This window comes from Rudanella paleaurantiibacter, from assembly GCF_009184635.1.
Classification (GTDB): Bacteria; Bacteroidota; Bacteroidia; order Cytophagales; family Spirosomataceae; genus Rudanella; species Rudanella paleaurantiibacter.
In genome coordinates, this window is sequence record NZ_WELI01000019.1 from 1 (window position 1) to 46,752 (window position 46,752).

Here is a 46,752-nt window from a genome sequence, read left to right on the forward strand (position 1 = left end):
AAAGTGGGAAACAAAAACCTACAACTGGAAGGAGGTCATCAACGACCTGACAAGTATCTTTGAAGAACGCATCAAACCGCATCGCTTCGACTAAAGCCCGCCTGACACAGTTTAAAAATCACTCCCGCTTAAACGACTTTAAATCCCATTTTTAGACAGCCTCTAACATTTGAATTAATTCTGAAATTTCAGTTTCCGTTTGGGAAAATATAAAACACATGTCTTCGACAGGCAAAAACTCAATGTGATGAAGAGTTATAGATAGATTTTTGATGTTACGCTGCAATATGTCAAGTAGCTGTTCTCTATCTTCTCGGGTAGGATTGGCGCTTAATAAATGAAGTGTGCAACAAACGACACTACAAATGCTTTTAAGATCGTGTACTATTTCCCTTGACGAATAAGTATTCATATTCTATTATACATTTTGATCCTGCTTATTCGAACAGGATATAAGGGACAGTTTGAGCACGAGTATTATACAAAACTTGCAAGTTCAGTGTGTCGCTAAACCGGACCACCTCAGAGCGCGGCATTTTATCAATATGCACTCTACTATACATCTTCCGTAAAATAGCCTGGATACAAAGTCATTATGTAGTGAAAAACAAGTTCTGACGCTTCTAGTGGATTAAAATCTATCAGCCGCTTATTCAAGTCCTCATAACGAGTCATATTCTTTTTTTGAGACACTTTTAAGTGTGTGAGGTCGTTTCTCAAATCATTGATTCTAACAATCTTATTATACTTTTCGTTAAACTGGGTGTAATAGTCAAACCCACTAATAACAGGCATGACGTATCGAATCTTCGAGTTGAAATCAATCCATTCAAGTTGATTCTTTGTTAGTGGACTGCCTGCTTCATCCAAAAAATACCCCTCAGGTACCATTTGAATACCCTGATTAAAAAAGCCTTCCAGCGTCATAACCAAGAAAATTATACCCTGAGATACTTCTTTAAAGTAGTTGGTCAACAATCCAAAATAGTTATCTACTCTGTTCCGGCTGCGAATCATATTTCTTAATGGTTGCGCAGCCTCTAAATGTTCATTGGCAATTTGCAAATAAAGGTGAACGGGATTAGGTTCTTGAAGTAAAATAATCTGCCCCTTGTTCTGTGATGAGTTAAGTACGCTCGTTATAACAGCTTCATTCTTCTCATCTCCTGTCTTAACGGCCACGATAGCCTCACCGAACTTTTTTATAAATTTAAACGCTTCAGTAACACGCCGTTCTGCTTCGTCAGGAGGTAGATCATTTAGATCGATATGTTTAACTTCCGAAATTTTCAAGTTCAACGAATTGAGACTCGTCAAAGGATCGACTTTAATCTTCCTAAATACTTTACTCATAGGATTACCGTTTTGAGCTTCATTTAAAAGCCTATATACCAGAAGCTATAACAAATTCTCGCAATTTAAATTTCCCAAGATCTCAGCCTATAATTAACCTCCTCCCACGAGCGTAGTAGTCGGCTATGTTTTTGCCGGCCTCCGTCCATGAATATATAGTCGGCTAGTACCTCCACAACGTACCTGTTGTGGAGTTTTTGCTTTTGTATATCAATGAGTAGGAACAAATTGGCTTGCCCTCTGGCCCGGCAATAGCCATCAAGATAGTACGCTCCCTACCGGTCATATTCGCACCGATAGCAGTTGGTTATAAATTCGGCTTGTGTCCGGGCTGAGCCGGGCGGCCGGTGACGTCGTTTTACATCGACAATGATACGCTTATCGGGTACGGGCAGGTCGATTCGGGCTTGGCAGGGTAAGCCCATTCGTTCATCCGCCCAGAATTGCACCTGCTACGACTGGCGTAAGCGCAACAACCGGCTAAACAAGGGGTCGTTACATAGAACGTCGAGCATACGCCGGATAGCAGTGGCTCTCTTGCCGTTGGGTATGGTTTCTGTATCAAGTAGCAGGAAATCGTGAAAGCGGGTGCCGAACTCCTGGGCTGGATAGACGATGGGGTAAGCCCAAGATGTGTTTTTCAATTCGGTAAGATCGCTATTGGCGATGCGCGGAAATCGGCGGTACTTGTCTATTATAAAGAGGTATTGATTTAAATAGAAGGGAAAGAAAAAGCAATAGCCGGGCGAAGGTACAACGCCCGGCTACTTTCAAATCAATCCCACGACAGTACGTTTATAATTGGTTCGGTATGAATGTCGCCTAAAAACTTGACCAGATTTTGGACGTTTTTCAGGGTCAGTTTTGGCTCGACGGTACGCCCTCGGTTATTGTTTCCCACTACGAGCGCGATGCCATGAATCGGGTAGCTGAAGTAAGCAAACTTGAACGCGGGCGGTTGCGGCTCCGACAACAAAGCCTCGTCGTCAACGATCAGCGCGTCACCATTCGGCATCCGGCACACAAAGTCGATGGTGCGGCAATCAATGTGCCTGTAATACGCTGACAAACTGGCTTCTATTTCGATTTCATCAATCGTTCGTTTCTTTGGGTCAATGCTAATGGCTTTAATCGTCTTTTTCATAGTGGTCCGCCACTGCGGTTGTTTACTGTTCTTGTTGTTTACTGCTGGTAGTCAAATGATTTGAAATCAACCGCACCGGCGGCCCGGGTCGTCTGTTATGATGACAATGCGATTGCCTTTATCGTCCCACGCGTCAAAGCAGTACATTCGGGCTATCTCACGTGGACTGAAAGCAGTGCAATACGGTAGCCTATCGTCAGTTTTGGTAAAAGCGTACATCGTTGAAGGAAAAAGCAGACCGGAGCGGGTTGCCCCGGTCTGCAAGTGAGTCAATGAAGTTGGGACATTGGCTGCGGCTCAGAAGCGGCAAAGCCGTAGCGGTGTGAGGTCTTGAACCGGGCAGTGTCTGTGAGGGTCTCTTGTCGGAAGATGCGATTATCAGCAGCAAACTCCTGTCGTTGTTTGGTCAGATCAGCATCGGCCAACTCATAGCGAAACTGCGCGATGTAATACACCCCTTTGGGCTGAATCTTCGTGTTCTCTTTCCGTTCGGCGGTAGCAGTCAGTACAACATCGGCCAACGTGCGGTCGTCGTAGTATAGTGGCTCGATTTGACGAAAAATGTTATCGACACTGTACCCGTGAAACAGTATACTGGAAACACATCTCTGGTCGTCAATAAAAAACAGTTCGGCCCATTGCTTCGCGGGTTGACCCAGAATACTATCAATAAAGATGCGCCAGGCAATCGGTTGAAACGTCAAGCTACGACCTAACTTCTTCTCACCATTAATCGAGAATACGCCTTCCTTAGCGTCAAAACGGTAGTTGCGGGGATGGCCCTCCAGATACTTGTATCGACTGATAACGTCGCCGTGGGTCTGGTCGATTGTTTGCCAGCTTTTCAGGCCGGTTACGGGTTCCAATGTGGTCGGGTCAAGTACGCGGGCTGTTTCCATTAGTTTGAGAATGTTGGAAGTCATAGAAAATGCTTGTAATAACAGTGGGGTATGAGTGGCCCCGGCCTGACGGTCGGGGCCAGGCTCGTTAAATAATGGAGAATAACACGGCTTCACGGTTGAGAACCGGTGTCCATTCGCGGGTTGGCTCTGACTCTGTCTTCGCTAAACCCAACCGACGCAAAGCGAATTGTTTGATGTCTTTGTACTCCTGCTCTGTAATCAGCGAGTTACCCGTTTGCAAGGCCCCGCTACTGCCTTCGTAGCGTTCCACCCGTTCACGTCCGGCAACGGTGCAGCACATTTCTACCTGCTGAGTAGTTAGGTCAAGCGCGTAAAAGAAATTAGCTGTGTGATGCTTCAGATAGATAGTCATACAGAATATGGTTGCTGTTGTTTAACACTATAAATATACGACAAAATACCAATATTGTAAAATATTACAATATCACAAATGATGCTTTCTTGCGTAAGCCTACCTTTTTCTTCCCTTCAATTCACCTTTTTCATTGATTAACAGGGCATTGCTACTCTCACAATCAAACAGCACGTGGGTGCTGTTTGATTGTGCTGATATTTTACTCAACTCGCTATGCTACAATACTGAAATATTTATGTTATTTGCCGCCAGAAACAAGCATCTACATGGAAGATTTACGCATTATATCTGTCTGCTCCCAAAAAGGAGGGAGTGGAAAATCAGCGATAACGGTCTGGTTGGCTAACAGCCTCCGCCGGGAAGGGAAACGGGTGCTGGTACTGGATGCCGATGGGCAACGTACCATCGCTAAACTAAGGAGTCGGGAAGTTGAGCGTCTGGGCACACCTGAACAAGCCTGCGAGGTGATGGCTACCGACGACGTAACGACTGTACTCGATGAACGCTACGAAGACTTCGACGTAATTTTTCTTGATTTACCCCGGATGACCGGACCTGATGAAGCCGTGATGGCACTGACCTTCTGTGACAGCATTCTGGTGCCTATTCGCCTGGGCGACTCCGACGTACTGTCGGCATTTGAGTTTATTAATGCCGCCAAGAAGATGGGCGACATTCGGAAGCAAAAGGGCTTCGACTTCAACATCTACGGCGTTCAGAATTTTCGGCAACCGAACCTGCGCGAAAACAACGACATTCACCGGTACGCCGAAATGCTCGACATCACCATTTTTGACAACGGACTACCCAACCGGGCCGACTTTATGCGGGTTGGCACCATCGACTGCCCATCCGACTACGCAAGCATTGCTGAGGTTTATAATTCATTCTATCAGGAGTTTAAACAGCGATACCAGATCGCTTAACGTTATGGCAAAAAATAAACGCCCTTTCTCTACGTTGCTACAGGACGCAGATGCTAAAAAAGCTGTGCAGGAGGCCCTTCACGCGCCCGCTCAACTGCCCGATCAGGAGCTAGCGGCTCCTGCTGCTCCTGCCGTTCAGGTTGAAGCAATTGTTACACCACCTGTAAATCCGGTGAGTGAGCCGGAACCGAAAGGCAAACGGACACAACACGACGATTTTGTGCAGCTCGCTGTTCGTCGGTCAATTCATCCGTACCTGAAGATGGCTTCCAACTTTTACAATATCGAAATCAGAGAGTTAGCCAGTGAAGCTATCGCTAACGATCCTCGCATAAAGGCAATGATGGAAATGATGAAAAAATAAAAGCCGAAAAACGTCTCTATAGTTGTTACTTTTTTCAGTTTCAGTTTTTAGATTTGCACTCAGAATGACACTGAACACGACTTCAGAGGTAGCATTGCTGGGTGCAATCTTTTTTTTGGCCTTTTTACTATTGTTATTTTATCGACATAGTAGGAATAAGCGACTAACCAGAAAAGAGGCAAAGGTGCCGCTCCGTGTAAATCGTTCAGGATTATTAGCTGAACAAAAACGCCAGGTTTCCCTACGGAAGCAGAAGTTGGCCAACGCATCGGATGCAACTACCGCCCGAAAGCCAAAAACAGAGACAGCAGCTTTGTCTTCCTCGGATACTAGGCAATACGAACCGGCTGAAGATGGTTTTGGCGAAGACCTGGGCGCAGCCCTGTCACTGAGTCAGCAGGTGGATACCAAACCAAAGAAGAAGTCACGGTTTTCCTCGCTACAAGACGCTGCCGATCAGTTCAAAGAGATATACAACCGTAATAGTCAACTATGAAAAAGATCGTACTTCTCACTTCGCTTAATTGATTTAACTGAACGACCTTCCGACCAAGTCTGGTTTAAAGCTTCATTTTAGAAGAGTCCATGAGACGTATATACCTATACGTCAGGGAAACTATTGCCCTTTCTCTGGGCATTTACCGCGCAACAATCAACCAATTATATAACCTAAGAAAGCCTGCTATTGCGGGTACATGACTTATGAAAAAGTCGGTAATCTTTACCACTATGGCCTTACTGTGCCTAAGCTCGTTCGAGTTGTTTGCTCAACCGGGTGCGGCCGGTCAGGTATCGCAAACCCTAACCGGGTATTACAACACGATTGTTACCATCGGTAACGTCATTTTCAGCATTCTGATGGTGTTTGGGGTCGTTAAGACTGTATCGGCGTTCCTGACCAACTCAGGGGCGGGGCCTCGCAACCTGATCTTTCTGGTGCTGGCGGCTGTCATCTGGTTTGGGTTCAACCTGATCGTCAACGATGTACAGTCAGCTTCGGGCGGTTCGACGGGCGGTTACACCATGACGCGCTAAGTATGAAGGTTCAAAAATCTCTGGAAAAGCCCACGCGGATTCTGGGGATGCGGATGCAGGAATTGGGATTGTATGTCTGTCTGCTCATCGGCCTGGTGACCGTGGTGTCGCTGGCCCGGACAATACTCCCAATTCCCCGCCCCGTGTACGTGGTCATTCTGGCCACGCTCGTCGGCTCCTGGCTACTGCTCCGCTGGGGCGAACGGTATAAGCATCCGTCATTTCTGATCTCGCTGTTGTCGTGGGTTTTCTTCCAGCCAAAACAAGTCATTTACGTTAAACCCAATCTACGTGGCAAAGTCGGTAAACTACGACGCAGTATTCCCCGTCTTTAGCATCGAGCAAACAACCGATGGACGACCCGTGGCGATTCTGAAAGATGGCCGGGTGGCGGTGGGCTACCGGTTCGAGGGCGTCGAGACGGAAAGTATTACAGGGAGTGAGTTTGACGCGCTGGGGGCCGCTTTTTACCGGTCCACGCGCACCTTGCCAGTGGGTACGGTCATTCAACGATTCGATACATATTACACCGAACGGCACCGCACACCAAAGGGAGTTAAGGAACGTACTGACGCGCCGTTCACCCAACAACAGCATCGGCACATGCAGGAGCGTCCCGTACTGCACCATGCGGCTTATCTGTTTCTGTCGTTTGGCCCAGAAAAGCAGCCCCGTACCAACGCGGCCAATACACTTTGGGCTAAGCTGGGCTTGCCCAATCTGAAAGATCCGTTCGCCGACATCGAGCGGCTGGTCGAGCGGGCCGAACGGGCAGCAGACGAGTTCACGCAAAGTATTTCGCTGGGAAGACTGACGCTCACACGGCTGACGGCCGACGAACTGGAAGGGCTTTACTTCCAGTACTTCAACCTCGATTTCGGACGTACTCCCTCAGCCCTGAACCGGCAGGTTCAGCCTGACGTATCGTTCGTGGGCATTGGTGAGAAAAAGGCAAACATCCTCACCATGATTGGGCAACCCTCGGTGATTTATAACACCGGGCCCGGCCGCACCGGAGTTGAGGGGCCGTTTGTAAGCACCCTGGCGTTAGACCTTCAGGTGCCGCACGTACTGGTAACGAGTTTCCTGATCGAAGATACCGAAAAGGTGATCGGCGAGCTGGAGTTCGAACAGAAAGTCAACCGCAACTTAGACTTCCTGATGACCCACGAGAACAAGATCAAAATGCTTGAACTCGAAGATTACATCGACGGGCTGCGAACCGATAATAAGAGCCTGATGAGCGTAAACCTATCCCTGCTGGTCTGGCATGTAGACGACAAAGCGCGAGAAGGACTGATTCAGCGCGGTATTGCGGCCTTTCGGACGATGGGCGGGGCCGACGTGTTCGTCGAGACGATGGACACGACAAACCTGTTCTTCGCGCTGGCTCCGGGCAATGGCTATCAGAACTACCGCTGGCTGTTGATGTCGGGCGACAATGCCGCCTGTTACCTCAACTGCGCGACGAACTACCGCACGGCCAATCAGGGCGAACTGCTGGCCGACCGTTACGGCAACCCAGTGTTGGTGAACCTGTTCAACACCGACCTGAACAACCAGAACAGCGTCGTGGTGGGGCCAACCGGGTCGGGTAAGTCGTTCACGATGGGCTATTTCATGCTGCAACGGTACGAGACGGGACGTCGGCAAATTATCATCGACGTGGGCGGAACGTACCTGTCGCTGATGACTGCGCTGGGTGGCCGTTACTATCAGTACGATCCGCAGCAACCCATCAAGTTCAATCCGTTTGGCATTCAGCGCGACGGTGTCGGCCACTACGTACCCGATGGCGACAAGATCAACTTTCTCTCGACCTTATTGGCGATCATCTGGAAGGGCTACAAACGCCCCGTGCGTCAGGCGGAACGGTCGGTACTGGTACGCCTGATTCCGATGTACTACCAATGGTATAACGCTCAGATTGATCGTGATGCCGACAACCCACCGACACCGGTGCCGAGTCTGGTTGGATTCTACGACTTTCTGTACCAGTACCTGAAAGACAACGAAGGCACGGAAGAACTGACCCGCTGGAACAAGGCGTTCGATTTCGCCGAGTTCTTTACCTGTCTGGAACCCTTCGTGGTGGGCCACTACCGCGACGTACTGGACGCGACGGATAACGAAGACATCAGCGCGTTTCCGCTTGTCTGCTTCGACATGGCGCGTATTAAGGACAACGAGCTACTGAAAGCGGTCGTCACGATGCTGATTACCGAACTCTCGCTCGACGTGATCCGGCGTTATCCGAAAGATGTGAAATACCTCTACATGGATGAAGCCTGGTCGATGCTGTCGGAGGGGATGGGTGATTTTGTCGAGATGATGTACCGGACGATTCGGAAGAATAACGGCTCGATGTGCATCATCACACAGGGGGTAAAAGAGATTGAAGATTCGGCAGTTGGGCCAGTGATCGTGGCCAATGCCGATACCAAAATCATCCTGAACCATCAGGACACCAAGCAGCTTGACCGTGTGGCCGCCGTGCTGGGTTTCACCAAACACGAGCTGGACAAAATGCGCTCGATTCGGGTGGCAAAAAGCTGGCGCGAAATCTTTATCCGGCAGGGCGAATACGGTAAAATCTTCCGGCTCGAAGCGGCTCCGAACATTTATCCACTGCTCACGTCGAAGCCCGCCGAGCGGGAACACCTGCGCGATCTGACAAAGTCCTATGGCGGCAACATCGCCTTTGCGGTGCGGCAATTCAATGAAGACAAAGCAGAGGGTCTGATTTAACCAACCGTATTGTATGAATGAAACCTCGTTTGGCTTTTTGATGGCCAACAATGGCGATCTGATCCGCACGAAGGTACTGGGGCTGGCTGCTGCGCTTATGGTGATAAATTTCATCTGGGCAGTGGGTCGAACATTCCTTGTCTCGTCAGATTTAACGACCGACTACACGCCCGTCGTGCGGGCCATTATTCTGACTATTGTTCTAACACTCTACAGCGATCTGCTCTGGATTGCCGGGGGTATGATCGACTACGTAGCGGGGTTATTTTCCCCGAAAGACCCGCAGGAAGTACTAGCGTCGCTAAAGGCGATGACCGCCAAAGTGGATGGTGCCTTCACGACCGCTAATGCCAACCTCTGGAAAGACTTCGACCTGAGTTGGGACACTGACCAGATGAAGAAAGACCTCGAAATCGTGCTGGGCATGATGAACAACGCGGTTGAGATGATTATCCTGAAACTGGTCAGGCTGGTAGCCGAGGGGCTGACGCTGCTGGTGCGGGCCTTCGTGGCCAAGATGCAGGTGCTTGTCGTCGTGTTTCTGGGCATTACCGGCCCGATTGCCATTCTGATCTCGATGATTCCGGGTTTTCAGGGCGCAATGGCCTATTGGTTCCGAAATCTGCTACACGCCAAATTCTGGGCCATGACCATCGGTGTTCTCGACAATATGGTGAATTTCTACGTGGACAATCTGGTCGATACCCACATCGACAACATGATGAACAACGCCACGCTGGAAGAGCGTTTCGGAGCCATTTTCAACCTCGTTGTCGTGCATTACTGCGTCATGGGCGCGTACCTGGCTACTCCCTTCCTGACCAACGCCTTTATCGGGGGCATCACCTCGGCGGGAGGTCTGGCAAGCTGGGCGGCTAACAAAGGGGCCAACTTACCGGGCGAAGCAGCCCGTACCGCGCAGTCGATGAGCCGCAGCAGTTCGGGCGGTAGCAGCCGTTCCCGGTCGGGCAGTAACACCACGACCGACACGACGAGTAAAGCCACGAAAGATAACAGCACGAGTACGTCGCGGGCCGAACGTGAAGAAAGCTACGAAGCACGCATGGGCCGTCAACCGGAGCCACAACCAAATTACGACGCGCCCTCACTGGCCGAAGGGCAACGCCGGGCCGACGACGACCGCTACGACGACTACGACATCGTATAAACCATGATTCAACAAGCCAATAACGTCAGTACGTTAATCAAATCGCTCAAAACCATCTGCCTGAGTCTGGTGATAGCTTTGGCCCTGAGCAATATCGCCTGGCTGTACGCCTACGTGAGCGAAAGCAGCCAGAACGCCGAACGGGTGTATGTGGCCACCGACAACGGTACAACCTCGGCCCTTGCGGCCGGGCGCGTACAACCTACACAGTATGAAGCCCGGAACCTGGTTCGCTCGTTTATGGATCTGATGTTTCAGCACGATGCCAGTACGTTCCGCGAACGGGTCAACCACGGCATGAAGCTGATCGACCACAACGACGGCCGAGCCATCTACGAGACCTTCAAGCGGGGTAAGGTACTGGAAAACTATCACCGCTACAACTCGCACACAAACTGGACCTGCGACTCGGTAACAGTCGATATGAGTGTCGAGCCGTATCAGGGTGTCGTGTGGGGAGCGCAGGAGGTGGTGTATGACAACCAGATTGCCGTACAGCCGGTAGCTGCCCGTTTTACGCTCTCCCGCCAAATCCGCTCGGACATTAATCCCTACGGGCTGCTGATCGACGGGTTCAGCTTCATCGAGTACCGACGTGCCTTGCCTGATGGCTCCCGGCCTGTGGCAACCCGATAAGTCATCGGCTCTATTTCCAAAAACAACAAATCAACCGCAGCAGCGGATTTCCATGAAAAAGCTCTTTATCCCACTTCTGCTGGCCCTCGGTCTATCTCGGCTCGGTCATGCACAGACGTATCTGCCCGATACAATCCGGGTCAATCGGCTCACGACCACGTACCTGATTTTCCCAGGTAAAGTGTCGCTGGTGGACATCAGCCCGGAGTATCTGATCAAGATCGAATCGGGCAACATCGTTTTTGTGCGCCCCCGACTAACAACGGCCCGCAAGACGCCTATTTTCGTCCGTACCGACAACGCGACGTACCTCGGCTACTTAGCTGTTTCGGGTAAAACTCCACCGGCCTTTGTCGAGGTGAGCAAACTCCTCAACCCGGTCGGTAAACCGGCCGACCGTCTGCCAAACACTGAAACGGCGGTTGCTGCCGGGCGCGGGGTTCTTTCAGCTCCCGTTGCCTCTACAACGACGGCGGCTTATGCTGGTCCGCTGCTGGCTTCGCTCAATCCGCTGGCCGGTGTACGGAGTATAGAGGAAGAACGACCAACGACGACGAAGGACGTAGTTCGGGCGGCTAAATCGCTGCTACAGATTCGTATGGATTCGTTGCTGAGTGGCCCGGCCACGCACCACGCTACTGAGCGAAACAGCGGGATTTCGGTGCGCCTGACCCACCTCGTACACGACACAACCAATACGTACCTGCAACTGACGGTCGGCAACAAAACGGCTATGCCGTTTCTGCTCGATCAGGTTAGTTTCTGGTATCAGCACCAGGCCAAAAAGCGCAAAGGGGCTTATCTGGACGGGGAAACGTACCCAATGGAACCACTTGCCGAAACGGCACCAGAACGGATAGAAGCGGGTCAGACTGTCAGTCTTCGGTTTGCCCTGCCTCAGTTTGCTCCACAAAGCCGCAGCAGCTTCGTCATCAACCTACGCGAGAAGACCGGCACCCGCAACGTAACCATGACGCTGCCGATGCGCGAAGTGCTCTACGCCCGGCCCCGAAAACCCCTGCTGAAAGGTCGCTTTTTTGAAACCCAATCACTGATTTCCTTCCTGCGCCATGAACCGAAACGATAAAGATGCCCACCTCGACGACAATGTCTTCGGTAAACCCGGAGCGACACCCTCCACAGACGATTCACCATCCGACGAGTTGACCGAAGAGGAGTTTCAGGACGAAGAAGACGAGGACGACGAGCTGGCCGAAGAGGATAACCGATCCCAGCCGGGCAATACTGAAGCGTCAGCCAAACGAAAACGTACTCTGATCGTGCTGAGTCTCGGCCTGCTGGCCATGCTTGGTATCGGCTGGTTTCTTTGGAAAATGAGTTTTGCGAACAATGCTTTCCGTGCTCCTGTCCCCGCCGAACCCATCGACGTAGCCGAACGGGAAAGCAACCGCAAGCAGCAGCCAACCGACTACGCCGATGAGGAACAGATGCGGACGATGGATTACGGCAACGTCAACAGCATCTACGGTCTGACCCTCAAGCGGCAGGAAGCCAACCGGCTCAATGCAGCAAAGGACTCGGCCCGGCTGGGTACGTCCCGCCTGAATCCGGGCGTTCAGAACGAAATAGCCCGGTCAAGGCAACTGAGTTCGCAACGCACGACGTACCGTTCCCCGGCGTTGGCGGGTGGCTCGGCTTCGCAACCACGGCGGTATCAATCCGAATCGTATGGTTCCGGCTCAACATACAGTGGCCGCAGCTCAACCTACGGCGACCCATATCATGCCAACCCTAACCGTGACGACATGCTGCTCCGGGCTGGCTTCAACACCGTAAAGGCCGAAGGGCAGAACAGCAACGCATATGCCGATGCTCGGACGTTACCTCCTCCATCACTGGCTTCGCTGGAGACTGAACGCAGTCCGGTCGAGGAGAATGAGCCAATACCGGGCGTGGTGAGTGGCGATCAGACCATCATGAACGGAACGCGGGTCATGTTCCGTACCCTGGCCGACGCCAAGATCAAAGACCGATTCGCGCCGAAAGGATCGATTCTGGTCGGCTTTGCACAGGTGGGCGGAAACCGGGCTGTATTCAACATCACAACCCTCCGGCTCCCAACGGGCGAAGCCGTACCGGTGCGTCTGCGAACCCTCGACATGGACATGAACGAAGGGCTGGCCCTGCAATCCGACAAACCCGCTAAACAACAGGTCGATCAGGCGTCGGGCAGCGCGATCAGTCAGGCCGCAACCCAGGCCGCATGGTCGGCGGGGTACGGCATTAATCAGGCGACCCGGTCGGCCATTGCCGGTAACGCGATAGCCTCGCTGGGGGCTGGGCTGGCCAATGCCGCCACAACAGGCCGACGTCGGGAGGTGCGGCAGAAGCTGAATTTACAGGATGGTTTCAAAGTATTTTTCGTACCTCATAAATGAAAAAGACACTCATTTTATGCCTGTTGGCCGGTTTAGTCATTGTGCCAACTCCCGGTAGTAGTCAGGTAGAAGCTCTGCTGGTCGATGCTGCGTTGTCCTTGCTGGGACTTAAAAGCGGAGACAAATACGGCAAAGCACGGCTGATCGAGTTGAAAAAAATCCTCGACAAGAATAAAAAGGAGTTGGCGAAGCTGGCCCGAATTGAAGAGAGTGGTCAGGCGACGGAACTCTACACCCAGGCGCAACTGGAAATTGCCCGGAGCATCGAAGAACTGATGCGCTCGACCGGCGAACTAAGAGCCATTCGCTCCGCCGATGGTACGATCCGGTTCAATGATCTGGTTGTATTCAATCAGATTCAACAGGAGGTAAACCAGTACCTGAGTGGCCACGTACCCGCTCAGTTCCTGCGACAGTTGGAGCGGCAGATTGCCGATGGCGCGGCCCGTAACTACCCGCTGGCGGCAGACAATGGAGGTCAAATTTACGACATGTTCTTTGGCCGGTCGGGGCTGGACGTGCGTCAACCCGCCAACCTGACCGATCTCGGCGCGGCACGGGGCGAAGAAGCGCAACACCTGTTGCAGTTTCAAACGGCGGCCCAGAAAAAGAAAATCGTGCAATCGCTGCTGTATTACAAACTATCTGACGAACTCTACGCACAGTCGGTGACGCTGAACAACGCCCTGAACGATGAGCGCAATGGCGTAGCCCTCGATCTCGCCCGACGTATGCAGCGGAATGTGCTACAACGCATGTCGGGTACGAGCATTGATCAGTTGTTAAGCGATCCGACCAATTTGGGCATGGGTCTCGATATTTTGTCGATGGGTAGCCCTGCCAACTTGATTAACCAACTTTCCGAAGAGCTAAAGGGGCAGTTTCAACAGATGGTCAACGAAATCAACAGCGAAGCACAAAGCTTTCTGTCGGGACTCGAAGGCCCTTTTGCTACCGTAAACCTGGGCGCATCGCCAACACCTGACATGGGTTATTTCGCCGATGCAAACGCCCCGCGTGGCCTGCACCTGACTACGGGCGAACGGGCTTCTTTACAAAAAGCGGCTATGGACATGGCTTCGCAATCGGTCGAGTACCGGCAGAAGGGCGATAAGCTAATGGAAGAAGCGTTGGAGAAGACGCCCCTGCAACAAGTGTTGGAGATGAAGCGGGCGCGGTCGTACATGCAGGAATCGTACCGGTACTTAGACCTCTCACTGTAACATGAAAGACAACCAGAACGGCGGATCGTTGAACGGGCAGTTTCCGCCCCAAAGCCCAAACGGAAGCGCGTCGGTCCACAAAGTGAAAAGCAACGGACAGGCCAGCAAACGCCCTTCGGAAGCGGATACCGCGAAGGCCGAACGCCCAAAAGCAGCCCGGCCAGTCAATGCCGACCAACGTCCCTCGCCCGATCAGGGCAAGACGGACCGACATAACGATACACTAACACCAGCGCAGCAGTTATCGGAAAAAGCAACAACACTTATCGGAAAATATCCATTGCAGATCATCGGCGGCTTGCTGGCGGTACTGGCCGTGATTGTGCTGTTCAAAACGTTTTATCAGGGTAAAAACTGGAAGGCCAAACGCATGGCCGAAGAAGCCTACTACGTGGCCAATCAGTACGCCCGCAACAACAGCGCGAACCTGCAACCGTATCTATCGCGGGCCTTCCGGCAGCAGGTACGTCAGTTACCGGGGCTGCTACCCCTCTCGATGCAAACAGCCACCCGGGGCGGCACCGTCACCGCAGCCGAATCGGTAAGCCTTCGCGAGATCACGCCCGACTCAGTAATTGTTGAATTGAGTGTTGGTTTTGAGAATGGAAGGGAAGAAAAACGGTATCAGCCGCTGGTGTATGAGAAAGACCAATGGCGGTTGGGGCTGACGTATTCGAGGTAAACTCATTACTCAGTAACCAAATTTGTTGTATTATTGCTTGTCTCTTCTAAAGAGACAATTCTCTATAAAAAGAACTAAACCAAACGAGTGAAACATGGCAGGGAAAAAAGTGTTCGTAAGCTATGACCACAGTGAAGATCTACGTTATAAGGATCTATTACGAGCTTGGGATGCCAACACGAGCTTCGATTTTTCATTTGATCAACGTTCTCCTAATGTTGCAATTGACAGTGATGATGCAGGGAGGATAAAGGCTTCTCTGACAACAAAAATGAAAGAAGCAGATTACCTTTTAGTAATTATTGGATCTAAATCTTATGCCAGCAAATGGATGACGTGGGAGATTGAAAGGGCAAAAATGTCTGACGTTAAACTGAAGCTAGCAGCTGTAAAAATTGACAGCCAATACACCACACCTAGTGGTTTGTACGGAACAGGTACTGCTTTTACTTATAGTTTCACGCTTAATGGTATTGTGGATGCACTATCACGTGCTTCGAACAATTATTAAAATAATGGTTATTGCATTTGCTGGTCGACGTATAGACGCACTTGACTCAGAGGAAGTACGGTTTCCTCTGAGTCAAGTGCCTTTAATCCGTCAGAGGATAGAAAATAAACTTATTAATTTGAACTGTAACACATTAATATGTTCTGGTGCTTGCGGCAGTGATTTAATCGCCTTATCAGTAGCTCGCTCACTTGACATAAAACGAGAATTACTCTTGCCTTATAGTGTTGAAATTTTTAGAAGAGAGTCGGTTACAGATCGTCCAGGCAACTGGGGCGAACTGTTCGATCAGATTGTTCAGGAACTGACTCTAAATAAAAGTATAACTATATTAAATTTTGATGAGAGAGACCCTCAGACCTACTTTAAAACGAACGAAAAGTTAGTTGAAAAAGCCATTATTATATCAAAGAAGCAATCAATAAACTATCTTCATAATACTATAGGGTTAATAGTATGGGAGGGACGTAGTTATGGCACAAATGACACAACTAATAATTTCAAAAAAGTGGCTATAAATCAAGGGCTTATCATTGAAGAGATTTTAACTATCTAACTAAGATGCAGGAAGTAGATTACACTAAAATATGCTTCGCTATAATGCCATTTGGAGTTAAAAAAGTAGGGGAAATATCCGTTAATTTTGACTTTATCTATGAAAATGTATTTGTGCCAGCTATAGCAGCGACACCTTTACCTGAAGGAGGATATCTTATACCAAAACGAACTGATAAAGACTTCTTCTCTGCCAACATAGATATAGAAATGTTTAAGTACATTGAATATTCTCGTCTTACTTTGGCAGATATTACTGGTTTAAATCCTAATGTTTTCTATGAGTTAGGAGTAAGGCATCATGCTCATCCAACCGGTACAGCTATATTTAGATTGAGTAATGCAGTAATCCCATTCGATATATCTCGCATACGTGCATTTCCTTACGAATATGATCCCTCAACACTTATAGAGGAATCAAAAAAATTTATTACTAATATTTTAAGCGAGTCACTCATTCATAATACATTAGATAGCCCGGTTCAAATAGCTCTAGCAGCTCAGAGAGCTTTAGGATCAAATATTGATACAATATTAAAAGATGCAGAAAATGCAATTAGACATCGTAACCTTCCATTAGCGATAAATAAGTATAAGGAGGCTATTGCTCTCAATCCTTCTAACCATTCTCTTCATTTAGAACTAGGGGTTTTGTTTAAGAATGATGGTAATTGGAACGAAGCCGTAAAACATTTTAACAAAGCAATTAATCTTTCACCATCGTACAGTGATGCTCAAAGGGAGTTAGGAATTGCACAAAACAAACTGTATCACAAATCCATCGACAAAATTGGTCTTCCAGTTGGAGATCTTGCATTACGAGAAGCAATCCGCCTAAATGAGCAAGATTTTGATGCATACGCTTCTTTGGGTGGAATTCTAAAAAGAGCAAATCAGTATGAAGAATCTTTAAAATGCTACCAAAAAGCTGTTGAAATTTCCCGTGGTAATCCATACCCTTTGCTGAACAGCTTAAAACTTCAAATAATTATTAATGGTCGGTTAGAACTCTCTCCAAGCCAAAAATTTCAACTCCGCCGGGCTTATCAGAGCCGTAAAGTTCAAACTCAAAACACACCCCCATTTGACGCCCCTTGGTGCTATTTCGATCTTTCTGATATTGAGCTTTTTTCTGAAAATTACGAAAATTTTCTGTCATATATGGACATGGGTCTTCAGACGTGTTCGGATGTTTGGGAAGCGCAGACGCATCTTGAAAGCTTATTATTAATTTCAGATGCTTTCCATCATGTACCAGAATTTATCCGTGCTCAGAGACAGATAGAAGAAACGTTGCCATTTTTAACTAAAGTTTAGTTACAGTCTCTTTCTTGATATGATCCCCGCTTTGCTCATAGTTGGTGCTGCTGCACTTTTAGTAAACGCTATTTCCAAAGATGATGAAGACGTTCAGATACAGCGAAAAAGATTATTTATTAGCCATTCATGGAAGTTAAGTTCATCTGATTACCGAAAATTTGTTTCTAAACTCAAATATGAGACAAATTTTTACAATCATTCCATACCGCAGAACAAGGCCTTCAATACTTGGGATAAAGAGGAATTGAGAGAGATATTTCGTCAGCAAATGGCAGGATGCCAAAAAATCTTTGTTTTGGCGCATAGCAGTCTCAGAAAAAACAGCTATGTTGGTGTTGAACTAGAGATAGCTTCTTCAATGGGTAAACAAATTATTGCAGTCAAACCCTATGGTCAACAAGCAATTCCTACTTTCATTAAGAAGTACGCAACCGAAGTCATCTCTAATAATATTACATCAATCATCAGAGTAGTTCAGAGTTAGATAGTTATGACCGTTCTAAATAGGCTTACTTCGGCAGGCCCTAAAAGGATATTATCCTTAGATGGTGGCGGAGTCCGAGGCATTATAACCTTGGGCTATTTACAACGTATTGAGGATATATTGCGTCAGCGTTATGGCAACAATTCTGAGTTTAGATTATGCCACTACTTTGATTTGATAGGTGGGACAAGTACAGGCTCAATCATTGCTACCTGCTTAAGTTTAGGAATGTCTGTACAAGAAATTCATAAACTGTATTTCGACTTATCTTCTAAAATATTTGGCAAAAAGCAGTCTTTGTATCGCCGTTTCACAGGCGCAAAATTCTCACCTGCATCCTTGGAAAAAGCACTGAAAGATCAATTAGGAGATTTAACTATTGGTAGCAATGCAGTAAAGACGGGTTTATGCATAGTGACCAAAAGGGTAGATACTGGAAGCACTTGGCCTTTACTCAATCATCCCAAAGGAAAGTATTTTAATCAAAACAAGGGCATATTATTAAGGAAAGCTATTAGAGCAAGTACTGCCGCACCAACATATTTCTCTCCCGAAAGGATTGAAGTGGGAAATGGAGAAGACGCAATATTTATTGATGGTGGTGTTAGCATGTACAACAATCCTGCTTTGTTGATGTTCTTAATTTCGACTCTTGAAGAATTTAAGTTTAATTGGAGTACAGGAGCAGATAACCTTTTACTGGCGTCTATAGGTACTGGGTCTGGTCTCAGTAGAAAAGCTATATCAAAAGTATCTAAGAACCGAGTTTGGGATTGGGGAAAACAAATTCCAAATTTATTAATGAGAGATGCCGCTATTCAGAGTCATCTTTTACTTCAATATCTTTCTAATAGTCCTACAAGATCTGCTATAGACTCTGAGATTGGCGACATGAGAGGTGATTTGCTTGGCGGATCTGCACATCTGAATTATCTGAGATACGATGTAAATTTTGAAACTAATGAGTTGAATTCTTTAGGCTTTACAGATGTACAAGTCGATAAGATATTTGAGATGTCTGACCCTAAAAATATTGACATTCTTCAGAAAATAGGCAAGAAATCTGCTGAGTCTAAAATGAACAATGACCACTTTCCAAAAGGTTTCGATATAAGCTTCCATAATGGCATACCTCAACTTAGATAGATTGCCCGATGTACGCTTTCAGAAAGCGTTACCACTAAATGAAGGTCTTGGTAGTAAAAAGATATACTCTGTTTTCTTGTCATACAGGCGAGTCGATAAGCAATATGTCGCTAAAGTCGTTCAGTTCCTGAATGCTTTGGATGCCTCAATTTATATCGATTTTCTTGACGATGAGTTAAATAACACTCCAAATGACCAAACTGCACCAACTCTGAGAAAGAGAATTCAACAGTCCAAAAAGATGATACAGTTAATTACACCTAATTCTTCAGATTCTAAATGGATGCCTTGGGAGTTAGGTCTTGGTGATGGAGTTTTAGGTTATCCCAACGCTGTTATATTACCGACGGTTACAACTCATTTTAGAAACTTTGACCAAGAGTATATAAAAATGTACGGGCGCATTGAGACTAGTGATAGCAGAGATGGTACCCGAAACGATTGGGCCGTTCTATATCCAAATGGCGATGGAGTATGGTTCAGGCAATGGCTAATCTCATAATAAATAGATCAATTTGCAGTGCTAATCTCCCCCAACGGCACCTCCTTCCGCACCCTCAACCGAACCGGCACCGCTTGGCTTTGATTCATCGCTCCCGTCGATTGATAATCCTGTGTGCGTTTCGCGCCGGTCTTGTCGATTAGGCCCACTTCGATTATTACGTTTTTCGCTTTGCTCGATGACAAATAGCCTTCCAATACCCGGTCGGTGGGTACGTTGGCGTAGATGGTCGTGTCGTATTCGTTGGTGAAATAGATAGTCCGGTTTGTCAGAATACGGATAGTTCCGTCCTCAGCGCGGTACGTCAGGGTGTCGAAGCCAACTTCGTTACGCGGCTGGTTTGGGTCAGTGAGTTTGAATACCCGAAACGAGTAATATGCTTTTGTTGGCGGGAAAGTCGGCTCAACAGAAGAGTTTTGCTGACAGGACATCGCGCCAATGAGCAAGCCAGGCAGAAATAGACGTTGTATTTTTTTCATGACGTTGTTCTGGTTCAATGTAAACCGGTTCTACAGGCTTTGGCCTGTCATAGGCGACGCATACAGCACAATTGATTGTCTCCATGCCCGAAAGCTTATAAGCGGATAGTCGGTGATTCCCCTCACCTACAAGATAATAGTCCTGCGTTCCGTCTATCCGCTCCAATTGAAGACGTGACGGATCGGTGGCCAGCAGACTGGGCATTCGGTCAGGCCGGAATCGGACCGCCGTCGCGGTTGCTGCACCTTTTCGCGTAGGTTAGCATTTGCAGCCAGACCGTAGCTTGGATGCGTTGTGCCGATAACCCGTTCGAGCCGAACAGTCTCCACGTTCTCCTCGCCTGTGTTGTAGGCGTGATAATCGAAATAGCGAATCGTCTCATAGGCCCAGCTCGGAATTGGCTTGCCGGGAAACAACAGGGCAAAATGCTCTTCGGCTGGTCTGTTATCTGACATCAGGCAAAAATGCTTCTACGCTTCAACTCAAAAAAACAACGGGCGGTGGCCAGCATGTCGGCGGTCGCGTCGTGCATCCCCATCATACGCTTGCCCGTTAGCAGCTTGTACAACTCTTCCAGTTTTACCGGCTCCCGGTTAGGCGTCACTTTCACGCTGGCATCCATCGTGCAGATAACCGGTCGGGCCGGAAACTCACCTACCCGACCGGGCTTCGCTTCATTGACTCGTATAAATTCCGCTCCGATAACACCGTAGTCGAGATCGATATTATGTCCTACCCAGACATCGGCCCGTTCTAGTGCTGGCCGTAGCTGGTTCAACACATCGACCAACGGCTGCCCTTTTGTTTCGGCTTCTTCCGGCGTAATACGATGAACCTGCTGGGCCACCTTGTTCCAGCGGTATCCATCTGGTTTCACCAGTGCATACTGCCGACATAGCTCCTTACCCTGCTCATCATACAACCCCCAGGCCACCGAAATAAGTCGTGGCCAGTTGGTCAGGTCAGTAGCGGGCAAATGATACGACTGCGGTAGGCCGTTGGTCTCTGTATCGATGATTAGGTAGGTCATTAAATGCGTTTCAGATACTGTTTAATTCCTCCATATAGAACAAACAAAAAGGCCAAAACGAGCACAAAAGGCAATAAATTTAAGTCATTTGGGCCTGTTCCAAACCAGCCTGTTTCTACTCCCGATGCTTGTGTAATATCTGGGTAGGATAGCATCTCGATACCGTTGCTCATCGTTTCATTCCGGTTGATTCGTTGGCAAAACTTGGCAGGTCGAACTTCGGCATCATCCTCGGCCCTTCTGCCGATTGCACCATCTGCTGCTTCGCTTCACCGGGTAAGGCCGGTAGCGTCAGCTTCTCGTTTCGCTGGAGGTCTTCGGTGAAATCCTTGTGCACCGGCAACTTCAATGCAACTACTTCGTTCAGCCCCTTGGCGGCTACCAACTCGTTTTGGGTACGTACCAGGTTTTGCCGGGTGTTGGGCATCGACACCTCGAACTCGGTCCGGTTGCCCTGCCAGCCACTTACCCGGATGCGGGCTTCCGGTTCATCGTCCGGTGCTCCTTTGTTGAGGGCTTTCGAGAATCTATTCGTCAATTCTTCTACCCGCTGTTTTCCTGCTACCGAATCAGTGGCACTAACCGATACCGTTAGCCGCAACTGGCTGGGCGTGGGTACGGCCAACTGCGCCTGAATGTTGTTGCTCTCCTCGATGCCCGGATACCGCAACCGACCAACCAGATTGATGTTCGTCCGAAAGCCGCCATTATCATTGTCGTTGGCCATCACGATCTGCTTCGGCTGGTAGCGGTCGATCAGCTTCTGCACCGTATCGGGCGCACCCGACGAGAGGTTACCCGCTGTGCCGATGTACAATCTTTTTTCCCCTTCTACCGGTGGTTTCAATTGGTGAAAGCTCATCGCATCAATGGGGTTTTCGGCCACCACAAGCCGGTCGGCGCGACCATCGGGACCTATCACTTTTGGGTTAGAAATCCAGACCCCATCTCCACGCGGCCCCTCAACCATTTTCAGCCCGTCGTTCCGCACGATAATGGCGACCGTTCCCTGTTCGTTTTTAATCGGAAACACGGTATTGGTGTACTGCTTACCCCGGCTCCGGTCAAAGTAAGAACGGTTGAAAACCGTATTCTCAAACTCAGGTGCGTTTACCGTAGCGGGCGACAGCCCACGGCCACGCAGGTACGTGTCGTCGGTCAATGGCTTCAGGTCGAAGCTCCGCACGACGGCCTGTTCACGAGTAGGTATCGGTTGGTTATCGGGAGGTGGGGCGGGTCGGGCCGGGCGTTGCTGTTCGGGCACCTGACCGATATAGCGTTGCAGGGTTTCAATAGTGTCTTTCCACTCGCCCGTACCACGCCGGTGCTGAAACTGAACGACAGTTCCCTTATCGGCTCCGTCGTTAGGATTAAAGTAGATGTCTATGCCGCTCCGCTGATTCGGGTACACAACAATTTTGTCCCGGCCTCGGGCATCGTCTTTGTAGAGCGTTACCGAATTACCTCCACTCCTTTGCCGGTCTTTGATGTAGCCCTGATCCATTGCGTACTCGACCAGGTTGATGCGCTGCTTGAACTCATCGAAGTCCACTTTGCGGGCGGTGCCCCGCTGGGCTTCATAAGCAGGTTTATCAGTACTTCGGATACGTTCGGGTTGCCGGGTAATCCCCATAACCCGTTCCTCTATATACGTTATGTCCTGCAAATCTTTGGGCCGACCTGCGGCCTTCTTGCTGGCAACCAGGTCGTGGGGCGAAACGACACTGTAATCGGTTCCGTCTTTGGTTCGGGCTGGCACACGGTTTGGGTAATGGTCGGCAAACTGGCCCAGACCCGGTACGTCCTTATGAATATCGATTCGGTACGGATTTCGCCCGAAATACACGATTTTATCGTCGGTAAAATCGCGGGTATGCATGTTGGCTCCGAGGAACTCCTTCACCGACAACACCATCTTACTGGCATTTTCGGCTGATGGGTTAATCCATACATCAATGTCGTCGGCCTTGCGGGTACTGCCGTATGACTGAACTGCCTTTCCCCCGATGACAACATACTCCACCTGGTGCCGATTGAGCACCTGCAAAAACTCCTCCTGATCGCGGGTCATTTGTTACACTTCCTATTACTGCTTCTCCTCTTTTCTGTCTGCTTCGGCCTCCTCTTCTTTCATCAGCGTGAAGTCTTCCCGGCTCACCTTGCCAATAATCCAGGGTTCGTCGGCGGGCTTCTCGGCAAAGCCGTACCGTTCAATGGTTTCGTTGCGGATGGCGTCAAAATCCACTACCAGCCCTTCTGGTGTTACCTCGACGTGCGGCCCTAATTTTTCTGGTTGATTATTCTCCATTTACTCTATCAATTTAAAACTCAAATTTACCGCTTTTTAGAGACGTTTTTCGGTTTTCACCCAAATAATCTATCATCCTGAGCTAATCATCTGTTGCGGCCATTGCCTTTATGAGAGTTCCTTTTAAGGTTAAAATGCATGTCTATTTGATATATTTACAATTCCATCGGCTTAATATACACAAACCATTTTTCTTGATCCTCATGAAAAAGTATGTACCCAAATTGATCCCTAAAGAGCATCGGGTTCTTCCCGACTACTTTAAAGAATCGATTGAAACGACGCCGAACAAGGCTGAAAATACAGGTGATCTATTGTGGAATGTCTTATCCCTCCTATCAATACTGGCCGCTATTATTGTTTTCAGCTATCATGTAGGATTCAGTTTGTCGTTGTTGCTCTTTGCTTTTTTTGCTTCAAGCTGGGGGAAAAATCGGCTCGAAAGGTTACTAAAATTCCGGTTCGTTCCAACTCTAAAACTATGCACACTTGGGATAATGTCCTTCATCCTGATTGGGAACGGCTTTCAATATCGAGACCGTATTAAGCAGGCGGAGGAAGACAAAAGGATAGCCGCTCTTGCTGAACAAAAAGCAGAAGTTGAAGCAAAACGAAGAGAAGTTCAGCGCCTTGATAGTGTACGAACGTACCTGTCCAAGGCCGATAATCTCTTAGAAAAAGGTGCTTACGCTAAGGCAATCTATTTTTACAACCAATCCGGTCGATTTGTCTCAACTGACGAAACAGACACGCAACACCGGCTACACGAAGGACTTGCAAATAGCTACGTGCGAACGAAACAGTATAAACTGGCACTTCAACACTACGATGAACTGTCCCGAACTAGTTCGCTGAATGGTGAACAGTTGTATCAACAGGCACTTTGCTATCAGCAAGTAGGCCGGAAAACAGAAGCCATTGCCGGATTTCGTCAGGCATCCGAAGCCGGTCATCGTCAGGCAACCAAGCTCTACGACAAGCTCAACCCGTTAGTCCGTAAACTACTTTACTACCAAACCGTTTGCTGTGATGGCAGCTACAGTCCCTCGAATGCTAAAGGCAGAGGTGCCTGTTCTCACCACGGGGGCGTATGCAACTGGAATAAGCCAATTTATGAAACCTATAGAAAATACGATGTCAACGGCCTTTGAGACAAGACCCTTGAGGTCGCTGAGTTTGATGCAACGCCTACTCCGGCAGCACCCTGAGGAAAATGCTATTATTGAAGTTAACAACCTCCTGGCCAACCGCCCAATCAGAACGATCACCCGGCATGATTTAACAGATATTGAGCAACGATACAGCTTTCCACTAAGCCGGTTCATGCTAAATCTGGAAGAATTTTACGCTGTCCATCTTAATTATAAACTGTCTGATAAACAGTTGGGAACAGATGGGTTGTCCGATCTCGAGCATTTACGAACATTATTTAACTTACCGCCCTCAACGGTCGAGATGTTACATGCTCAAATTGGCAAATTGGTCTATAAGCAACGGGTAGAAGACGTTATTAAAGATGGGCATATATCTGAGACCGATAAAGTAGCTCTGTCGGCATTACAACAGCTTATCCCTATTCCTGTCGATCTGACTGACAGTATCTATAAGGAAGTATGCCAAGATCATTTAAATAAGCTTACTCAAAAATATTCATACAACGCCCGTATCTCTCCCGAAGAGGAACATAAAATTCTGACCGTAAGTAAGAATTTGGGTACCAAGCTTAGTGCCAATACCCGACGTCACATGGAAAGGTACATGCGCTATTGGGCTATTGAAAATTCAGACTTACCCGTAATCGAGGTAGCTATCACCCTTCAAAAGTTGGAAGTATGCCATTGTCAGGCCAGCGATGTGCAATGGTTTGAGGAACGCGTAACCGTTCGCCGAACGAACTACACCGACCGTTTTGAACATCGTAAAACGCTTGATATTGTCGATTTGACATCGAATGTCCTTCACAACCATCAGGACACGTTTGACATCATCAAACTGATTAGCAGCGGATCTCTCTACGTTACCAACAAGAGACTTATCTTCGAAAGCCCAAATAAAACTACGTCTATCAAGATCGATTCAATAGTTCAGGTCAAGGCTTATAAACAAGGTATACTAATTGATAAAATAACTGGTAAGAGTATGCTCCTTCTGATAAACCGCGACAGCGATACCTTAACTTTAATTTGCCAGCGTCTGCTTACTCTCAAATCGTCCTTTTAGCACCTAAAGAGTCTACGTACTTGCTCCTGCTAAAAAGGTTCAATAAATTTGATTGTTCAATAAAAATGAACTCTTCAATATTTTGAACAAACTGGGACGTTTCGCCGATCAGGCAGTCGAAGGATTGCGTGATGCCACCGGCTTGAAAGTTTTGTGGGAAAACAAGGCTACTCCCGGACTTGATGGCTTTGTGGTTATCGATACCGGGAACAACACCATTCGCCTGCCTACTCAGATCAGGCAGCGGGCAATAGCTCATCATGTAGATGAATTAAGACAGTTGAGCAAACCCAACACGTTGCTGCTGGCCGAACATATACCTGATTCGCTTAAACAAACGCTGCGGCAAACCCAACAAAATTACCTCGACGGGGCTGGCAACTGTTACATACATGTCGGCAGTGTGCTGATTATTGTGCAGGGGCGCAAGCTGGCTCAGGCCCCGGTCGTTGCGAAACAGCCCTTCGGCAAAAGTGGTCTGCGAGTACTGTTTACCTTGCTTATACATCCTGACGGGATCAACCTAAGCGTTCGGGAACTGGCGGAACAGGCTGGCGTTTCGGTCGGCACAGCACAACACACCATCGACTACCTCAAGAAGTCGGGCTACGTCGTCTCGGTGGATGCTAAACGAAAGAAGCTAACTAAACTGGATAAGCTGCGGGACCAGTGGGTCGGTCGGTATGCTGAGGCCCTCAAACCGAGCCTTATTGTGGGTCGCTTTCGACTACCTAAAAATCTCTTCCCTGCCGACTGGCGACAGGTAGCGTTACAACCCGGTACGTATTGGAGTGGGGAGCCTGCTGCGGATGCCCTCACGAACGACCTGCGCCCGGCTACGTTGACGCTCTACACCGATCAGAGTAAGGCGGGTTTGCTCAACACGTATAAACTACTGCCCGACTCCGATGGGCCGGTGGAGGTTAACCGGCTGTTCTGGAAACCTCCTGTTGGCCAAGGTGACTGCTTTACCGTACCGCCCTTATTAGCCTACGCCGACTTGCTAGCTATTGACGACCCACGCACAACCGACATCGCCCGGCGCATTTATCAAGACCATGTAGTCAATGTATAGAATCACTTTTGAGCAACTTCGACAAGGCAACCTCGGCGAACTGTTTGCCGTGCTGGAAAGCGAGCTGGTTACACTGGGCGTCGATTTCTACCTGATTGGAGCCATTGCCCGCGACATCTGGCTAACGGCCCTACACGACATTGAGCCGGGCCGCGTCACCCGCGACCTCGACCTGGCTGTATTGCTGGCGAATGAAGAACAATACGGGCACCTGCGCGACCGCCTGATCGGTACGGGGCGGTTTATTGCCCGGCGCGACAACGCCTATACGCTCGTCTTCGAGGACGGGCGGCCTGTGGATTTGCTGCCGTTTGGAGCCTTGTCGATGGAGCAGTCAGTCAGTGTAGCGGGGCAGGGCCTGACGACTATTCGCGTGGATGGATTTCAGGAAGTGTACGAAGCAGGCACCGAATCTGTCGAAATAGACAATCAGCCGTTTCTGGTCTGTACGCTGGCCGGCATCGTGCTACTTAAATTCATTGCCTATGACGACCGACCCGAACACCGCTCGAAAGACATCCTTGACATCGGCGCAATTCTGCGGCATTATTTTGACATTACCGAAGACGACATCTACGAAAATCACAACGATCTATTCAGCGACGACGAGTTCGACATCACCCTAACGGCCGCGCGAGTGCTAGGTCGTCAGATGGCTCCCATCGTTGCCCTCTCCAATGCACTCCACCAACGTATCGACCAGATCATTGATCAGCAAATCAGTTTAGGTGAGCAAAGTCCCGTCGCTGAATTACTGGTTCGTGATAGTCGCTGGTCGGTCAGCTACGCGCTGAATCTGCTACGGCAGTTGCGGAGGGGGATGGGGGAGTAGTAGTGTAGAAAAGACTTTTCATCAAAATCCGTCTTTACGGTGAGTTGAGACGGATTTTGATTGACAAGAACGTATTGACAAAATCATCACTTTAAATCAAATAGCTCAGGAAACAGGATCTTAAAAACGTCGTCATAGCTGTGATCAGGCTGAATGTTTTTTTGCTTAAATGCAGCAATCTTCTTAGCCAGTTTACCACCTGAATGGGCATCCTGTTGAATTAAAGCTGTGTTGGGCCAGTGTTCAAGTGCCTGTAAGAACAAGTGCGAATACGTCTCTTTACCAGGGAAAACAGTATGAGCCACTTGTATCAATTTACTAAATTTTTGCCCAACCACGCAATTCAGTTTAATGGATAATAGAGCCAGAACAGGACCTTGTACCTTCTTCAGGCGATGAGCTTTTTGGGAGGTTTTCAATTTTGTCAAACAAGTTACCAAGCATAGGCAAGTCAGTAGATCATTCCGCTCCAGATGAGAGCGGTTTGCCCGTTCCTGCTCAAAGGCTAACCTTAAAAAGCTTTTGTCTAAGTCTGTTAGTTGATAGCCCTGCTCTTGCCCAAACAGGTCGAATAAATTCCGCTCAGTTTCATGTGAGAATACAGCAAATTCACGCAACAAAGGACTACGTCGTTCAGGATAAGCATCAATTTCATTGAGCGTTTGATGAACTGACAAGCGGGCAAGGGAAAACCCTTCTTCCAGCTGTTCTTCATAGGCTTGTTGGCGTTGCTCATACGTTTGTTGCCGTGCCGCTAAATCACGTTGTCGCTGCGTTTCCGTACGCTCTTCCTCGTCGATTTCTTGTTTGATAGCTTTTACCGCTCCCTCTACATCGAAGAAAAACACTTTGTAAGTAGCATTATCAAACGTCAGGTCATGTAGGTCAACCATCCGTTCCTTCCACCGATAGGCTACCTCTTGACCAATCCTATAAGGCTCCCTATACAGACATTTAAGAACAAGATCTTGCCGATGTTTGGATTCTCTGATAGCCTCTCCGTCGAAAACAAAAGCATTCTGATTATTACCATAAAAAACGTCTTTTTCAGTAAATCGCTGCTTGTCAAAGTCATCAGAGAAGGACTTGAAAAGCCAGATGATATATGTTTGATTTTGTTGGTAAAAGTGTTCACGATCTGCGATCACACTCAAGAAAGTTGTCGAAAGTTGAATCTCAAATACAACCGAATACGATTTGTAAACCGCGCTGACATCGGGTTTACGCCAAGTCATCATTCCCGAGGTATCTCGCTTAACGGATTCCATAGCCACCTTTGACACACCCTTCCCTGTAAGTCGGTTTTGTTCCAGCGAGGTTGCTACTAACTCTTTTGTACGGCGATGTAATTCGCTTTCTTTCTGTCCGTTGTATTTGACAGCCAGCACTTGGTGAGTTGTCAAGTGCTGGCTCGTTTTGATTGGACAATCCTCACTATCCCGTTGGTGGGCAAAGTGCATTCGCTTCAGCTTTGTTTCGTTTTCGGTTTTCCCTCGAATTTTAATAAGCTGATTGCAGTAATAGCACTTAAACTTAGGGTCGCACCGGTTACGGATGGCATCTTCTAATTGTCTGCGTACCTCGAAAATACCCACTTCATCTTGTTTGAAGAACGCACTGGCAAACACTTCTTCTCCTGTTTCGCAATCCAAGACTGAAGGTATAGTGAACTGAACATTTTTCATCTGTACGATAAATCACCAGGGTTCTTGTAGTAGATCAGGATAAATTTCCCGAATGAGTTGGCCTACTGATTTCAACCGAGAATTGATCTTTATCATATCCAGAGCATTAAGGCGATAAATAATGCTTGTCTTTGTCGTGAAATAAAATCTGGCCAGGTTAGCAATAATTGTATTGAAGGCGATTCGGTTATCCAACTGATCGTCCAGATAAATGGGCTTCCCAATTTGAAGCCCCTGCTTATATTGCTCTATACCCAGACGATATAAAATTGACTTACGTGGTAGCAATAGACTGGCTGCGAACTGATTCGCCTGCCATTCAAGCCACGTCCTTGGATTATTCAACTCATGGCGATTGATACTCAAATTATAAGCTGAGTCACTGAATGATTCGTATTCACGTTGGTTGAGGGCAATTCGGTTGTGTAAAAAGAAATGACCCAACTCGTGAGCAAGAAGAAAGGGAGCTCGATTGGTATTTTCCAAAGTCTTATCAACTTCAATGGTCTTAGTCAAAAACGAACAGTGACTAATAATTCTATGACCACGACAGTCGAATCCATCCATCGAATCGAACGAAATTGTTAGCTCATACACCTGCGAAAGAAATATCCCAAATTTTTCCCAATCAAGCCTTCGTTCTCCGTTGACTACATCGGGATTATAAGCCATTAGAATTGAAGATGTAAACTCATCAATTTCTTCAGCGGACAAAATTGGAACATCAATTTCCTGTCGCCTATACGAATTTGCAATTACTTGATAAACGAATATGCTTAATAATTCTTTGTCAATCTTTCGCTGGATTTTACGAAAGATCATTTGTTGAATAATAGGATCTTCGTTTTCAATTCCAGAGACGTTGTAAGAATACTCTTCTTCTATTTGCCGTTGGCGATTTGCTTTGTGTAAGATGATGTTGAGGGAAATTAAGTCGTTTACTATTATCAGCATCATACCAACGGATTTAGCGAAGGTAAAAGCCCCCTTCTGGAAGCCATTATTCGTAATAAAAATACCTTTCACATTAACGTGACCGACCTGACTGATTTTAGCATAAAACTCCTCGACATCGTCAACCGGGACTTTCTTGGCGTAATTTTTACATTCGATTAAATTAAGAATAGCATAGTTTTTTGACCCCTCAGGCCACACTTCTATAGCTATGTCAAAAATGATGTTTCTTTTTCGGAGCGATGAGTAATACCCTTTCTTTTTAAAGACCCGACAATTACCTGGTATTAACCCTAATTTGTAGTCATTGAGTGCCTTTTCGATTAAATGCGCGGATAAATTCTCAAATTCATCGCCCTTTTTTACCGTGTTTAAAGGCTTCTCATTCATGGATGGATGATTTCTGATACCGGTCTCAAATTTATAACCGCTTGCCACAATGTTTGACGATTTTTCCAAATAGGAATGATGACTTATTACGGCCCTGCGATTCTATCAGCTAAAAATAGTAAATTAGATACACACTTGTGAGCCTGAAAAAAGTAAACTGACTGTTCTATAATCTAGGCCAAGAAGCCTGATTGAAAACATCTACTCCATGTAGACACAATATTGTCTTTCAAGGAGTTTCAACAGTTCCGACAGCGGAAAGCAGCTTCTCAACCGCCGTATCCTCCAACCCCAAAATCGTCGCGCAATCGAGTACAATGCTGTCCATGTTGGTCTGTAAGTCGTGCTGTGTCGAGAACTTGGGCAGATTTTTGACCGGCTGCACCTCCGGTTCCAGAGCAATACGGCCCCAGAATCGGCCCTGCTTCGACTCGACGGTGAAGCCAATGAACTCACCTTTATCAAACTCGTGCAAGTCCTCCGGGTTGACGATAGGGCGTTCCTGCTTGCGGTAGGCAATGGTACGGCGGTTCCGCTGCGGCTGGTGCTTCGCGTCGAACAAACTACCGATGTCGAATGCCGGGCTATTATCACGGGTTTCCTCCGGGGTGATAACCTCATGCTTACCGATCAGTTGGCTTACGTACTTGGCCGTCTCTGCACTCGAAACGGCTCCGTAAAACTGATTACTCAACGTACCCAGAATCATCTGGCTTTCTTTCTCGCCGTAGTACTTACGTACCTGCGACAAGTCCTGGCACATATACACCGTCGCAATTTGCGAACTCCGACCCGTCGCCGGTATTTGCTCAAAATTGGGTATGTAGATCGTCGGGGCCTCGTCCAATAGCAGAATAGAATGGTGCTTGCCCTGCCGGTTCATCCGCTTTACGGCTACCGTTGTGTATAGCCCCAGCAGCGGCCGTAGAGCGTCGATCAGTTCGCGGTCACCACCCAGACAAAGGAAGATCGGATTTTCGGGGTTATTCAGGTCCATACTGAAACCTTCGTCGGTGGCCGACATCACCCAGAAGACCTCCGGCGTGGCCAGCTTGGCCAGTATGTTCTGTAACGTACCGATCACACCCGATAGCTGATCGGCAGACTTGTTGCCAATAGCTGTAATTACACTCATGACGTAACTCAAACATTCCGAGTCGCTGCCGATGAGGGTCATCAATTTGTCGTAGGGCATCTTCGTGATCAGCGTCACGACGTGAGGTAAGGTACACTGAGCCGGGTGGTGCTTGCGTAAGTACCAGATCAGGCCCGTCAGCACGGCCGTGCAGGAACGTGACCAGAAGTCCTGTTTCTCGATGATTTCTTCCTGAAGGTTCTTCAGCAAACCCAGCGCGTATTCCTCGGCGTAGGTGATGCTTAACAAGTTTTCCGGCGCAATAGGATTAAGCCGGTGCGTCCGGTTCATATCCTGAAAGTTCAGCACACAGAAGCGCGAGGTCGCATCAGGGTTTTGTTTCCGGTAGTGATAGGCGTACTTGGTCAGTTCAGGAAATTTTACGTCGTACAGGATGCCGCAATAGTCCTGCTCGATGGCCTGCCGGATAAATGGTTTAGCTAAAGACTCCGACTTGCCCGATCCGGGGCCACCCGTGATGAAAACGCCCCGGAATGGATTCTGCACTTTGATGTATCCTCCCGTAGTAGTGCGGAACTCAAATCCTTTTTTTGCGACACCCGCTTTCTTGTCTTCTACGATAGGGCGTTTGGGCTGCGGCCGTAAGAGCCAATGACCAACACCGATACCAAACAAGCTACTCAGTCCGGCTCCAACCGGCACCATGTAAGCGAATTGGTACGGAAAGCGATGCGCTACAGCCAATAAAAGCGCGCCCACCACGTACCCAGCCAGCACACTGAGTTGCACTTTCAACGGCGGACGTTTATCCCGGCGCAGTTCCGCCGGGCGGCCGCTGCCGAAGCTTTTGGTATCGTCGGGTAAGGCAAAACTCAGCGGTACCAGCGCGGCAAACAACAGTCGAAACAGCCAGCCCCCCTTTGAATAGAGATTGAACAATTTGACGTACCACCCGGCATCGCGCGGGGGAATGTGCAGCAACAGATAGTACTCACCTGCGGCCAATAACCCCACTACTGTAGCCAGTAGCAGTACAGCGTTACGATTTTGATTCATGATATGTAGGCCTTGCTGTTATTGCAGAATTTTACAATTGCAGCATAGCAACATTTTGACATTATGATATTGCACTATCGTCGGCGTTTTATGCGTCGCCGATAATCATCTTCCTGGCTACGGGCCTGATCGCCGGTTTCTGGTACACTTTCAAACCGAAGCGCTTTCAGCAACGGGCTTAAGTCAACCCGGCCCGGTTTGTCATTTGTGCTTGCCTTGTTCACAGCTTTATCGTGCGTTGTCCTGACTTCGGGTCGGGTAACATTCTTATCAACTTCCTCTACCTTTTCTATAGCAGGTATGTTTCCTGCTGGTAGTACCGGGCGGGTGGATTCGTCAATTCGATTTGGTCGTCCTTGACCGGGTGCTTCGTAGGTACGTAGTTCCTGCTCCCCTCCTACCCTGCTCTTGTTTATCTTTTGCTTCGGTTCAACGGTCTCCTGTAATCGCTCGTAGGCTTGATTGGCTGTGAATACCTTCCCCTGTCTGACTTCCCGTTCTACCTGCCCCATGCTCTTCCAGAAATCGGCTGAGTAGGCATGGTGCTGACCTACGAGTTGTATCCGTTCCCGGTCGAGGGAAAGCCCTGCCCGGTCAATTCGGGCGATTTGCTTATAGAGCCGTTCCCAGTGCTGCTGTTCGCTGATTTTAGTTTTGTAATCATACGTCCGCTCAAAATCATGTTGGTTTTTGGCAAGCCAGGTCTTGTAATTGAAGCGGCTGCTTCCTGCGTCGGGGTGCAACGACCGGCTCATACTGCGGTCACGCGCCGACACGATAACATGCACGTGAGTTTGTTCGCCCTCCTTTCGCTGTCGGGGTTGTGCCTCTCCCGTCTGTACCGCATCGTCGAGGCCGGAATAGTGGCGGCTCCTGTGAATGGTTGCGTACCATACCAAGTTGTCACTCGTCAATGGCTTGTGTCGTTTTCCGCCAAAGTTGACGGCATAGTTTTCCATCACTTGCCGCGTGTACTCGATTAGATTGTTCGGGTCATCGTTCAGATGTCGTAACTCATCTTGACTTGGCGCGATGACAAGCGAGTGAAAGTGTGGTTTGCCTTTTTGCAACCCGACGACGTTTTCGTCAATACGTTGCTGCACCTCTTCTCGGCCGATACCTTCCCGACCTTGGTCGAAGAAAATAGCCCGATCAGTTTGCCCGGTTTCACGAGCTTCATGTTCGAGGTACGTAACCAGAAAGCCCGACGAACCCACGTTGGAATAGATACCACCCTTACTGGCGGGTAGAATACGAACAATCATTTATATAAGCTTACAAAATTTCCACATACTACTATTGCAAAATTTCAGTATTTCTATATTTTACAATAACAATATCTCAACCTTACTCGTATTTCTCCATAAGCTCATCATAGCGAGCTTTGTAGCGTTGGCCTGCCCACTCCTGAATTTCAGCAAGCGCGTCAGGGTTGTCACGGTATTGGTGAAATAGCAAATTCAGGACGAGGTCGCTGGTCAGGTAAGAAAACAGACTCATCTCTTTAATAAATTGAAGATCAGCCGTTGACTCCGCTGATCCACTGGGACCAAAAGTATCCTGCTGTTCTAAGCGTGCATCAACCCGCTGAAGGTGCTGCTTCACGGGTTCCATGTACCACTTTTCGTGGCTTTGCAGGTAGGTGATAATCCGGTCGGTAGTCCGCACAACGGTTTCCTTCAACGGGTTATTGTCTTCGTCGCGGGAGGGGTCGTAACCAAGCTCAATGTAATGGTCAATGGCTTTACTAAGGAACTCACCGAGGGTCACTTTAGATGGTTTTGATGCGCCTTTCTTTCGGGCAAGCCGTTGGTTGATTTTCTTCACTTGTTCACGAGCACGTTGGGCTACGTCCGCATCAATTTTCACTGTCTCACGCTCCATCTCAAAATCAAATACTTACACAATGAAGTGTACAGATTACAAATCAGAACGTCCTGATTTGCAACATATTGAAAATATGCTGTACACTTTCAAGTACATATTTACATCGCAATTATCTCTAATTCAGCGAGTTGTTATGTCCTATCTTGCTATCGCCAAATCAGGGCACATTACTATCGCCAAATCAGGGCACATTACAACTGTTTCTACCGAATAAATAGACTAACAAAATTAAACTAAAAACGTAGATAGAAAAAGTGAGTAAACAGGATAGGTCTGATATCAGTCGGTCAGGGTATGCAGTAGGCTAACGACTCCATATAGAGTCCTACAGTTTCCAAATCTTCGACCTTCCATGAATCAGGATGGTCACGTCGGCGGGCCAATTCCCGATAATGTTGCAGCCCCAGAATACGCCGGTATTGGGCTAACGAAATAGGTGACTCGCGCAGACAGTTGAATATATTGTCCCGAACTTCAATAAATGTTTTATACTGAGCTATTTCTTCCGGGGTGCCATACCGCTCCAGTATCTTTTGCACATCGTTATAGGTAAATCGTAATTCACCCCGCCGTTTCGTATAATAGTTTGTCAGGCTGATTCCCAGAAAAGCGGCTACTTCCGGATGGTTCAAATCCTGCTGTAGGTACGTATCTACGCAGGTCAGCAAGTGTTTATACGAGTTGACAAAGTCGATCAGTTTACGCTTGGCAGGTGGCGCATCCGTTGGCATTAGGAGTAAAGTAAAAGGTAACGGTGCTGCAAAGAAGGCCCAATGTTGCGTAAAAACCGTGTTAAACTTCGTTTATAGGCATTTTTTAGAGATTAACGGTACATAATCTATTATATAAGATGACATCAGTAATTATAGCATACCACAAGATTACAATACCAATCTTGCGATATGCTATAATTTTAACAGTTATCAGTCTCTTCAGCTATTCAAATCATTTTTTCAAATTCATTAGGTGGTACATGCGTCCAGTAGGGCGACCGAAATCAACCCAGTTTATCCGACCCATTTCTGTCGATGCACCACACCGGCCTTTAGTTTTGTGGGCTGGCGTGGGTGTATTGTTCCATCATGATAAAGAAACAGCCCCTACTGCCTACAAAAGGCAGACAGTAGAGGGTAGAGGTATTATTCAGGAATGTTTTCCGACTCGTAAGTGATGAGAAGGTTCTGAATAAAATGTGCTGCCTTCTGCGCCTTCTGAGCAGCCTCAAAGAAGAATCGCTTATCACTCCGCAGCTTGCTCAGCCATCCGTTTATGTATGCTGCGCTATTGTCGAGAGTAAGAGCACTGATACCGGTTACACCACAGAGATACGCGGCTCCCATTTCGGCGGTTAGTTCCTCCTTGCTATACGTTTGTGAGCCAAAAGGAGCCATTTCGCAAAGTTCGGCACGGTTCAATCGGCTGCTATGCCCGGTAGCGTGTACAAGTTCATGGAACAGAACACTGTAATAGTCCTCTGCCTTTTTGAAGTTTTGCGCTGGCGCCATGTTCACAACGTCTAACGACGGTGCGTAGTAGCAGCGTGAAGGGTCATTGTGAACGAGCCGGGGGCGGTTGGGCATCTGCTCAACGACACGTTGACAGGCTTCGATAACGACCGGCTCAGGCTGCTGCTTAGGCTCTCTGATTTCGACAGGTAATGTAGTGTCCTCAATGTTAAAAACCCGGTAATAGCGCAGCACTAATTTGTCCTCCTCTCCACCCATATCGTTTTTAACTTTGATCGGCTTCCAAAATACGATAGGTAAACTGGCTGCTCCCTGCTTCACCATACCGCCCTTCTCCTTAACCTGATTGAATGTTAAAAACATAGGGGTTCTGTAAGGCGTAAGAGCGAGCAAAAAGGCGTTAACTCCTGTATAAGGCCGCTTGGTTGCATAGTTGTGTGGCACACTGTATTCCATCCCCTCGACAATGGCTACTTTCCACGGCTTGCGCCAGGGCAAGACGCCCTTTTCGAGTTGTTTAATAACCTGCTCGTTGATGAACTCGTACACATCAAATTTTGCGTCGGCTTTCGCACTCATAGTATAGCTGTTTATCAAGTGATTACTTTACGAATTTAATCAGTATTTTGATATTATACAATATCAAAATACTGATATTACAATATAGATCAACTTTTTCTTCCCTTCAATTCGATAAAAACAAGCATCCGTGCGGGGCCTTTTCGGCCTGGCGCGACCGCTTTCTTGTCGCGGCCCCGCAGGGGTGGCGACCTAACCAGCAATAAAAAACCACTGCTGGAATAAGTAAGCGATCGTGAATTCTGGTGTAGTTTTATCTTTAAAAAAATAGTACATCTGTAGCCTTTGTCTGCACTCATCAATGTCCATTACACCACACTTAGCCCGTTATTTAGCGTTCGACCTTACCAAGCATAATTCATCTGATGAGATCGACAAACTAGCGGCAACCCTAGCCGATGCCCGGGTCGATCTGAATCCACATCAGGTTGAAGCCGCGCTCTTTGCCTTTCGGTCTCCGCTGTCAAAAGGGGCGATTCTGGCCGACGAGGTAGGACTGGGTAAAACCATCGAAGCGGGTTTGGTGATTGCTCAGAAATGGGCCGAACGCAAACGCCAGATCATCATTGTTGTGCCGGCGAATCTGCGTAAGCAGTGGAGTCAGGAACTGATGGACAAGTTTTACCTGCCTTCCATCATTTTGGAAACAAAGTCATTTAACGAAGCCGTCAAAGCCCGGCGATTCAATCCCTTCGATCAGGATACCATCGTTATTTGCTCCTACCAGTTTGCCCGTAGCAAGTCCGCCTACCTGGAAAGCATCAACTGGGATCTGGCTGTTATTGACGAAGCCCACCGGCTGCGGAACGTCTATAAGTCAGGCAATAAAATCGGTAAGGCTATTAAGGAAGCCTTGAACGACATTCCAAAAGTGCTACTGACGGCCACACCCCTGCAAAACTCGCTGATGGAATTGTTCGGGCTCGTTAGTATCATTGACGATTACACGTTTGGCGACGTAAAGAGTTTTCGAGAACAGTACGGCAAGGTTCGCGACGACACCGACCCGGCTGTATTCAATGAACTGAAACAACGACTGCAACCCATCTGCAAACGGACGCTGCGTCGGCAGGTACTTGAATACATCAACTACACCGAGCGCCGAGCGCTGGTAGAAGAGTTTTATCCGACTGACGCTGAACAAAGATTATACGACGCGGTAACGGGCTATTTGCAGCGGCCCATGCTCTACGCCCTGCCACCGAGTCAGCGGCAACTGATGACGTTGATTCTGCGCAAGCTGCTGGCGTCGTCGAGCTTTGCCATTTCGGGTACACTCGGCGGGTTGGCCGACCGGCTGGAGCAGCGCCTGAAAGCGGATGCCGAACTGCCGGAATTGGCGGTGGCTGAAGACTACGAACCCTATCACGAAACCAAAGAAGAGTGGGACGACGAAGACCCGGAACCGCAGGAACCCCTTACCCCGGCCCAACGCGAAGAAGTACAGGCCGAACTAACCGCGTTACGAGCGTTTGAAGCCCTGGCTAAATCCATTGAAGCCAACTCAAAAGGGGAAAAGCTGATACTCGCTCTCGAAAAAGGGTTTGAGGAAGCCACCCGGCGGGAAACCAACGGCACCACGGCACCGCGTAAGGCCATCATCTTTACCGAAAGCACCCGCACCCAGCTTTATCTCAAAACCCTGCTCGAAAGCCGGGGCTATGCCGGCACACCCGACGCCCCCACTGTCATTATGTTTAACGGCTCCAATGCCGATGCCCAGTCACAGCGGATTTACCGGAACTGGCTGAAACGACACGAAGGGACGGACGGGATTACCGGCTCGAAAACGGCCGATATGCGGGCCGCGCTCGTGGACTGTTTCCGCGAGCAAGCAACCATCATGATTGCGACTGAAGCTGCGGCTGAGGGCATCAACCTTCAGTTCTGTTCATTAGTCGTCAACTACGATATGCCCTGGAACCCACAGCGCATCGAGCAGCGGATTGGCCGGTGCCACCGCTACGGACAGAAGCACGATGTAGTTGTCGTTAACTTCCTTAACAAAGCCAACGCGGCCGACGTGCGGATCTATGAACTGCTCGATCAGAAGTTCAAACTGTTCAGCGGGGTATTTGGTGCGTCGGACGAGGTGCTGGGTAGTATTGAGAGCGGTATTGATTTCGAGAAGCGCATTGCTCAAATCTACCAGGAGTGCCGGACACCCGAACAGATTCAGACATCGTTCGATGCCCTTCAGCGGGAACTTGACGATCAGATAAGAACCGAACTGCAACAGACCAAACACAAACTGCTGGAAAACTTTGATCAGGAGGTAACCGAAAAGCTCCGCATGAGCTTGCTCGACAGCAAAGCCCGGCTGAATCGCTACGAGAATAACCTGTATGACCTGACCCGGTACGTACTGCGCGACCATGCTGACTTTGACCCCGATACCTGTTCGTTTACCTTACGGCGTCGGCCTATTGGCCATACCGACGAACCGCTGGGCGGCACCCCGCTGGGCCGCTACCAGCTTGGTAAGAACGTGACGGACGCGCACGTGTACCGAACAGGCCATCCGCTGACGCAGTGGGTGTTGCAGCAGGGCCGCCAAACCAACGCGCCTACGCAGCACCTGACCTTCAACTATTCGCAAACATCCGTCAAGATTAGTGCGCTTGAACCGCTGCTGGGACAATCGGGCTGGCTGGCGGCTACCGTGCTGACGTTTGACTCGTTCGAGACGCAGGAAAACATCTTGCTGACGGCCTTTGCCGAAGAGGGTCAGGTGCTCGATGCCGACCTGTGCGCCCGGCTGCTGACCTTGCCAGCCACGGCCCTACCCACCGTGGTGCCCGACGAAGCGGCTGAAACACTGGCCGATCTGGAAACGAGCAGCCAACGGGAGTGGGTGGAGCGGTGCGAAGCCAAAAACGCAGGCTGGCTGCTACAGGAAACGCAGAAACTGAACAAATGGGCCGACGACCGCATCCGCTCCGCCGAGCAGGATATCCGCGACGTGAAAGCCCGCATTGGGGACCTGAACCGCCTGAGCCGCAAAACCACCAACCCAGCCGAGCAACTGGCCATCCAGAAAGAACTAAACCAACTGACAGGCACCCAGAAGAAATTGCGGCAGCAGATTTTTAGCGTTGAAGACGAGATTGAGCAGCAGCGCGACGCCCTGATTAGCCAGATTGAATACCGGATGAAAAATCAGCTTACCAGCACCCGACTCTTTACGGTCCGCTGGACGCTTTGTTAATCTTTTTTTAGCACTTTTGCCGATTTGTTACGCATCGCCGGCCCGGCGAAACGTCGGCCCGACGCTTCGGCAGTTGTGACTGTCAGCTATCATTTGAACAATGACTACCAATTACGATAAACTAATTGCTGTTCTGAAGGAAGTATTCATGCTCGATAAGGCCGAACTCGACTTTGGCATCTATCGGATCATGAACCAGAAACGCGCCGATATTACGCAGTTTCTTCAGCAGGACTTAGTACCCCAGGTAAAAACGATTCTGGCCCAAAACGGCTCCGGCGACCGCAAGGCCCTCGAAAAAGGACTTGACGATGCTGTGAAGCAGGCGCAGGCACTCGGCATGGAGCCGGACGCGGTGCCGAAAGTGAAGGAACTACGGGCGCAACTGGCCGATATTCCCGACCTGACGGCGCTGGAAAACGACGTGTTTTCGGGACTGGCCCAATTCTTCAAACGGTACTTCGACAACGGCGATTTCATTTCCATGCGCCGGTACAAGCGCGATGTGTACGCCATTCCCTACGAGGGCGAGGAAGTGAAGCTGCATTGGGCCAACGCCGATCAGTACTACATCAAAACCGCCGAGTACCTGAAACACTACCGGTTTCGGCTCGACGACACCCACCACGTATCGTTCGACCTGCTGGAGGCCAGTACCGAGCAGAACAACAACAAGGCTCAGGGCGACAAAGAACGCCGGTTTGCCCTCTGCCACGACCGGCCACTCGAAGTAATCGGCGATACGCTGCACATCTATTTTACCTACGAACCGACCGACAAGAAACGCAAACAAGACGAGCTGCTGACCGAAGCCGCCGACCAACTGAAGCCGCTGATTCCGGCCGATTTTCTTTCCTTACTGGCCCTTAGCCCAACCGAAAAGAACAAGAACCGGACCCTGCTAGAGAAGCACCTGCGCGACTATACGGCCCGCAATACCTTCGACTACTTCATCCACAAAGACCTCGGCGGTTTTCTGCGCCGGGAACTGGACTTCTACATCAAAAACGAGGTGTTGTTTCTGGACGACCTCGACACCGTGGACGACCGGCAGGTGTTAGCGCAGTTGGCCAAGGTGCGGGCCTTGCGGCAGATTGGCGAGAAGATCATTCAGTTTCTGGCCCAGTTAGAAGACTTTCAGAAGCGGCTGTGGCTGAAAAAGAAGCTGGTAGTAGACAGTCAATACTGCATCACGCTCGACCGAGTACCTGAATCGTTCTATGACGAAATAGCGCAGAACGAAGCGCAGGCCGACGAGTGGGTACGTTTGTTTGCCATTGATGAACTACCTCCAGATGTTGTGGTTGGTGTGGGTTACAGTCGTCCTCTAACTATAGACTTTCTAAAACAGCATCAATATCTTGTACTTGATACGGGCTTCTTTACGGAGGAGTTCAAGTCAAAACTCATTGTAGAAATAACCGATTTTGAAAAACATATAGATGGGTTGATTATAAATTCTGAAAACTTTCAAGCATTACGTTTCCTACAGGAGCGCTATTACGAACAGATAAGATGCGTATATGTTGATCCACCATATAATGCTGCAGCGAGCGAAATAATGTACAAAAACGAGTTTAAACATTCGTCGTGGTTGTCAATGATTGTCGACAGAGTGGAACAGTCTAAGCACTTGATGAGTGAGCAAGCAATTTTTTGTATAACAATTGATGATTACGAGTATCATCGGCTTCAGTACATGTTGGGAGAAGTGTTTGGGGAAGAAAATTACTTGGCAACTGCTCTCATTAGAAATAATCCTTCGGGGCGCTCCACTGTAAAGGGGTTTGCTGTGAATCATGAGTATGCAGCTTTTTTCGCAAAATCAGATAAGTTAACTGAAGTCGGTCGCTTACCACACTCAGAACAGCAGATAGAGCGGTATGATGAAGTGGACCAGAACGGTGTCCCGTTTGAATGGGAGAACTTCAGAAAAAGTAGCGCTGATTCAAATAGATATGATCGGCCTAAACAGTTCTTTCCAATTTATTTCAATAAGAACACAGAAGCTATTCGGGTTCCTGATATGCGCTGGTCAGACTTGCAAAATTCATGGGTCATTAATGAACAGGTTACAGAGTCAGAGATACCAATTTATCCAATTAATAGTTCTGGTAATCAGAAAGTTTGGCAGTATGGAGTTGATAGAGTACGTGCTGATCTAACAGAATTCAAAGTTAAATTGCAGGGTGATTCGTATGAAGTTTATAAAAAGAAACGTATAAATTTAAGTGGCATACTGCCTCGAACATGGTGGGATAACCCGCTTTATTCAGCACGTGATAACGGAACTGCAGCTATAACAGATATTTTTGGCGATAAGCAGGCGTTTAGTTTCCCAAAATCGGTTCATGCCGTAAGTGATTCGTTGAAAGTTTCTGGGGTTGGTAAAGAATCAATAATCCTTGACTATTTCGCCGGTTCGGGTACAACAGGGCACGCGGTTATCAACTTAAACCGCGAAGATGAGGGCAAGCGTAAATATATTCTGGTCGAGATGGGCGAGTATTTCGATACCGTCACGAAGCCGCGTATCCAGAAAGTCATTTACTCGAAAGACTGGCGCGACGGCAAGCCTCTTGGCAGGCAGGGCATCAGCCACTGCTTCAAATACCTGCGGCTCGAAAGCTACGAAGACACGCTCAACAACCTTAGCCTGGCCCGCACTGCTCAACAGGAACTGGCACTCGGTGGTTCGGCCCAGTTCCGCGAAGGGTATTTGCTCCGCTATATGCTCGATGTGGAAAGCCGGTCGTCGCTGTTTGATGTGGCTCGCTTCCGAAACCCCTTCGCCTGCTACATCGACGTAACTCGGCAGAACGAACGTACCCCCACCCGCGTCGATCTGGTCGAAACCTTCAACTACCTCATCGGCTTAGTCGTCGAGGGCCAGTATACCAGCGGGCCACACATCCGCGTTGTTACGGGGCAAACGCTCGGCGGAGTAAAGACGCTGATCATCTGGCGCAACCAGGACGAGGTCGATAATGCGGCCCTGAACGAATGGCTGCAAAAAAGCGGCTATAACCCACGCGACCGCGAGTTCGACCGCATCTACGTCAACGGCGACAACCACCTGGAGAATCTCCGGCGCGACGACGAGACATGGAAGGTTACACTCATTGAGGAGGAATTCAGCAAACGAATGGGGTAGGGTAAGAAAACGTAACTTTGAGTATGGACAAGCAGCACCTTTTAAGATCGATCGAAGTTAGCGGGTTCCGATCAATCAGGGATCTCAAACTATCTGTCAGCAGCTTAAATGTTCTGATTGGACAAAATGGCGCGGGCAAGTCGAACTTCATCGAGTTATTCCGATTTTTAAATGAGATTATCAATCAACGTTTGCAGGTTTACACAGGTGTAAAAAACGGGGCAGAGAAATTGTTGCACTACGGAAGTAAGGAAACCAAAGAAATTAAGATTAATCTTCACTTCCCCCCCAATCATTATTACATCACGCTAATCCCGGCAGGGGAGGATAGATTACTCATCGAAGATGAGAAGGCGTTTTACGATACCAGTTGGTATGCTAATGCATACTCCTACAAAACAATTACCTCAGGTAGCTCTGAATCAAAACTTCAGCAATACGCTAAAGCAAATCAGGGTATTAGTCAATACGTCGTCAACGTGCTTAGTTCCTGGCGTGTTTATCACTTCCACGATACCAGCGCCGAGGCCCCGGTCAAGAAGCTCGCCGACCTCAATGACGTAACGTACCTGCGGCCCGATGCCGGCAACCTGGCGGCCTTCCTGTACTATTTGCAACAAAAGTCGCCCCTGCATTACGACCGCATCGTCAGCACGATTCAGTTGGTGCTGCCGTTTTTCAAGGATTTTGCGCTGCGTCCCAATCCGTACAACGAACAGAAAATTCTGCTAGAGTGGCAGGATACCGGTTCAGATATGCGCTTCAACGCGGGCGATCTGTCCGACGGATCGTTGCGGTTCATCTGTCTGGCCACGTTGCTGCTGCAACCCAATCTACCCAGCCTGATCCTGCTCGACGAACCCGAACTGGGTCTGCACCCCACGGCCCTGGCCTTGCTGGCCGGGCTACTCAAAAAAGCCGCATCGCGTACTCAGGTCATCGTCTCCACGCAAAGCGTCAACCTGGTCAACGCCTTCTCGCCCGACGACATCATCGTCGTGGACCGCGAAAACGCGGACGGCCGCCCCGGAAGTTCCACGTTCCGCCGGCTACAGACCGAGGAACTGGCCACCTGGCTCACCGAGTACAGCCTGGGCGACTTGTGGGAGAAAAACGTAATCGGCGGAACCCCATGATTCGATTGAACATCACCGCCGAGGGCCATGCCGAAGAACAGTTTGTCAATCAGTTGCTGCGTCCCCATTTGCTTCCGCTGGGCATCTACGCCGACGTACGCCGACTGCGAACCAGCAAAGGGCACCGGGGAGGCTACACCAGTTTTGGCAAAGCCGAGTTCGACATCCGACAGTGGCTTCGCGAAGATCCCACCGCCTGGCACACCACGCTGATTGACCTGTATGGCTTAGATAGCGGGTTTCCAGCCTATGAGGAGGCCCGGTTGCTGCGGCCGTATGCGCGTGTCACCCTGCTCGAACAGGCCTTTGGTGAACGTATTGATCACCACCGGTTCATTCCGTATCTGCAACTGCACGAGTTTGAAGCCCTGCTGTTCGCCGATCCGGCCCATACCGAAAGCTGGCTTCAGCTCGACCATCCTAAACTGGTAGCCGGTAGTTTAACCGCAATACGGCAAGGGTATCAAACCCCCGAAGAGATTAACGATAGCCCGTTAACGGCTCCGTCGAAGCGCATTTTGTCGCTCTGTCCCGGTTACGATAAAGTGGCCGACGGAATCTTAATTCTTAAAGAAATCACCCTGCCCGTTCTCCGACGCGAATGTCCTCATTTCAATGAGTGGCTGACGCGGCTGGAAGGGTTGGCTCAACCCCGTACTGACTAACAGAATGCCCCGCCTTTCGCAAGCTCTGCTGCTCAACCAATACATCCTGCACCAATTCGGTGTCAAAGACCTACAAGCCCTGTCCGAGAACCTGCGCGACGCAGCCTACGAGGGCTACGACGAAAACCACGTCAGCCATTTTCACCGGCAGTTGGTGCAACGCTTCTACGCCAACACAAACCTGCCCGAATCGCTGCTGTTCGAGTACGATCAGAACATTGTCTCGCACACCCTGCGTATCAGCCAGTCGCGTCCTCATCCGGTGCGCTGGAAGTATTTTCAGTACGTGGCCCTGCTGTTCACCGAAATCTTTCTGGACCGATACTTCCGCGATGCCGACGCGCTCCTGACCGACATCAACCGGTTTTGGGAAGAACGATTCGACCGCTCTACAGGCGTTAATAAATACACCGACGTATCCGAACTAACCAAACTGGCTTTCTGGAATGCCACCGGGTCGGGCAAAACCCTGCTGATGCACGTCAATATTCTGCAATATCAGTACTATTTGAAAAAGCATGGCAGAGAGAAAAGCTTGAACCGGATTATCGTGCTAACCCCAAACGACGGGCTATCACGGCAGCACCTGGCTGAGTTTGGGCAGTCGGGGCTTGATGCCGAACTGTTTTCCAAAACGGGTGGTGCGCTGTACGTCGGGCAAAAGATTGAAATCATCGACATCAGCAAGTTTCGCGAAACGGGTGGCGAAAAGACGGTGGCCATTGAAGCGTTTGAGGGCAACAACCTGGTCTTGATTGACGAAGGCCACCGGGGCAGTGGGGGTGAAGTCTGGAAAGACTACCGAAACCGCCTGAGCGCCGAAGGCTTTTCCTTTGAGTACTCGGCCACCTTTGGGCAGGCCGTTAATGCCCAGACGGGCAAAAAACAGCGTGACCTGCTGAACGAATACGGCCGCAGCATCTTGTTCGATTACTCGTACCGGTATTTTTACGCCGACGGATACGGCAAAGATTACCACATTCTGAACTTAGCGGAAGGCCGCCCCGCCAATACCCAGTCCAACGACTTCACAACGCGCTACCTGACCGCCTGCCTGCTCACGTTCTTTGAGCAGTTGCTGCTCTACCGCAATGACCGGGCCGGTGCCACCGCCTTCGGCATCGAAAAGCCCTTAGCTATTTTTGTGGGCAGTAAAGTAACGGCGGTTCGTACCGACGGCGGCAGGAAGGTATCAGATGTGGTGGAGGTGCTGCTATTCCTGGCCGATTTTGTGAAGCATGGCGACCGTAGCCGACGCGATATTGACCTGCTACTGGTCGGGCAGGATGGCCTGATCGACAAGGCAGGCCGGTCTATCTTCAGTAACAGTTTCCGTTACCTTCGCCAGCAGGGGTTCAGTAGTGACCAATTGTTTACGCAATTGCTGACCGACGTGTTCAACAGTTCGTCGGCCAACGCCCTGCTGCACATAGATAACCTGAAAGGGCAGGACGGTGAAATTGGCCTGCGGCTGGGCAATGCCGATTACTTCGGCGTTATCAACGTCGGCGACGATACGGCCCTGCTCAAACTCTGCGAAGAGGTCGGCTTGCTGACCGACGAAAAGGAGTTTTCGGCCTCACTGTTTCGGTCCATCAACGCGCCTGGTTCGCCGGTCAATCTGCTAATCGGCTCCAAGAAGTTCTCGGAGGGCTGGAGTAGCTGGCGGGTCAGCACAATGGGCTTGCTGAACATTGGACGGGGTGAAGGCTCCGAAATCATTCAGTTGTTTGGCCGGGGGGTACGCTTAAAGGGATATGGGTTTTCACTCAAACGAAGCACCCAACTTGACGCCAGTATCCGGCCGGCATCTATTGCTGACCACTTGACCCGGCTGGAAACCCTAAACATCTTCGGCATACGAGCCGACTACATGGATCGTTTCAAGGAGTACCTGGAAGGGGAGGGACTAAAAAACGGCGATGAGGAGGAGGTTTTTCTTACAAATGTCCGGAAAACGGCGTTAGTAAACTACGCTTTTAGTTTTGAGGCATAATTTATACACTGTTCTATACGAAATTTCCAGTTGCCTTGAAATAGGGTTCTTCTGGTCCGCC

Annotated in this window: 45 protein-coding genes; 27 read left to right on the forward strand and 18 right to left on the reverse strand. The window is 49.0% G+C overall.

The annotated features are described in order from the left end of the window. Positions 1 to 555: 555 nt before the first annotated feature. The 5 genes from F5984_RS25410 to F5984_RS25430 form a co-directional block, all read right to left on the reverse strand. A complete protein-coding gene (locus F5984_RS25410) occupies positions 556 to 1,353 on the reverse strand; it encodes a hypothetical protein (protein WP_152127062.1) in 798 nt (265 codons plus the stop codon). A 452-nt stretch (positions 1,354 to 1,805) separates the two neighbouring features. After that, positions 1,806 to 1,997, reverse strand: coding sequence for a hypothetical protein (locus F5984_RS25415; RefSeq protein ID WP_152127065.1), 192 nt, complete (start codon positions 1,995 to 1,997; stop codon positions 1,806 to 1,808). Between the two features lie 131 nt (positions 1,998 to 2,128). Then, entirely contained in the window at positions 2,129 to 2,497 is a 369-nt protein-coding gene (locus tag F5984_RS25420; protein ID WP_019991066.1) for a DUF3846 domain-containing protein, read from the reverse strand. A gap of 269 nt (positions 2,498 to 2,766) precedes the next feature. Then, positions 2,767 to 3,396 carry a hypothetical protein gene (locus F5984_RS25425; protein WP_152127125.1) on the reverse strand — a complete coding sequence of 210 codons (630 nt, stop codon included), beginning with the start codon at positions 3,394 to 3,396 and terminating at the stop codon, positions 2,767 to 2,769. A gap of 88 nt (positions 3,397 to 3,484) precedes the next feature. Further along, complete coding sequence (locus F5984_RS25430; RefSeq protein WP_019991064.1) at positions 3,485 to 3,772, reverse strand: hypothetical protein; 288 nt, start codon at positions 3,770 to 3,772, stop codon at positions 3,485 to 3,487. Between the two features lie 269 nt (positions 3,773 to 4,041). On the opposite strand from F5984_RS25430, the gene F5984_RS25435 reads away from it, so the two are divergent. From F5984_RS25435 to F5984_RS25520, 18 genes are all read left to right on the forward strand, one after another. After that, entirely contained in the window at positions 4,042 to 4,701 is a 660-nt protein-coding gene (locus F5984_RS25435) for a ParA family protein (protein ID WP_083940637.1), read from the forward strand. 4 nt (positions 4,702 to 4,705) lie between these two features. Next, positions 4,706 to 5,065, forward strand: coding sequence for a hypothetical protein (locus F5984_RS25440; RefSeq protein WP_019991062.1), 360 nt, complete (start codon positions 4,706 to 4,708; stop codon positions 5,063 to 5,065). A 64-nt stretch (positions 5,066 to 5,129) separates the two neighbouring features. Next, positions 5,130 to 5,561 carry a hypothetical protein gene (locus F5984_RS25445; protein WP_152127067.1) on the forward strand — a complete coding sequence of 144 codons (432 nt, stop codon included), beginning with the start codon at positions 5,130 to 5,132 and terminating at the stop codon, positions 5,559 to 5,561. A gap of 233 nt (positions 5,562 to 5,794) precedes the next feature. Then, entirely contained in the window at positions 5,795 to 6,100 is a 306-nt protein-coding gene (locus tag F5984_RS25450) for a hypothetical protein (RefSeq protein ID WP_245581718.1), read from the forward strand. A 2-nt stretch (positions 6,101 to 6,102) separates the two neighbouring features. After that, on the forward strand, positions 6,103 to 6,435 hold the full coding sequence (locus tag F5984_RS25455; protein ID WP_019991059.1) for a hypothetical protein: 333 nt from the start codon (positions 6,103 to 6,105) through the stop codon (positions 6,433 to 6,435). Next, positions 6,392 to 8,848 (forward strand): VirB4 family type IV secretion system protein, encoded by a 2,457-nt coding sequence (locus tag F5984_RS25460; RefSeq protein ID WP_246169385.1) that lies wholly within the window; start codon positions 6,392 to 6,394, stop codon positions 8,846 to 8,848. Before F5984_RS25455 ends, F5984_RS25460 begins: the two co-directional genes overlap by 44 nt. A 13-nt stretch (positions 8,849 to 8,861) precedes the next feature. After that, on the forward strand, positions 8,862 to 10,016 hold the full coding sequence (locus F5984_RS25465; RefSeq protein ID WP_152127069.1) for a hypothetical protein: 1,155 nt from the start codon (positions 8,862 to 8,864) through the stop codon (positions 10,014 to 10,016). A 3-nt stretch (positions 10,017 to 10,019) separates the two neighbouring features. Then, positions 10,020 to 10,652 (forward strand): hypothetical protein, encoded by a 633-nt coding sequence (locus F5984_RS25470; RefSeq protein ID WP_019991056.1) that lies wholly within the window; start codon positions 10,020 to 10,022, stop codon positions 10,650 to 10,652. Between the two features lie 52 nt (positions 10,653 to 10,704). After that, positions 10,705 to 11,739 (forward strand): DUF4138 domain-containing protein, encoded by a 1,035-nt coding sequence (locus F5984_RS25475; protein WP_019991055.1) that lies wholly within the window; start codon positions 10,705 to 10,707, stop codon positions 11,737 to 11,739. Then, positions 11,723 to 13,051 (forward strand): conjugative transposon protein TraM, encoded by a 1,329-nt coding sequence (traM, locus tag F5984_RS25480; RefSeq protein WP_152127071.1) that lies wholly within the window; start codon positions 11,723 to 11,725, stop codon positions 13,049 to 13,051. Before F5984_RS25475 ends, traM begins: the two co-directional genes overlap by 17 nt. Beyond that, positions 13,048 to 14,274: a hypothetical protein gene (locus F5984_RS25485; RefSeq protein ID WP_152127073.1), complete on the forward strand. Its 1,227-nt coding sequence runs from the start codon at positions 13,048 to 13,050 to the stop codon at positions 14,272 to 14,274. Before traM ends, F5984_RS25485 begins: the two co-directional genes overlap by 4 nt. A 1-nt stretch (position 14,275) precedes the next feature. Continuing rightward, positions 14,276 to 14,956, forward strand: a complete 681-nt coding sequence (locus F5984_RS25490) for a hypothetical protein (protein WP_152127075.1) — start codon at positions 14,276 to 14,278, stop codon at positions 14,954 to 14,956. Between the two features lie 94 nt (positions 14,957 to 15,050). Next, entirely contained in the window at positions 15,051 to 15,467 is a 417-nt protein-coding gene (locus F5984_RS25495; RefSeq protein ID WP_152127077.1) for a TIR domain-containing protein, read from the forward strand. Positions 15,468 to 15,471: 4 nt separating this feature from the next. Beyond that, positions 15,472 to 16,023 carry a hypothetical protein gene (locus F5984_RS25500; RefSeq protein ID WP_152127079.1) on the forward strand — a complete coding sequence of 184 codons (552 nt, stop codon included), beginning with the start codon at positions 15,472 to 15,474 and terminating at the stop codon, positions 16,021 to 16,023. Positions 16,024 to 16,028: 5 nt separating this feature from the next. Beyond that, the gene (locus F5984_RS25505; RefSeq protein ID WP_152127080.1) at positions 16,029 to 17,339 is read left to right on the forward strand and encodes a tetratricopeptide repeat protein; all 1,311 of its coding nucleotides are present in this window, start codon (positions 16,029 to 16,031) and stop codon (positions 17,337 to 17,339) included. Positions 17,340 to 17,358: 19 nt separating this feature from the next. Further along, a complete protein-coding gene (locus F5984_RS25510; RefSeq protein ID WP_152127082.1) occupies positions 17,359 to 17,826 on the forward strand; it encodes a TIR domain-containing protein in 468 nt (155 codons plus the stop codon). Positions 17,827 to 17,832: 6 nt separating this feature from the next. Next, positions 17,833 to 18,972, forward strand: coding sequence for a patatin-like phospholipase family protein (locus tag F5984_RS25515; RefSeq protein WP_152127084.1), 1,140 nt, complete (start codon positions 17,833 to 17,835; stop codon positions 18,970 to 18,972). Continuing rightward, positions 18,950 to 19,474, forward strand: coding sequence for a toll/interleukin-1 receptor domain-containing protein (locus F5984_RS25520; RefSeq protein WP_152127086.1), 525 nt, complete (start codon positions 18,950 to 18,952; stop codon positions 19,472 to 19,474). Before F5984_RS25515 ends, F5984_RS25520 begins: the two co-directional genes overlap by 23 nt. Positions 19,475 to 19,482: 8 nt before the next feature. On the opposite strand, the gene F5984_RS25525 is transcribed toward F5984_RS25520, so the two are convergent. The 6 genes from F5984_RS25525 to F5984_RS25545 all read right to left on the reverse strand — a co-directional run bounded on the left by F5984_RS25525 (position 19,483) and on the right by F5984_RS25545 (position 23,292). Next, a complete protein-coding gene (locus tag F5984_RS25525) occupies positions 19,483 to 19,953 on the reverse strand; it encodes a hypothetical protein (protein ID WP_246169387.1) in 471 nt (156 codons plus the stop codon). 153 nt (positions 19,954 to 20,106) lie between these two features. After that, positions 20,107 to 20,409 carry a hypothetical protein gene (locus F5984_RS25530; RefSeq protein WP_152127089.1) on the reverse strand — a complete coding sequence of 101 codons (303 nt, stop codon included), beginning with the start codon at positions 20,407 to 20,409 and terminating at the stop codon, positions 20,107 to 20,109. Further along, positions 20,409 to 20,984 carry a 3'-5' exonuclease gene (locus tag F5984_RS25535; protein ID WP_152127091.1) on the reverse strand — a complete coding sequence of 192 codons (576 nt, stop codon included), beginning with the start codon at positions 20,982 to 20,984 and terminating at the stop codon, positions 20,409 to 20,411. Before F5984_RS25535 ends, F5984_RS25530 begins: the two co-directional genes overlap by 1 nt. Next, the gene (locus F5984_RS26650) at positions 20,984 to 21,157 is read right to left on the reverse strand and encodes a hypothetical protein (RefSeq protein ID WP_019991036.1); all 174 of its coding nucleotides are present in this window, start codon (positions 21,155 to 21,157) and stop codon (positions 20,984 to 20,986) included. The genes F5984_RS25535 and F5984_RS26650 overlap by 1 nt, the downstream gene beginning before the upstream one ends. Continuing rightward, on the reverse strand, positions 21,154 to 23,055 hold the full coding sequence (locus F5984_RS25540; RefSeq protein WP_152127094.1) for a nucleotidyltransferase: 1,902 nt from the start codon (positions 23,053 to 23,055) through the stop codon (positions 21,154 to 21,156). Before F5984_RS25540 ends, F5984_RS26650 begins: the two co-directional genes overlap by 4 nt. Before the next feature lie 15 nt (positions 23,056 to 23,070). After that, entirely contained in the window at positions 23,071 to 23,292 is a 222-nt protein-coding gene (locus tag F5984_RS25545; RefSeq protein WP_152127095.1) for a hypothetical protein, read from the reverse strand. Positions 23,293 to 23,495: 203 nt separating this feature from the next. Here F5984_RS25545 and F5984_RS25550 point away from each other — a divergent pair, with 203 nt between their 5' ends. The 4 genes from F5984_RS25550 to F5984_RS25565 all read left to right on the forward strand — a co-directional run bounded on the left by F5984_RS25550 (position 23,496) and on the right by F5984_RS25565 (position 27,419). Continuing rightward, a complete protein-coding gene (locus F5984_RS25550; RefSeq protein WP_152127098.1) occupies positions 23,496 to 24,443 on the forward strand; it encodes a hypothetical protein in 948 nt (315 codons plus the stop codon). Then, a complete protein-coding gene (locus F5984_RS25555; RefSeq protein WP_152127100.1) occupies positions 24,406 to 25,512 on the forward strand; it encodes a hypothetical protein in 1,107 nt (368 codons plus the stop codon). The genes F5984_RS25550 and F5984_RS25555 overlap by 38 nt, the downstream gene beginning before the upstream one ends. Positions 25,513 to 25,594: 82 nt before the next feature. After that, positions 25,595 to 26,587, forward strand: coding sequence for a type IV toxin-antitoxin system AbiEi family antitoxin (locus F5984_RS25560; protein WP_246169390.1), 993 nt, complete (start codon positions 25,595 to 25,597; stop codon positions 26,585 to 26,587). Continuing rightward, entirely contained in the window at positions 26,580 to 27,419 is an 840-nt protein-coding gene (locus F5984_RS25565; RefSeq protein ID WP_152127103.1) for a nucleotidyl transferase AbiEii/AbiGii toxin family protein, read from the forward strand. The genes F5984_RS25560 and F5984_RS25565 overlap by 8 nt, the downstream gene beginning before the upstream one ends. Before the next feature lie 86 nt (positions 27,420 to 27,505). On the opposite strand, the gene F5984_RS25570 is transcribed toward F5984_RS25565, so the two are convergent. The 7 genes from F5984_RS25570 to F5984_RS25600 all read right to left on the reverse strand — a co-directional run bounded on the left by F5984_RS25570 (position 27,506) and on the right by F5984_RS25600 (position 36,532). Next, complete coding sequence (locus F5984_RS25570; RefSeq protein ID WP_152127105.1) at positions 27,506 to 29,104, reverse strand: DUF6035 family protein; 1,599 nt, start codon at positions 29,102 to 29,104, stop codon at positions 27,506 to 27,508. A 12-nt stretch (positions 29,105 to 29,116) separates the two neighbouring features. Next, entirely contained in the window at positions 29,117 to 30,448 is a 1,332-nt protein-coding gene (locus F5984_RS25575) for an ImmA/IrrE family metallo-endopeptidase (RefSeq protein WP_152127107.1), read from the reverse strand. Positions 30,449 to 30,677: 229 nt separating this feature from the next. Next, positions 30,678 to 32,600, reverse strand: coding sequence for a type IV secretory system conjugative DNA transfer family protein (locus tag F5984_RS25580; protein WP_152127109.1), 1,923 nt, complete (start codon positions 32,598 to 32,600; stop codon positions 30,678 to 30,680). A 74-nt stretch (positions 32,601 to 32,674) separates the two neighbouring features. Next, complete coding sequence (locus F5984_RS25585) at positions 32,675 to 33,865, reverse strand: DUF5712 family protein (protein ID WP_152127111.1); 1,191 nt, start codon at positions 33,863 to 33,865, stop codon at positions 32,675 to 32,677. A gap of 82 nt (positions 33,866 to 33,947) precedes the next feature. After that, positions 33,948 to 34,484: a hypothetical protein gene (locus F5984_RS25590; protein WP_152127113.1), complete on the reverse strand. Its 537-nt coding sequence runs from the start codon at positions 34,482 to 34,484 to the stop codon at positions 33,948 to 33,950. A 290-nt stretch (positions 34,485 to 34,774) separates the two neighbouring features. Continuing rightward, a complete protein-coding gene (locus F5984_RS25595; RefSeq protein WP_027303347.1) occupies positions 34,775 to 35,218 on the reverse strand; it encodes a hypothetical protein in 444 nt (147 codons plus the stop codon). Between the two features lie 408 nt (positions 35,219 to 35,626). After that, positions 35,627 to 36,532: an ArdC family protein gene (locus F5984_RS25600; protein WP_152127115.1), complete on the reverse strand. Its 906-nt coding sequence runs from the start codon at positions 36,530 to 36,532 to the stop codon at positions 35,627 to 35,629. A gap of 301 nt (positions 36,533 to 36,833) precedes the next feature. Between F5984_RS25600 and F5984_RS25605 the strand changes: the two genes are divergently transcribed. From F5984_RS25605 to F5984_RS25625, 5 genes are all read left to right on the forward strand, one after another. Then, entirely contained in the window at positions 36,834 to 39,740 is a 2,907-nt protein-coding gene (locus F5984_RS25605; protein WP_152127117.1) for an SNF2-related protein, read from the forward strand. A gap of 100 nt (positions 39,741 to 39,840) precedes the next feature. Beyond that, positions 39,841 to 42,894, forward strand: a complete 3,054-nt coding sequence (locus tag F5984_RS25610; protein ID WP_152127119.1) for a site-specific DNA-methyltransferase — start codon at positions 39,841 to 39,843, stop codon at positions 42,892 to 42,894. Between the two features lie 23 nt (positions 42,895 to 42,917). Further along, positions 42,918 to 44,030: an AAA family ATPase gene (locus F5984_RS25615; protein ID WP_152127121.1), complete on the forward strand. Its 1,113-nt coding sequence runs from the start codon at positions 42,918 to 42,920 to the stop codon at positions 44,028 to 44,030. Then, positions 44,027 to 44,695: a DUF4276 family protein gene (locus tag F5984_RS25620; RefSeq protein ID WP_152127123.1), complete on the forward strand. Its 669-nt coding sequence runs from the start codon at positions 44,027 to 44,029 to the stop codon at positions 44,693 to 44,695. Before F5984_RS25615 ends, F5984_RS25620 begins: the two co-directional genes overlap by 4 nt. Before the next feature lie 4 nt (positions 44,696 to 44,699). Further along, positions 44,700 to 46,691: a DEAD/DEAH box helicase family protein gene (locus F5984_RS25625; RefSeq protein WP_246169392.1), complete on the forward strand. Its 1,992-nt coding sequence runs from the start codon at positions 44,700 to 44,702 to the stop codon at positions 46,689 to 46,691. The last annotated feature ends 61 nt before the right edge of the window (positions 46,692 to 46,752 follow it).

Coding starts and splice junctions, on each gene's coding strand:
- F5984_RS25410 (WP_152127062.1), bottom strand. CDS start 1,353: ATGAGTAAAGTATTTAGGAAGATTAAAGTCGATCCTTTGACGAGTCTC.
- F5984_RS25420 (WP_019991066.1), bottom strand. CDS start 2,497: ATGAAAAAGACGATTAAAGCCATTAGCATTGACCCAAAGAAACGAACG.
- F5984_RS25425 (WP_152127125.1), bottom strand. CDS start 3,396: ATGGAAACAGCCCGCGTACTTGACCCGACCACATTGGAACCCGTAACC.
- F5984_RS25430 (WP_019991064.1), bottom strand. CDS start 3,772: ATGACTATCTATCTGAAGCATCACACAGCTAATTTCTTTTACGCGCTT.
- F5984_RS25435 (WP_083940637.1), top strand. CDS start 4,042: ATGGAAGATTTACGCATTATATCTGTCTGCTCCCAAAAAGGAGGGAGT.
- F5984_RS25440 (WP_019991062.1), top strand. CDS start 4,706: ATGGCAAAAAATAAACGCCCTTTCTCTACGTTGCTACAGGACGCAGAT.
- F5984_RS25445 (WP_152127067.1), top strand. CDS start 5,130: ATGACACTGAACACGACTTCAGAGGTAGCATTGCTGGGTGCAATCTTT.
- F5984_RS25450 (WP_245581718.1), top strand. CDS start 5,795: ATGGCCTTACTGTGCCTAAGCTCGTTCGAGTTGTTTGCTCAACCGGGT.
- F5984_RS25455 (WP_019991059.1), top strand. CDS start 6,103: ATGAAGGTTCAAAAATCTCTGGAAAAGCCCACGCGGATTCTGGGGATG.
- F5984_RS25465 (WP_152127069.1), top strand. CDS start 8,862: ATGAATGAAACCTCGTTTGGCTTTTTGATGGCCAACAATGGCGATCTG.
- F5984_RS25470 (WP_019991056.1), top strand. CDS start 10,020: ATGATTCAACAAGCCAATAACGTCAGTACGTTAATCAAATCGCTCAAA.
- F5984_RS25475 (WP_019991055.1), top strand. CDS start 10,705: ATGAAAAAGCTCTTTATCCCACTTCTGCTGGCCCTCGGTCTATCTCGG.
- traM (WP_152127071.1), top strand. CDS start 11,723: ATGAACCGAAACGATAAAGATGCCCACCTCGACGACAATGTCTTCGGT.
- F5984_RS25485 (WP_152127073.1), top strand. CDS start 13,048: ATGAAAAAGACACTCATTTTATGCCTGTTGGCCGGTTTAGTCATTGTG.
- F5984_RS25490 (WP_152127075.1), top strand. CDS start 14,276: ATGAAAGACAACCAGAACGGCGGATCGTTGAACGGGCAGTTTCCGCCC.
- F5984_RS25495 (WP_152127077.1), top strand. CDS start 15,051: ATGGCAGGGAAAAAAGTGTTCGTAAGCTATGACCACAGTGAAGATCTA.
- F5984_RS25500 (WP_152127079.1), top strand. CDS start 15,472: ATGGTTATTGCATTTGCTGGTCGACGTATAGACGCACTTGACTCAGAG.
- F5984_RS25505 (WP_152127080.1), top strand. CDS start 16,029: ATGCAGGAAGTAGATTACACTAAAATATGCTTCGCTATAATGCCATTT.
- F5984_RS25510 (WP_152127082.1), top strand. CDS start 17,359: ATGATCCCCGCTTTGCTCATAGTTGGTGCTGCTGCACTTTTAGTAAAC.
- F5984_RS25515 (WP_152127084.1), top strand. CDS start 17,833: ATGACCGTTCTAAATAGGCTTACTTCGGCAGGCCCTAAAAGGATATTA.
- F5984_RS25520 (WP_152127086.1), top strand. CDS start 18,950: ATGGCATACCTCAACTTAGATAGATTGCCCGATGTACGCTTTCAGAAA.
- F5984_RS25525 (WP_246169387.1), bottom strand. CDS start 19,953: ATGAAAAAAATACAACGTCTATTTCTGCCTGGCTTGCTCATTGGCGCG.
- F5984_RS25530 (WP_152127089.1), bottom strand. CDS start 20,409: ATGTCAGATAACAGACCAGCCGAAGAGCATTTTGCCCTGTTGTTTCCC.
- F5984_RS25535 (WP_152127091.1), bottom strand. CDS start 20,984: ATGACCTACCTAATCATCGATACAGAGACCAACGGCCTACCGCAGTCG.
- F5984_RS26650 (WP_019991036.1), bottom strand. CDS start 21,157: ATGAGCAACGGTATCGAGATGCTATCCTACCCAGATATTACACAAGCA.
- F5984_RS25540 (WP_152127094.1), bottom strand. CDS start 23,055: ATGACCCGCGATCAGGAGGAGTTTTTGCAGGTGCTCAATCGGCACCAG.
- F5984_RS25545 (WP_152127095.1), bottom strand. CDS start 23,292: ATGGAGAATAATCAACCAGAAAAATTAGGGCCGCACGTCGAGGTAACA.
- F5984_RS25550 (WP_152127098.1), top strand. CDS start 23,496: ATGAAAAAGTATGTACCCAAATTGATCCCTAAAGAGCATCGGGTTCTT.
- F5984_RS25555 (WP_152127100.1), top strand. CDS start 24,406: ATGAAACCTATAGAAAATACGATGTCAACGGCCTTTGAGACAAGACCC.
- F5984_RS25565 (WP_152127103.1), top strand. CDS start 26,580: ATGTATAGAATCACTTTTGAGCAACTTCGACAAGGCAACCTCGGCGAA.
- F5984_RS25570 (WP_152127105.1), bottom strand. CDS start 29,104: ATGAAAAATGTTCAGTTCACTATACCTTCAGTCTTGGATTGCGAAACA.
- F5984_RS25575 (WP_152127107.1), bottom strand. CDS start 30,448: ATGAATGAGAAGCCTTTAAACACGGTAAAAAAGGGCGATGAATTTGAG.
- F5984_RS25580 (WP_152127109.1), bottom strand. CDS start 32,600: ATGAATCAAAATCGTAACGCTGTACTGCTACTGGCTACAGTAGTGGGG.
- F5984_RS25585 (WP_152127111.1), bottom strand. CDS start 33,865: ATGATTGTTCGTATTCTACCCGCCAGTAAGGGTGGTATCTATTCCAAC.
- F5984_RS25590 (WP_152127113.1), bottom strand. CDS start 34,484: ATGGAGCGTGAGACAGTGAAAATTGATGCGGACGTAGCCCAACGTGCT.
- F5984_RS25595 (WP_027303347.1), bottom strand. CDS start 35,218: ATGCCAACGGATGCGCCACCTGCCAAGCGTAAACTGATCGACTTTGTC.
- F5984_RS25600 (WP_152127115.1), bottom strand. CDS start 36,532: ATGAGTGCGAAAGCCGACGCAAAATTTGATGTGTACGAGTTCATCAAC.
- F5984_RS25605 (WP_152127117.1), top strand. CDS start 36,834: ATGTCCATTACACCACACTTAGCCCGTTATTTAGCGTTCGACCTTACC.
- F5984_RS25610 (WP_152127119.1), top strand. CDS start 39,841: ATGACTACCAATTACGATAAACTAATTGCTGTTCTGAAGGAAGTATTC.
- F5984_RS25615 (WP_152127121.1), top strand. CDS start 42,918: ATGGACAAGCAGCACCTTTTAAGATCGATCGAAGTTAGCGGGTTCCGA.
- F5984_RS25620 (WP_152127123.1), top strand. CDS start 44,027: ATGATTCGATTGAACATCACCGCCGAGGGCCATGCCGAAGAACAGTTT.
- F5984_RS25625 (WP_246169392.1), top strand. CDS start 44,700: ATGCCCCGCCTTTCGCAAGCTCTGCTGCTCAACCAATACATCCTGCAC.